Annotated in this window: 57 protein-coding genes (1 of these 57 cut by a window edge); 18 read left to right on the top strand and 39 right to left on the bottom strand. The window is 74.2% G+C overall.

Annotated features, from left to right (window positions below; all coding sequences use genetic code 11):
* The first annotated feature begins 3 nt into the window (after positions 1–3).
* Both ACFQ46_RS06620 and ACFQ46_RS06615 read left to right on the top strand, forming a co-directional pair.
* Positions 4–792, top strand: coding sequence for an SDR family NAD(P)-dependent oxidoreductase (locus tag ACFQ46_RS06620; RefSeq protein WP_380258331.1), 789 nt, complete (start codon positions 4–6; stop codon positions 790–792).
* Between the two features lie 35 nt (positions 793–827).
* Positions 828–1,628: an SDR family NAD(P)-dependent oxidoreductase gene (locus tag ACFQ46_RS06615; protein ID WP_380258329.1), complete on the top strand. Its 801-nt coding sequence runs from the start codon at positions 828–830 to the stop codon at positions 1,626–1,628.
* Positions 1,629–1,632: 4 nt separating this feature from the next.
* On the opposite strand, the gene ACFQ46_RS06610 is transcribed toward ACFQ46_RS06615, so the two are convergent.
* From ACFQ46_RS06610 to ACFQ46_RS06600, 3 genes are all read right to left on the bottom strand, one after another.
* Entirely contained in the window at positions 1,633–2,688 is a 1,056-nt protein-coding gene (locus ACFQ46_RS06610) for a polyprenyl synthetase family protein (protein ID WP_380258327.1), read from the bottom strand.
* Entirely contained in the window at positions 2,685–3,971 is a 1,287-nt protein-coding gene (locus ACFQ46_RS06605; protein ID WP_380258325.1) for a geranylgeranyl reductase family protein, read from the bottom strand. Before ACFQ46_RS06605 ends, ACFQ46_RS06610 begins: the two co-directional genes overlap by 4 nt.
* A 93-nt stretch (positions 3,972–4,064) precedes the next feature.
* Entirely contained in the window at positions 4,065–4,799 is a 735-nt protein-coding gene (locus ACFQ46_RS06600; protein ID WP_380258323.1) for a demethylmenaquinone methyltransferase, read from the bottom strand.
* A 66-nt stretch (positions 4,800–4,865) separates the two neighbouring features.
* Here ACFQ46_RS06600 and ACFQ46_RS06595 point away from each other — a divergent pair, with 66 nt between their 5' ends.
* Positions 4,866–5,192 carry a putative quinol monooxygenase gene (locus ACFQ46_RS06595; protein ID WP_380258321.1) on the top strand — a complete coding sequence of 109 codons (327 nt, stop codon included), beginning with the start codon at positions 4,866–4,868 and terminating at the stop codon, positions 5,190–5,192.
* The gene (locus ACFQ46_RS06590; protein WP_380258319.1) at positions 5,189–5,491 is read left to right on the top strand and encodes a hypothetical protein; all 303 of its coding nucleotides are present in this window, start codon (positions 5,189–5,191) and stop codon (positions 5,489–5,491) included. The genes ACFQ46_RS06595 and ACFQ46_RS06590 overlap by 4 nt, the downstream gene beginning before the upstream one ends.
* Here the strand turns inward: ACFQ46_RS06590 and menD are convergent.
* Positions 5,488–7,155: a 2-succinyl-5-enolpyruvyl-6-hydroxy-3-cyclohexene-1-carboxylic-acid synthase gene (menD, locus tag ACFQ46_RS06585; RefSeq protein ID WP_380258317.1), complete on the bottom strand. Its 1,668-nt coding sequence runs from the start codon at positions 7,153–7,155 to the stop codon at positions 5,488–5,490. The two genes, ACFQ46_RS06590 and menD, sit on opposite strands and share 4 nt — an antisense overlap.
* Positions 7,156–7,218: 63 nt before the next feature.
* On the opposite strand from menD, the gene ACFQ46_RS06580 reads away from it, so the two are divergent.
* The gene (locus ACFQ46_RS06580; RefSeq protein WP_380162242.1) at positions 7,219–7,617 is read left to right on the top strand and encodes a hotdog fold thioesterase; all 399 of its coding nucleotides are present in this window, start codon (positions 7,219–7,221) and stop codon (positions 7,615–7,617) included.
* Here the strand turns inward: ACFQ46_RS06580 and ACFQ46_RS06575 are convergent.
* The 4 genes from ACFQ46_RS06575 to ACFQ46_RS06560 are packed head-to-tail and all read right to left on the bottom strand — an operon-like array spanning position 7,614 to position 10,589.
* Positions 7,614–8,693, bottom strand: coding sequence for a DUF1648 domain-containing protein (locus ACFQ46_RS06575; RefSeq protein WP_380258315.1), 1,080 nt, complete (start codon positions 8,691–8,693; stop codon positions 7,614–7,616). The two genes, ACFQ46_RS06580 and ACFQ46_RS06575, sit on opposite strands and share 4 nt — an antisense overlap.
* Positions 8,690–9,088 carry a GntR family transcriptional regulator gene (locus tag ACFQ46_RS06570; protein ID WP_380258313.1) on the bottom strand — a complete coding sequence of 133 codons (399 nt, stop codon included), beginning with the start codon at positions 9,086–9,088 and terminating at the stop codon, positions 8,690–8,692. The genes ACFQ46_RS06575 and ACFQ46_RS06570 overlap by 4 nt, the downstream gene beginning before the upstream one ends.
* Before the next feature lie 49 nt (positions 9,089–9,137).
* A complete protein-coding gene (locus ACFQ46_RS06565; RefSeq protein ID WP_380258311.1) occupies positions 9,138–10,142 on the bottom strand; it encodes an o-succinylbenzoate synthase in 1,005 nt (334 codons plus the stop codon).
* A 42-nt stretch (positions 10,143–10,184) separates the two neighbouring features.
* Positions 10,185–10,589, bottom strand: a complete 405-nt coding sequence (locus tag ACFQ46_RS06560) for a VOC family protein (RefSeq protein ID WP_380258309.1) — start codon at positions 10,587–10,589, stop codon at positions 10,185–10,187.
* 113 nt (positions 10,590–10,702) lie between these two features.
* On the opposite strand from ACFQ46_RS06560, the gene ACFQ46_RS06555 reads away from it, so the two are divergent.
* A complete protein-coding gene (locus ACFQ46_RS06555) occupies positions 10,703–11,644 on the top strand; it encodes a 1,4-dihydroxy-2-naphthoyl-CoA synthase (RefSeq protein ID WP_380258307.1) in 942 nt (313 codons plus the stop codon).
* 38 nt (positions 11,645–11,682) lie between these two features.
* Here ACFQ46_RS06555 and ACFQ46_RS06550 read toward each other — a convergent pair whose 3' ends face one another.
* Positions 11,683–12,678: an NADP-dependent oxidoreductase gene (locus tag ACFQ46_RS06550; protein ID WP_380258461.1), complete on the bottom strand. Its 996-nt coding sequence runs from the start codon at positions 12,676–12,678 to the stop codon at positions 11,683–11,685.
* Between the two features lie 84 nt (positions 12,679–12,762).
* Here ACFQ46_RS06550 and ACFQ46_RS06545 point away from each other — a divergent pair, with 84 nt between their 5' ends.
* Complete coding sequence (locus ACFQ46_RS06545; RefSeq protein ID WP_380258305.1) at positions 12,763–13,311, top strand: TetR/AcrR family transcriptional regulator; 549 nt, start codon at positions 12,763–12,765, stop codon at positions 13,309–13,311.
* A gap of 16 nt (positions 13,312–13,327) precedes the next feature.
* Here the strand turns inward: ACFQ46_RS06545 and ACFQ46_RS06540 are convergent, their stop codons facing one another.
* Complete coding sequence (locus ACFQ46_RS06540; protein ID WP_380258303.1) at positions 13,328–14,881, bottom strand: putative bifunctional diguanylate cyclase/phosphodiesterase; 1,554 nt, start codon at positions 14,879–14,881, stop codon at positions 13,328–13,330.
* A 115-nt stretch (positions 14,882–14,996) separates the two neighbouring features.
* On the bottom strand, positions 14,997–17,402 hold the full coding sequence (locus ACFQ46_RS06535) for a putative bifunctional diguanylate cyclase/phosphodiesterase (RefSeq protein ID WP_380258301.1): 2,406 nt from the start codon (positions 17,400–17,402) through the stop codon (positions 14,997–14,999).
* Positions 17,403–17,609: 207 nt separating this feature from the next.
* Between ACFQ46_RS06535 and menE the strand changes: the two genes are divergently transcribed.
* Genes menE through ACFQ46_RS06515 form a run of 4 tightly spaced genes read left to right on the top strand, consistent with a single transcriptional unit; the run spans position 17,610 to position 20,393 of the window.
* A complete protein-coding gene (menE, locus tag ACFQ46_RS06530) occupies positions 17,610–18,773 on the top strand; it encodes an o-succinylbenzoate--CoA ligase (RefSeq protein WP_380258299.1) in 1,164 nt (387 codons plus the stop codon).
* A 57-nt stretch (positions 18,774–18,830) separates the two neighbouring features.
* Positions 18,831–19,082 carry a PLD nuclease N-terminal domain-containing protein gene (locus tag ACFQ46_RS06525; protein ID WP_380258297.1) on the top strand — a complete coding sequence of 84 codons (252 nt, stop codon included), beginning with the start codon at positions 18,831–18,833 and terminating at the stop codon, positions 19,080–19,082.
* 60 nt (positions 19,083–19,142) lie between these two features.
* The gene (locus tag ACFQ46_RS06520; protein ID WP_380258295.1) at positions 19,143–20,063 is read left to right on the top strand and encodes a 1,4-dihydroxy-2-naphthoate polyprenyltransferase; all 921 of its coding nucleotides are present in this window, start codon (positions 19,143–19,145) and stop codon (positions 20,061–20,063) included.
* A 24-nt stretch (positions 20,064–20,087) separates the two neighbouring features.
* Entirely contained in the window at positions 20,088–20,393 is a 306-nt protein-coding gene (locus ACFQ46_RS06515; protein ID WP_380258293.1) for a hypothetical protein, read from the top strand.
* Positions 20,394–20,432: 39 nt separating this feature from the next.
* Here ACFQ46_RS06515 and ACFQ46_RS06510 read toward each other — a convergent pair whose 3' ends face one another.
* The gene (locus ACFQ46_RS06510) at positions 20,433–22,178 is read right to left on the bottom strand and encodes a helix-turn-helix domain-containing protein (RefSeq protein ID WP_380258292.1); all 1,746 of its coding nucleotides are present in this window, start codon (positions 22,176–22,178) and stop codon (positions 20,433–20,435) included.
* 130 nt (positions 22,179–22,308) lie between these two features.
* Between ACFQ46_RS06510 and ACFQ46_RS06505 the strand changes: the two genes are divergently transcribed.
* Genes ACFQ46_RS06505 through ACFQ46_RS06495 form a run of 3 tightly spaced genes read left to right on the top strand, consistent with a single transcriptional unit; the run spans position 22,309 to position 24,645 of the window.
* On the top strand, positions 22,309–23,124 hold the full coding sequence (locus ACFQ46_RS06505) for an N-acyl homoserine lactonase family protein (protein ID WP_380258290.1): 816 nt from the start codon (positions 22,309–22,311) through the stop codon (positions 23,122–23,124).
* A 10-nt stretch (positions 23,125–23,134) separates the two neighbouring features.
* The gene (locus tag ACFQ46_RS06500) at positions 23,135–23,542 is read left to right on the top strand and encodes a zinc ribbon domain-containing protein (RefSeq protein ID WP_380258288.1); all 408 of its coding nucleotides are present in this window, start codon (positions 23,135–23,137) and stop codon (positions 23,540–23,542) included.
* Complete coding sequence (locus tag ACFQ46_RS06495; protein WP_380258286.1) at positions 23,539–24,645, top strand: alcohol dehydrogenase catalytic domain-containing protein; 1,107 nt, start codon at positions 23,539–23,541, stop codon at positions 24,643–24,645. Before ACFQ46_RS06500 ends, ACFQ46_RS06495 begins: the two co-directional genes overlap by 4 nt.
* A 74-nt stretch (positions 24,646–24,719) precedes the next feature.
* Here the strand turns inward: ACFQ46_RS06495 and ACFQ46_RS06490 are convergent, their stop codons facing one another.
* From ACFQ46_RS06490 to ACFQ46_RS06405, 18 genes are all read right to left on the bottom strand, one after another.
* Positions 24,720–24,992: a DUF4229 domain-containing protein gene (locus ACFQ46_RS06490; protein WP_380258285.1), complete on the bottom strand. Its 273-nt coding sequence runs from the start codon at positions 24,990–24,992 to the stop codon at positions 24,720–24,722.
* Between the two features lie 12 nt (positions 24,993–25,004).
* Positions 25,005–26,006, bottom strand: a complete 1,002-nt coding sequence (ccsB, locus tag ACFQ46_RS06485; protein ID WP_380258283.1) for a c-type cytochrome biogenesis protein CcsB — start codon at positions 26,004–26,006, stop codon at positions 25,005–25,007.
* Positions 26,003–27,742 carry a cytochrome c biogenesis protein ResB gene (locus ACFQ46_RS06480; RefSeq protein ID WP_380258281.1) on the bottom strand — a complete coding sequence of 580 codons (1,740 nt, stop codon included), beginning with the start codon at positions 27,740–27,742 and terminating at the stop codon, positions 26,003–26,005. The genes ccsB and ACFQ46_RS06480 overlap by 4 nt, the downstream gene beginning before the upstream one ends.
* Positions 27,742–28,485, bottom strand: a complete 744-nt coding sequence (locus ACFQ46_RS06475; RefSeq protein WP_380258279.1) for a cytochrome c biogenesis CcdA family protein — start codon at positions 28,483–28,485, stop codon at positions 27,742–27,744. Before ACFQ46_RS06475 ends, ACFQ46_RS06480 begins: the two co-directional genes overlap by 1 nt.
* Positions 28,482–29,102, bottom strand: coding sequence for a TlpA family protein disulfide reductase (locus tag ACFQ46_RS06470; RefSeq protein ID WP_380258459.1), 621 nt, complete (start codon positions 29,100–29,102; stop codon positions 28,482–28,484). Before ACFQ46_RS06470 ends, ACFQ46_RS06475 begins: the two co-directional genes overlap by 4 nt.
* On the bottom strand, positions 29,102–29,752 hold the full coding sequence (locus ACFQ46_RS06465; protein WP_380258278.1) for a histidine phosphatase family protein: 651 nt from the start codon (positions 29,750–29,752) through the stop codon (positions 29,102–29,104). Before ACFQ46_RS06465 ends, ACFQ46_RS06470 begins: the two co-directional genes overlap by 1 nt.
* The gene (hemL, locus tag ACFQ46_RS06460; protein ID WP_380258276.1) at positions 29,749–31,095 is read right to left on the bottom strand and encodes a glutamate-1-semialdehyde 2,1-aminomutase; all 1,347 of its coding nucleotides are present in this window, start codon (positions 31,093–31,095) and stop codon (positions 29,749–29,751) included. The genes ACFQ46_RS06465 and hemL overlap by 4 nt, the downstream gene beginning before the upstream one ends.
* Before the next feature lie 141 nt (positions 31,096–31,236).
* On the bottom strand, positions 31,237–31,821 hold the full coding sequence (locus ACFQ46_RS06455) for a hypothetical protein (protein ID WP_380258274.1): 585 nt from the start codon (positions 31,819–31,821) through the stop codon (positions 31,237–31,239).
* A gap of 95 nt (positions 31,822–31,916) precedes the next feature.
* Positions 31,917–32,345, bottom strand: a complete 429-nt coding sequence (locus ACFQ46_RS06450) for a VOC family protein (protein ID WP_380258272.1) — start codon at positions 32,343–32,345, stop codon at positions 31,917–31,919.
* A gap of 20 nt (positions 32,346–32,365) precedes the next feature.
* Positions 32,366–32,776 (bottom strand): helix-turn-helix transcriptional regulator, encoded by a 411-nt coding sequence (locus ACFQ46_RS06445; RefSeq protein ID WP_328296258.1) that lies wholly within the window; start codon positions 32,774–32,776, stop codon positions 32,366–32,368.
* Positions 32,777–32,851: 75 nt separating this feature from the next.
* Complete coding sequence (locus ACFQ46_RS06440) at positions 32,852–33,502, bottom strand: restriction endonuclease (protein ID WP_380258271.1); 651 nt, start codon at positions 33,500–33,502, stop codon at positions 32,852–32,854.
* 247 nt (positions 33,503–33,749) lie between these two features.
* Positions 33,750–35,042, bottom strand: a complete 1,293-nt coding sequence (locus ACFQ46_RS06435; RefSeq protein ID WP_380258269.1) for a Fic family protein — start codon at positions 35,040–35,042, stop codon at positions 33,750–33,752.
* A gap of 89 nt (positions 35,043–35,131) precedes the next feature.
* Positions 35,132–36,109, bottom strand: a complete 978-nt coding sequence (gene hemB / locus ACFQ46_RS06430) for a porphobilinogen synthase (RefSeq protein ID WP_380258267.1) — start codon at positions 36,107–36,109, stop codon at positions 35,132–35,134.
* Between the two features lie 18 nt (positions 36,110–36,127).
* Complete coding sequence (locus ACFQ46_RS06425) at positions 36,128–37,921, bottom strand: uroporphyrinogen-III synthase (RefSeq protein WP_380258457.1); 1,794 nt, start codon at positions 37,919–37,921, stop codon at positions 36,128–36,130.
* Between the two features lie 5 nt (positions 37,922–37,926).
* A complete protein-coding gene (gene hemC, locus ACFQ46_RS06420) occupies positions 37,927–38,922 on the bottom strand; it encodes a hydroxymethylbilane synthase (protein WP_380258265.1) in 996 nt (331 codons plus the stop codon).
* Positions 38,919–40,247 (bottom strand): glutamyl-tRNA reductase, encoded by a 1,329-nt coding sequence (locus tag ACFQ46_RS06415; protein WP_380258263.1) that lies wholly within the window; start codon positions 40,245–40,247, stop codon positions 38,919–38,921. The genes hemC and ACFQ46_RS06415 overlap by 4 nt, the downstream gene beginning before the upstream one ends.
* The gene (locus ACFQ46_RS06410) at positions 40,248–40,985 is read right to left on the bottom strand and encodes a redox-sensing transcriptional repressor Rex (RefSeq protein ID WP_380258261.1); all 738 of its coding nucleotides are present in this window, start codon (positions 40,983–40,985) and stop codon (positions 40,248–40,250) included.
* A gap of 190 nt (positions 40,986–41,175) precedes the next feature.
* A complete protein-coding gene (locus ACFQ46_RS06405) occupies positions 41,176–41,484 on the bottom strand; it encodes a glutaredoxin family protein (RefSeq protein WP_380258259.1) in 309 nt (102 codons plus the stop codon).
* A gap of 42 nt (positions 41,485–41,526) precedes the next feature.
* Between ACFQ46_RS06405 and ACFQ46_RS06400 the strand changes: the two genes are divergently transcribed.
* Together ACFQ46_RS06400 and ACFQ46_RS06395 are read left to right on the top strand one after the other, a co-directional pair.
* Positions 41,527–42,327, top strand: coding sequence for an HAD family hydrolase (locus ACFQ46_RS06400; protein WP_380258257.1), 801 nt, complete (start codon positions 41,527–41,529; stop codon positions 42,325–42,327).
* A gap of 74 nt (positions 42,328–42,401) precedes the next feature.
* Entirely contained in the window at positions 42,402–43,607 is a 1,206-nt protein-coding gene (locus ACFQ46_RS06395; protein WP_380258255.1) for a cellulose binding domain-containing protein, read from the top strand.
* A gap of 18 nt (positions 43,608–43,625) precedes the next feature.
* Here the strand turns inward: ACFQ46_RS06395 and ACFQ46_RS06390 are convergent, their stop codons facing one another.
* Positions 43,626–44,297 carry a class F sortase gene (locus ACFQ46_RS06390; protein WP_380258253.1) on the bottom strand — a complete coding sequence of 224 codons (672 nt, stop codon included), beginning with the start codon at positions 44,295–44,297 and terminating at the stop codon, positions 43,626–43,628.
* On the bottom strand, positions 44,294–45,172 hold the full coding sequence (locus ACFQ46_RS06385) for a DUF4397 domain-containing protein (RefSeq protein WP_380258252.1): 879 nt from the start codon (positions 45,170–45,172) through the stop codon (positions 44,294–44,296). Before ACFQ46_RS06385 ends, ACFQ46_RS06390 begins: the two co-directional genes overlap by 4 nt.
* A 392-nt stretch (positions 45,173–45,564) precedes the next feature.
* Here ACFQ46_RS06385 and ACFQ46_RS06380 point away from each other — a divergent pair, with 392 nt between their 5' ends.
* Together ACFQ46_RS06380 and ACFQ46_RS06375 are read left to right on the top strand one after the other, a co-directional pair.
* Complete coding sequence (locus ACFQ46_RS06380) at positions 45,565–46,521, top strand: glycosyltransferase family 2 protein (protein ID WP_380258250.1); 957 nt, start codon at positions 45,565–45,567, stop codon at positions 46,519–46,521.
* A complete protein-coding gene (locus tag ACFQ46_RS06375; RefSeq protein WP_380258248.1) occupies positions 46,518–47,786 on the top strand; it encodes a glycosyltransferase in 1,269 nt (422 codons plus the stop codon). The genes ACFQ46_RS06380 and ACFQ46_RS06375 overlap by 4 nt, the downstream gene beginning before the upstream one ends.
* A gap of 97 nt (positions 47,787–47,883) precedes the next feature.
* Here ACFQ46_RS06375 and ACFQ46_RS06370 read toward each other — a convergent pair whose 3' ends face one another.
* The 7 genes from ACFQ46_RS06370 to ACFQ46_RS06340 all read right to left on the bottom strand — a co-directional run.
* Complete coding sequence (locus ACFQ46_RS06370; RefSeq protein WP_380258246.1) at positions 47,884–48,942, bottom strand: cellulase family glycosylhydrolase; 1,059 nt, start codon at positions 48,940–48,942, stop codon at positions 47,884–47,886.
* Between the two features lie 59 nt (positions 48,943–49,001).
* On the bottom strand, positions 49,002–50,168 hold the full coding sequence (locus ACFQ46_RS06365; protein WP_380258244.1) for a glycosyltransferase family 4 protein: 1,167 nt from the start codon (positions 50,166–50,168) through the stop codon (positions 49,002–49,004).
* A 181-nt stretch (positions 50,169–50,349) separates the two neighbouring features.
* A complete protein-coding gene (locus tag ACFQ46_RS06360; RefSeq protein ID WP_380258242.1) occupies positions 50,350–51,843 on the bottom strand; it encodes a hypothetical protein in 1,494 nt (497 codons plus the stop codon).
* A gap of 55 nt (positions 51,844–51,898) precedes the next feature.
* The gene (locus ACFQ46_RS06355) at positions 51,899–53,035 is read right to left on the bottom strand and encodes a glycosyltransferase (RefSeq protein WP_380258240.1); all 1,137 of its coding nucleotides are present in this window, start codon (positions 53,033–53,035) and stop codon (positions 51,899–51,901) included.
* Positions 53,032–54,171 (bottom strand): glycosyltransferase family 4 protein, encoded by a 1,140-nt coding sequence (locus ACFQ46_RS06350; RefSeq protein ID WP_328294545.1) that lies wholly within the window; start codon positions 54,169–54,171, stop codon positions 53,032–53,034. Before ACFQ46_RS06350 ends, ACFQ46_RS06355 begins: the two co-directional genes overlap by 4 nt.
* On the bottom strand, positions 54,168–54,932 hold the full coding sequence (locus ACFQ46_RS06345) for a hypothetical protein (protein ID WP_380258238.1): 765 nt from the start codon (positions 54,930–54,932) through the stop codon (positions 54,168–54,170). The genes ACFQ46_RS06350 and ACFQ46_RS06345 overlap by 4 nt, the downstream gene beginning before the upstream one ends.
* Positions 54,929–56,900, bottom strand: the 3' portion of a protein-coding gene (locus ACFQ46_RS06340; protein WP_380258236.1) for a hypothetical protein. It continues 1,331 nt past the right edge of the window; 1,972 of the gene's 3,303 nt are visible here — the last part of the coding sequence; its start codon lies beyond the right edge, outside the window; its stop codon occupies positions 54,929–54,931. The genes ACFQ46_RS06345 and ACFQ46_RS06340 overlap by 4 nt, the downstream gene beginning before the upstream one ends.

Genomic DNA, 56,900 nt, shown 5'->3' with positions numbered 1-56,900 from the left:
CCGATGGACTTCACCGACACCACCGCCCTGATCACCGGCGCCTCCGGGGGCATCGGCGCCGGCATCGCCCGGGCGCTGGCCGCCCGCGGCGCCGACGTCGTCCTGGTCGCCCGCAGCGCGGACCGGCTGGACGCGCTGGCGGCGGAGATCCGCCGCGCGCACGGGCGGGACGTCCTCGTCGTGGCGACCGACCTCTCGACCCCCGGCGCCGGGGAACGCGTCCAGGCGGCCCTCGGTGACCGCCGGGTCGACGTCCTGGTCAACAACGCCGGGTTCGGGCTGAGCGGTCGCCTCGCCGACACCCCGGACCTCACGCGGCTCACCGCGATGGTGACGCTGAACTGCACGACGCTGGCCGACCTGACCGCGCGCTTCCTGCCCGGGATGATCGAGCGACGGCGCGGTGCGGTGGTCAACGTCGCCAGCATGGCCGGCTACTTCCCCGCCCCCGGACTGGCGGCCTACGCCGCGACGAAGGCCTTCGTCGTCTCGCTCTCCCAGGCCGTCTGGGCCGAGACCCGGGGGACGGGGGTCCGCGTCGCGGCCCTGTCGCCGACGGTCACCGACACCGGGTTCTTCGACGTCGCGGGCGAGGCCTCGGGCGCGGGGATGCGCCGACGCAGCGTCGAGCAGGTGGTGGCGACGTTCTTCACCACCCTCGACGCCGATCGCCCCGTCGTCGTCGACGGCCGCCTGAACGAGGTCGGGGCCCGCCTGGCCCGCCTCGCCCCGCGCGGTGCCGTCCTGCGCGCGGTCGGTTCCCGCTTCGCCGACCGCGTGTCCGCCCGCTGACGGGTCGGCGCCCCACCGGGGTGCATGATCGCGCGGTGGACGCGACGCAGAGCTACGCAGGACGCACGGCCCTGGTGACGGGAGCGTCGTCGGGGATCGGCGAGGGGCTGGCGGAGGCGCTGGCCGCCCGGGGCGCCGACCTCGTCCTGGTCGCCCGGCGGACCGACGCGCTGCACGCCCTCGCGGACCGGGTCCGCAGCGCACACGGACGCCGGGTCGACGTCCTGCCCGCCGACCTCGGCCTCCCCGGTGCCGGCGCGGACCTGCAGGCACGGGTGGCGGAGCTCGGGCTGCGGATCGACGTCCTCGTCAACAACGCCGGGTTCGCGGTGTCCGGCCCGGTCGCGAGCGCCGACCCCGAGCGGCTGCTGGCCCAGGTGCCGCTGAACTGCGGCGCCGTCGTCGACCTCACGTCCAGGTTCCTGCCCGCGATGGTGCAACGCCACTCCGGCGTGATCCTCAACGTCGCGAGCCTCGCTGCGCTGCAACCGGTTCCGGGGCTGGCGGTCTACGCGGCCACGAAGGCCTTCGTGCTCAGCTTCACCGAGGCGCTGTGGGCGGAGCAGCGCGGGAGCGGGGTCCGGGTCCTCGCCGTCTGCCCCGGCCCCACGGACACCCCGTTCTTCGAGGTCGCCGGTGAGGACTCCGACACCGGGCTGCCGCGGCGCACGGTGGACCACGTCGTGGCGACGACGATGCGGGCGCTGGAGGGCGACGGGCCCTCCGTCGTCGACGGCCCGCTCTACAAGGTGCTGGGCGCGGTCACGAGGCTCCTGCCCCGGCGGACCCTCGCCTCCCTGGCCGGCGTGGTCGCGAAACCCCGTCCGGGCCGGTGAGGACTCAGGCCACGCGGTCGGCGACGGTGGCCGCGTAGGTCTCCAGCGCCCTGCGGGCGGGTGAGTCCGCCAGCGCGGTCAGGTGGCTCGTGGCCCGCTGCGCCCACTCCCGCGCCGTGGCCCGCGCGGCGTCGGTGCCGGGATGCGCGCGCAACGCGGCGACGGCCTCGGCCAGCACGTCGTCGTCGTCGAGGTGGCCGGAGTCGAGGAGGGCGACGATCCGGGCCGCGGCCAGGTCGCCGTCGGCCGCGGCGCGCCGCACGAGCAGCACCGGCAGGGTCGGGACCCCCTCGCGCAGGTCCGTGCCGGGACGCTTGCCGGACTCGTCGGTGTCGCTGGTCAGGTCGAGGACGTCGTCGGCGAGCTGGAAGGCCACCCCGACGGCCTCGCCGTAGCGGATCATCGCCGTCACGACCTCGCCCGACCCGCCGCCGAACAGCGCGCCGAAGCGACCGGCCGTGGCGATGAGCGACGCCGTCTTGTCGCTGAGGACGTCGAGGTAGTGCGCCACGGCGTCCTCGCCGGCGCGCGGGCCGACGGTCTCGTGCAGCTGCCCCAGGCAGAGCCGCTCGAAGGTCTCGGCCTGCACCCGGACGGCCTCCGGCCCGAGGCCGGCGACGACGTTGGAGGCGCGGGCGAAGAGCAGGTCGCCGGTCAGGATCGCGACGTTGTTGTTCCACTGGTGTTGCGCCGCAGGCACTCCGCGCCGCGTGGGGGCTTCGTCCATGACGTCGTCGTGGTACAGCGAGGCCAGGTGGGTGAGCTCGCAGACGATCGCCGCGTCGACGACCTCGCCGGGCAGTTCCCTGCGTTCCGGCTCCGCCAGGTGCGCGCCGAGGACGGTGAGCATCGGCCGGACGCGCTTGCCGCCGGCCTCGACGAGGTGGCGCGAGGCCGCGTCGGCGATCGGGTCGGCGTTCCCGACGGCGAGCCGCAGGCGGTCCTCGACGACGTCGAGCGCCTCGCGCAGGGCGTTCTCCAGCGCGGGGTCGGTCGTCGGGAGCCCGTTCGCGGGCGTGGCCGTGGGGGTGGCCGTGGGGGTGTTGAGCGAGGTGTTCACGCGGCAGGGGCCAATCGCTTCAGCGCCACGACCACGCGGTCGGCGGCGTCCTTCGACGTGGGATCGGCCAGGTTGGCCAGGAGCTTCACGACGAGCTTCATCAACCCCGGGCGCGGCAGGCCGAAGCGCGTCGCGATGCGCATGACCTCGGGGTGGCCGATGAGGGAGACGAACACACGACCCAGGGTGTAGTAACCACCCAGGTCCGCGCGAACCGCAGCCGGGTAGGCCTGCAGCGCCCGCTCGCGCGCCCGCTCGTCGCCCGCCGACAGGGCGTCGTCGACGGCGTGGGCGGCGAAGCGCGCCGACTGCATCGCGTAGGCGATGCCCTCGCCGTTGAACGGGTTGACCATGCCGCCCGCGTCGCCGACCACGACGAGGCCGCGGGTGTAGTGCGGGGTGCGGTTGAAGGCCATCGGCAGCGCGGCACCACGGATCGGGCCGACCTGGTCCTCTTCCCGGAAGCGCCACTCCGGCGGCATCGCGGCCGTCCAGCGGCGCAGCAGGTCGCGGTAGTCGATCGCCCCGGACCCGGGGTCCAGCACGCCCAGCCCGACGTTGGAGGTGCCGTCGCCGACCCCGAAGACCCAGCCGTAGCCGGGCAGCAGCGGTCCGGTGGAGCTGTCGCTCTCGCGCAGCTCCATCCACGCCTCCATCCAGTCGTCGTCGTGACGGGGACTGGTGAAGTAGGTGCGGACGGCGATGCCGAGCGGGCGGTCGTCGCGCTTGGCCAGGCCCATCGCGAGCGCGAGGCGACCGCCGACGCCGTCGGCCGCGACGACGACCGGCGCGCGGTAGGTGCTCTCCTCGCCCGCCTTGCGGCCCTTCTCGTCGACGGGGCGCGCGGTGACGCCGACGACGTGACCGGTGCGCTCGTCGAGGACGGGGCCGGTCACGGAGGTGCGTTCGAGGATCGTGGCGCCGCCCGCGCGCGCGTGCTCGGCCAGCGTCTGGTCGAAGCGCGCGCGGGTCGCCACCAGCCCGTAGCCGGGGAAGTCGGAGATCTCGGGCCACGGCACCTGCAGGCGCACCCCGCCGCCGAGCAGGCGCAGACCCTTGTTCTGCCGCCAGCCGTCCTCGGCGGGGGTCTTCACGCCGAGCAGGTCCAGCTCGTGCACGGCGCGGGGGGTGAGTCCGTCACCGCAGACCTTCTCGCGCGGGAACGACGACTTCTCCAACACCAGGACGCGGCGTCCCGCGGTCGCCAGGTGGCGGGCCAGCGTCGAACCGGCCGGGCCGGCCCCGACGACCAGCACGTCGGCGTCCTGCGTGTCCACGCTCACCCCTGATCCCCGGCTCGTGAAAGTTTTCACGAGGCTACGTCCAGTGTAGTTCTCCCCCGGCCCCTCCGGCCCGGTCAGCGGCCCCGGTGTGGGTCAGGTCACGACGCCGGCCGAGCGGACCGCGCGGTGCATCGCGACCACCCCGAAGGAGAGGTTGCGCCAAGCCACCTGCTCCCAGCCGGCGGCGGCGATCCGGCGCGAGAGCCCGGCCTGGTCCGGCCACGCGTCGATGGAGTCCACGAGGTAGCCGTAGGCGTCCGCGTGCGAACTGACGAGCTTGGCCACCCGGGGCAGCCCGTGGTGCAGGTAGGTGTCGTAGGCCTTGCGCAGCAACGGGTTCGGCATCGTCGAGAACTCGCACACGACGAGGCGGCCACCGGGGCGGACGACCCGGGCCATCTCGCGCAGGCCCGCGTCGGGGTCGACGACGTTGCGCAGGCCGAAGGAGATCGTCGCCGCGTCGAAGACCCCGTCGGCGAAGGGCAGCCGCGTGGCGTCACCGACGACGAAGCCGAGGTCGGGCCGGCGGCGCTTGCCGGCGCGGACCATGCCGGTGGAGAAGTCGCACGGAACGGTGAGGACACCGCGGTCGGCGAAGGGTTCGCTGGAGCGCCCGGTCCCGGCGGCGAGGTCGAGGACCTTCTCCCCCGGCCGGGCGTCGATGGCCCGCAGCACGGCGCGCCGCCACAGCCGGTCCTGGCCCACCGAGAGGATGTCGTTGGTGCGGTCGTACTTCTCGGCGACGTCGTCGAACATGGCCGAGACCTGCCGCGGCCGCTTGCTCAGGTCGGCCAGCTCGCGCTGGTTGGTGACGTCCGGGGTGCCCACGCGCCCATCCTCGCAGCCCGGCCACGACCGGGTGCCACGAGGCGTGGCCGCCACCAGCCTCGCCCCGTGATCGTCATCAACGTGAAGTGGCCCGTGAAGCCCGAGCTGGCCGACGCCTGGCCCGAGCTGGTCGCGGAGTTCACGGCCGCGGTGCGCGCAGAACCCGGCAACGTGTCCTTCGACTGGTCGCGCTCCGCCGAGGACCCGAACACCTGGTTCCTCGTCGAGTGCTTCCGCGACGCCGAGGCCGGTGCCGCGCACGTGGCCTCGGACCACTTCCGGAAGGCCGTCTCGGAGATGCCCGACCGGGTCAGCGCCCAGCCGCAGATCATCTTCGTGGACTCCCCCGACGTGTCGGACTGGGGTCCGATGGGTGAGGTCCGGCCGCGGTGACGACCGCACGGGCCCGGACGCTGCTGGTCGGCGTCGTCGTCGTCCTGGCCGGGGTGCTGCTGCTCTTCCTGCCGCACTCCACGACGATCCAGGGCGCACGCCTGAGCTGCGGCTCCGCCGCCGCCCCGGCCGACCTCCCGACGACGTTCTGCGGCACCGACGGCCTGCGCTTCGCCGCGGTCGCCACGATGTCGGGTGGCGCGTTGATCGCTCTGGTCGCCGGTCTCTGGCCGGCCCTGCGCCCCGCGCCGGCCGGGCACCCCGACCAGCACGCGGGCCGGGGCGCTCGCCGGTCCTAGGAGACGGCGGCGCGCACCGCGGCGGTGATCGCTTCGAGGCGCGGGCGGACCCGGGCCCGGTCGACGACGACCTCGACCACCCGCAGACCCCGCGGCGCGGTCCCGATCTCCGCGCGGGCCCCGGCGAGGCTCGTGGGGCGCGAGTGCGGGATCCCGAAGGCGGCGCAGAGGGCCGCGAGGTCGGCCCCGTGCGGGGTCGCGACGACCCGCTCGAAGGTGGCGCGGTCGACCACGGCGGCGTGCTCCAGGGTCTCGAAGATCCCCCCACCGTCGTCGTTGACCACGACGACGGTCAGGTCCGGGCGGGGTTCGCCGGGCACCGGCAGCAACGCGTTGGCGTCGTGCAGGAAGGCCAGGTCGCCCAGCAGCAAGCGGGTCGGTCCGCTCGCGAGCGCGACCCCCTCGGCCGTCGCGACGGTGCCGTCGATCCCGGCCAGCCCGCGGTTGGAGACGGTGCGGACCCCCAGCGGGCGACCCGCGAGGTCGACGTCGCGGATCGAGTTGCTGGCCGCCACGACGAGCGTCGAACCGTCTGCAGCGCAGGCGTTCACGATCTCCCGCGCCACCCACGGCCCACTGGGGCCGGTCTCGGCGTCGAGGGTCGCGTGCACGGTGTCGGCGGCGAGCTTCCCCGCCCGGTCCCAGCGGGCGGCGAACTCCTGCTCCGCGGCCCCCGCCGGTCCCTCGACGGCGGCGGCGGCGACGACCCGGGCGGCGCGGAACCCCGCGTCCGACCAGGTCCCGGCGGCGCTGACGACGACGAGTTCGACGTCGTCGCGGGCCAGCAGCCGGGTCACGGGCCGCGACAGCGTCGGGTGGCCGAAGAGCACGACGCGGTCGACGTCGCCGAGCGGCCCCTCCTCGTCGACGGCGTCGAGCAGCAGCCGGTAGGGCCCCACCGCACGTTCGCCGCCACGGGCCCCGGAGCTGGGTTCCGCCAGCAGCGGCCAGCCGGCGGCCTCGGCGAGCTCACGCGCGGCGAGCCCCGTCGCCGGGTCGGGGGCGTCGCCCGCCAGCACCAGCGTGCGCGGGCCCCGCTCCAGGACGACGGGTCGCGCCGCCGGGACCGCGTGCACCTCGGTCAGTCCCGGACCGGTCGGGACCTCGCCCGCCGAAGGGGTCAGCGGGTCCGCGAACCCGACGTTGAGGTGCACCGGACCGGGACCGTCCCCGCGCAGACCGCGCGCGAACGCGACGGCGCGCGAGAGCACCGACCGCCAGGCCGGCGCCTGCCGCTCGGGATCGACGGGGGCGGGCAGGTCGGCGCTGTAGCGGACGGAGGGCAGGAACATCCGGGCCTGCGCGTCGGCGGTCTGGCTCGCGCCCGACCCGCGGAGCTCGTGCGGACGGTCGGCGGAGAGGACCACCAGCGGGACCCCGGCGTGGTGGGCCTCGAGGACGGCGGGGTGCAGGTTCGCGACCGCGGTGCCGCTCGTGGTGACGACGGCGACGAGCTCACCGGCGCGGGCGAGTCCGAGCGCGAGGAACCCGGCGCTGCGCTCGTCGATGCGCACGTGCAACGTCAACCGGCCCTCGTCGGCGGCGCGGGCGGCCGCGTAGGCCAGCGGGGCGCTGCGCGATCCGGGGCTGAGCACGAGGTGGCGCAGCCCGAGCCGGACGAGGGAGTCGACGAGGACCGTCGCGAAGGCGGTCGAGGGGTTCACCCCTCCATGGTGCGCCAGGTCGGCTGTGGCAGCCTGCCGCGGGTGACCCGGTCGCTCCCCCCGATGGACGAGATCCTCGCCACCTTCAGCGCCGACTCCCTGGTGGACCGGATGGGCATCCGGTTCCTCGAGATGGCACCCGACCGCGTCGTCGCGACGATGCCCGTCGCGGGCAACACCCAGGTCGCGGGGTTCCTGCACGGCGGCGCCAGCTGCGTGCTCGCCGAGACCCTGGGTTCCGTCGGCGCGTTCCTGCACGTGTGGCCCGGCGGCCTCGCCCTCGGCACCGACATCAACGCGACCCACCACCGCTCGACCCGCTCCGGGATCGTCACCGGGGTCGCGACGGCGATCTCACTGGGCCGGACGCTGACCAGCCACGAGGTGGTGATCTCCGACGAGGAGGGCCGCCGGCTGTGCACCGCGCGGATCACCAACTACGTGCGGGCGGCGGAGGCCTAGGTCGTCAGCAGCGGAAGGGCGATCGCGGCGAGCACCAGGACCAGGACGCCGATCGAGATCGCCCGGCCCGCGGGGTGGCCGGCGTTGATCGTGTACCCGACGCCGACGCGCTCGGGGACGAACAACGACGGGTCGTCCCGGTTCACGTAGAGCATCCCCCCGCGCCAGTGCCGGTCGTCGTCCACGGCATCGGTGGAACCCGGTTCCCGCGGTGCGCGCGCGCCCACGGTCGTCACCACGATCGCGACGACGAGACCCACGCCGAACACGACCAGGGCGGGGACGAGGAGTTCGAGCCGGGCGGGGTGCAGCCAGCCGTCGACGCACAGCGTGCAGACCAGGGCGGTCACCAGGACCGCGGTGACGGCGAGCAGGTTCTGCACCGTCCGCCCACCGGCCGCCGCCCGGGCGAGGGGTTGCGCCTCGTCCGCGCGGAGGCGGACCGGGGCGAGGTGGACGAGCCGCGTCAGGACTCCCAGGAGGGCCAGGAGCCCCGCGGAGACGACCAGCGGACCGAACACGCTCCAGAAGCCCTTCGCGGCGAACGCGTCGGGTTCGCCGGCGCCACCCCAGTGGGTCGGGAACGGGTCGGGGAGGTCGGGGTAGCGCAGCACGCCGAAACCCGCGGTGGCGACGAGCAGGGCGGCCGCGACGGCGTACCCGACGATCGGGACGGGGGCCCGGGGGACGTCGTCCGGCGAGGCCGGCGCCGCCCACCGGACCGGCACGTCGCGGTACCAGTCGCCACTGGTCTTGGCCTCGCGGATCTCCCTGCGGCACAGCACGAACGCCACGATCCCGCCGACCAGCAGCAGGTACGTGGGAACCGTGACGACACCCGGTCCGGCACTCACCGAACCGGCCGCGGCGGCACCCACCACCGCGAGCGCGGACAGGACCGCGACGGCACCGCGGTACCGGCGCACCGCCCGGTGGACGGCCGGGTCCCCGACCCGCGCTCGCGGCACCGAGACCCCCAGCGGCAACGTCGGCGCCGACAGCACCGGCACCAGGAACAGGACGACCGCGACCAGCAGACAGCTCGCCAGCCCGACCCCCACCTCGAAACCGTTCACGATCCCTCCCGCACTCGAGCGAAACCTTCGACGACCTCCCGGCACTGCGCCAGGACGACCTCGTCCGGAACTCCCTGGGCCCGCGCCTCGGCGAGCACCGTCGACATCCGTTCCCGCCACTGCGCGACCACCGCGTCGGCGGGGGGACCGCTGGCCGGCCCGCGGGCGACCACCGAACCGGACTTGCTCGTCGTGCGCAGCAGCCCTTCGCGGCGGAGCAGGTCGTAGGCCTTCTGCACCGTCGCGACGTTGATGCCGAACGCCCCCGCGAGTGCCCGCACCGAGGAGACCTGCTGCCCGACGGCGAGTTCACCGCGGGCGATGGCCTCGACGAGGCGGTCGCGGATCTGTTGGTAGATCGCCACGTCGGACGTCGGGTCGATCTCGAGGATCACGGCCGCCTCCCATCTGTATCACCAACAGTAGTACAGATGGGACAGTCCGTCACCCCCGGAGCACCCCGTGGGCAGCCGTCAGGCGCTCGCGCCACCAGGTCTCCCGCTCGGCCGGGGCGCGGTGGCGTTCCAGCAGTTCCGGGGACACCCGGACCGGGCCGACCGGCAGCGACCCGCCGACGGGCAGCAGCGGATCGCTCGTCACGTCGGCCGCGAGGAGGGCGGCGGTGCCCAGCCCGCAGGCGTGCGGGAGGTCCGGCAGCGCGGCCGCGAGCGCCGTCCCACCCGCCAGCCCGACGCTGGTGTCCAGGGCGGAGGAGACGACGACGGGCAGACCGCAGGCCTGCGCCACGGCCAGCGCCGTCCGCACCCCGGACAGCGGGGCGACCTTGAGGACGACGATGTCGGCCGCCTCGAGACCGGCGACGCGCAACGGGTCCTCGGCCTTGCGGACGCTCTCGTCGGCGGCCAGCAGCACGGGGGTCCCGGCGGCGGCCAGGCGCCGGCGCAGCAGGGCCATCTCCTCCAGCGTCGCGCAGGGCTGCTCGGCGTACTCCAGATCGAACTCGCCCAGCGCGGTCAGCGCCTCGTACGCCTCCTCGACGCTCCACCCGGTGTTCGCGTCGACGCGGACCTTTCCGGTGGGTCCCAACGCCTCCCGCACGGCGCGGACCCGGGCGACGTCCTCGGCCAGCCGGTGCGCGAAGGGCGCCCCGGACTCGGCCACCTTGACCTTGGCCGTGCGGCACCCGGGGAACCCCGCGAGGACGGCGGGCACGTCGTCGGCCTCGACGGCGGGCACGGTGGCGTTGACCTCGATGCGCTCGCGACGCAGGGCGGGGAACCCCTGCCAGGCCGCCTCGATCCCTGCCTCCAGCCAGCGCGACGCCTCGGCCGGCCCGTACTCCAGGAACGGCGAGAACTCCCCCCACCCCGTGGGGCCTTCGAAGAGCACCGCCTCGCGGACGAGGATCCCGCGGAACCGCCGGCGCAGCGGCAGGTGGACGACGTGGGCGGCGTCGAGGAGGTCGGCGAGCGGGGGCAGGTCGGTCACTCCCCCAGCATCCCGGCGCGGGGGCCACCGAGGGGCGGCGGGTCAGGCGGGGAGGTCCGCGAAGAGCGAGTGGACGTTGCCCTCGGGGTCGGCGAAGAACCCCGCGATCTGACCCCAGTCCCGCTCGACCGGCTCCGCGACCGCCACGCCACCCCGGGCGACGACCTCGGCGTAGCGGGTCCGGACCTCCTCGGGGCTCGCGCACGCGAAGTTCAACTCCACCGCCTGTCCCCGGCGCGGCTCGCGGAACGAGGGGTGGTCGTGGGTGTGCCGGCCCATCCCCGAACGCCGGAAGATCGCCAACCGCACCCCGGCACCGGTGCCGAGGGCGACGTAGTCCGCCTCGCGGACCGCCACCTCGAACCCGAGGGCGTGCTCGTAGAACTCAGCCATACCCGCGACGTCGTCGGCGAGCATCGTCACACCCTCGAACACGATGCCGGTCACGGCTCGGAACGTAGCAGCACCACCACGCCGCTCCCCGCCCACGGCGACGGTGTGCGCGGACGACGGGGTCGCACGTCGAAGCCGCTGCGCACCACTGCCGTAGCCTGCGGGACGTGTCGGCCCTTCCCGGTGTGAGCGAGACCTTCGACCCCGCGTCCTGGGCGGAGGTGCCGGGGTTCGAGGACCTGCAGGACCTCACCTACCACCGCAGCGTGCTCGAGGGCCCGGCCCGCGGGACGGTCCGCATCGCCTTCGACCGCCCCGAGGTCCGCAACGCCTTCCGGCCGGGAACGGTCGACGAGCTCGCCCGCACCCTCGACCACGCCCGCCGCACCCCCGACGTCGGCTGCGTCCTGCTCACCGGCAACGGGCCGAGCCCGAAGGACGGCGGCTGGGCGTTCTGCTCCGGCGGGGACCAGCGCATCCGCGGCCGGTCCGGCTACCAGTACGCCGAGGGCGACACCGCGGAGAGCGTCGACACCGTGCGGGCCCGGGCCGAGGGCGGCCGGTTGCACATCCTCGAGGTGCAGCGGCTCATCCGGTTCATGCCGAAGGTCGTCATCGCCGTGGTCCCCGGGTGGGCCGCCGGCGGCGGGCACAGCCTGCACGTCGTCGCCGACCTGACCCTGGCCAGCGCCGAGCACGCCCGGTTCAAGCAGACCGACGCCGACGTGGGTTCCTTCGACGGCGGGTACGGGTCGGCCTACCTGGCCCGCCAGGTCGGGCAGAAGTTCGCCCGCGAGATCTTCTTCCTCGGCCGCCCCTACACCGCCCAGCAGGCCCACGACATGGGCATGGTCAACGCCGTCGTCCCGCACGCCGACCTCGAGGCGACGGCGCTGCAGTGGTCCGCGGAGATCAACGGGAAGTCGCCGACGGCGCAGCGGATGCTGAAGTTCGCGTTCAACGCCCTCGACGACGGGATGGTCGGGCAGCAGGTGTTCGCCGGCGAGGCGACCCGGCTGGCGTACATGACCGACGAGGCCGTCGAGGGCCGCGACGCCTTCCTCGGCAAGCGCGAACCGGACTGGTCGCCCTTCCCCTGGTACTTCTGACCTGCCGGCCCGTCGCTCACCCGTCGCTCACCCGACGGTCATCCGATGGTCAGGACGAGCTTGCCCTGCAGGTGTCCCTGCGCGGCGCGTTCGTGGGCCTGGGCCGCGTGCGCCAGCGGGAAGGTCGACTCGACGGCGATCCGGATGGTCCCGTCCTGCAGCAGGGGGGCGATCTCGGCGAGTTGCGTTCCGCTGGAACGCACCTGGGTCCCCGAGACGGTGACCCCGAGCTCCGCCGCCAGGTCCGCGTCACAGGGGCCGAAGAACACCGGGAACAACGCTCCCCCACGCTTCACCGACCGCAGGAAGCGTCCCGTCCGCGGGCCGCCGACGGTGTCGAGGACGAGGTCCACGTCCCGCACGACCTCCTCGGGCGGCTGCACCGCGTAGTCGAGGAACTCGTCGGCACCGAGCTCCGCCAGGAAGCTCTCGTGCCGGGCGGAGGCCGCGGCGACGACGTGGGCGCCCTTCCACTTCGCGACCTGCACGGCCAGGTGCCCGACCCCGCCGCCGGCCCCGTTCACGAGGACGCGCGATCCGGCGCCGAGCGGAACCGGCCGGTGCGGGTGCGCCTGGAACGGGGAACCCCCGTCGTGGCCGGGGTCCACGAGGTGCTGCCAGGCGGTCAGCAACGCCATCGGCGCTCCGGCGGCGTGGACGTGGTCGAGCGCGGCGGGTTTCCGCGCCAGGTCGTGCGCCGGCGCGGCGACGAACTCGGCGTAGGCGGCCCCCTCGGCGCGGGGGAACCGGAGCATGCCGAACACCTCGTCGCCGACGGTGAAGCGCTCGACGTCGGGCGCCAGCGCCACCACGACCCCGGACACGTCGGTCCCGGGGACGATCGGCAGCGAGAACGTCGGTCGCAGTTCGGGCGGCAGGATCGTCATCCCGTCCCGGACGTACCCGTCGGGCGGGTTGATCCCGACCGCGTGGACCCGGACGAGCACCTCGCCGGGGCCGATCGCGGGGACGGCGACGTCGTCGAGGCGCAGCACCTCGGGTCCGCCGTGCTCGTGCAGTCGGATCGCCTTCATGGTGGACACGGGGTCTCCCGGGGTAGGTTTAGCGGAGCAGTGCTCCGACTATCCGGGGCAGTGCTCCGCTTGTCAAGGAGGACCGTGCGCGCCGACGCCCGCAAGAACTACGACCAGTTGCTCGTCGTCGCCGCCGAGGTGGTCGCGGAGGAGGGTGCCGACGCGTCGCTGCGCGACATCGCCCGTCGCGCCGGCGTGGGGCTCGGCACCCTCTACCGGCACTTCCCGACCCGGGACGCCCTGCTGGAAGCGCTGCTGCGCACGGGTTTCGACGAACTCACCACCCGCGCCGCGGAACTGGAGGCGGTGAGCACCCCCGAGGACGCCCTGGTCAGCTGGCTGCGGGAGTTCGTCGCCTGCGCCGACGCCTACCAGGGCGTCACCGACCTGATGGCCGCCGCCATCGAGGACCCGGGGTCGGCGCTGCACGCCTCCTGCGTCGCGATGCGCGCCTCCGGGGCCCGGTTGCTCGCCCACGCCCAAGGGGCCGACGCCGCGCGCGCGGACGTCGACGGCGCGGACCTCTACGCGCTCGGCGGGGCGCTGGCCTGGATCGGGGACCAGCCCGCGTTCGCCGGCCGCACCGACCACCTCTTCGAGATCGTCGTCCGCGGGATCCTGACGGATCGCTAGCGCCGGGCCCGACCGGTCAGCGCTGGACGGGCGGACCGTCGGGTTCGACGACCCCGCCCACCCGCTGCGCCGCACCACCGGACGCGACGGGCCGGACGTCGTCGTACTCGTCGCCGGAACCGCGCAGCCGGGACGCCAACTCACGGATCGTCTGCAGCGTCTGCTCGAGCGCCGCCGGCCGGGCGTGCAGGAACCCCTGGTGGGTGGGGGCGCCCATCTCGCGCAGCAGCTTCGCCTGGCCCGACGTCTCCACGCCCTCGGCGACGAGGCCGAGGCCCATCGTCGCGGCGAGCAGCACGAGGCCCTCGACCAGCGCCCGGGTGCGGGGGTCGGACTCGATGTCCCGGACGTAGGAGCGGTCGATCTTGAACGCCGTGAACGGGCGACGGCGCAGGTAGGCCAGCGTGGCGTAGCCGGTGCCGAAGTCGTCGACGGTCAGGTAGGCCCCGGCACCGACCAGGGCGTCGAGCGCGTCCTGGGTGCAGGCGTCCTCGGCGACCAGGACGCTCTCGGTCATCTCGAGCACGAGCGTGCGCGACCCGAGCCGGGTGACGGCCTCGGCCACCGCCGCGGGCAGGAGCGGGTCGGCGAGCTGCGGGGCGGAGACGTTGACGGCCACGACGAGGTCGCGCCCGGCGGCCTCGCACAGCTGCGGGGCGTCCTGCGCGCACCGGTCCAGGACGGCGCGGCCGAGGTCGGCGATGATCCCGTACCGCTCGGCGAGGCCGATGAAGTCGTCGGGCGGGACCAGGCGACCGCCGACGCGCCAGCGCACCAGCGCCTCGACCCCGCTCACGACGCGGGACTCGACGTCGACCACGGGTTGGTAGTGGACCTCGAGGGCGCCGTCGGCGGGGGAACCGCCCGCGACCGCCCGCCGCAGGGACTCCGCCCGGGCCAGTTCCGCCCCCCGGGCGAGGGCCGTGGAGGGGTCCCAGACCCGCACGCACCCGCCGCCGGCGACCTTGGCCTCGGCGACGGCCTGTTCGGCGGCCCCCAGCAGGCCCTCGTCGTGGCCGCCGTGGCTGTGCGCGACCCCGATGCTGACCCCGAGCGAGACCCGGTTCCCGCCGACCTCGTGGGGGGCGGCGAGGACGGCCAGCAGCCGCACCGAGACGTCGATCGCGGCGGTCGGGTCGGCGAGGAGGACGGCGAACTCGTCGCCCCCGAGGCGCCCGATCTCGTCGCCGCCGCGGACGGCGCTGCGCAGGCGGTCGGCGACCTCGACGAGGACCGTGTCACCGGCGGCCCGGCCGTGGGCGGAGTTGAAGGCGCGGAACCCGTCGAGGCCCAGGTGCAGCAGGGCCCGGGGGTGTCCCCCGCGTCCGGCCTCGCGCTGGGCGGTGGCGACGCAGACGGCGAACCCGGCGCCGGTGAGCAGACCCGTCACGGGGTCGGTCTCGGGCGCGGCCACCTCGGAGCTCCGTTCGAGGACCCGCACGCGCACCCGGAACCGCTGCAGCGCACGGCGTTGGCGCAGGCACACGAGAGCGAGGACGACGGCGGCCGTCACCGCGGCGATGACCACGAGCAGGGACAGCAGCAGGGCGAGGCTGAGAGAGGTGTCCACGTCGCCGCTCCCCTCGCCGTTCCGGTACCCGGTCCATCGTCCCTGAGGTGATCGACCGGCCGGATGCTGTCCTGGAGGAACTACCCCTGGACGGCGGAACCCACACCCGGGGGCGTCACGCGCTGAGCGGGCGGGCCACCGGGCCGGCCAGCACGTCCTGGATGTCCTCCAGCGCCAGCGGACGGCAGTACAGGTGACCCTGGGCGAGCTGGCAGCCCATCTCGCGCAGGATCTCGGCCTGCTCCACGTGCTCGACGCCCTCGGCCACGATCGTCAGGCCCAGCGCCTGGCCCATCTTGACCATGCCCTCGACCAGCGCGCGGGCGGTGGGTTCGGTCGCGATGTCCCGGACGAAGCTGCGGTCGATCTTGAACGAGGAGAACGGCCGGTGCCGCAGGTAGCCGAGCGAGGAGAAACCCGTCCCGAAGTCGTCGATGGTGAGCTGGGCGCCCGTCTCGGCGAGGTCGCGCAACCGGCCGACGGTGTCGTCGTCGATCATGACGCTCTCGGTCATCTCCAGGTGCAGCCGGCAGCCGCTGGACGCCGTCTGCCGCACCGCGGCGGCCACCCGTTCGGTGAAGTCGGGGTGGCGCAGCTGCACGGGCGAGACGTTGACCATCAGGTCGAGACGACGCCCGGCGTGCTGCTGGATCGCTGCGGAGTCCCGGGCGACCTGGCGCAGCACCGAGTCGCCGATGGCCACGACGGTGCCGGAACGTTCGGCCAGGCCGATGAACTCGTCGGGGCCGACGAGGGGCTCGACCGCTCCACCCCGGTCGCGCCGCCAGCGGACGAGCGCCTCGAGCCCGACGATCCGGCTCGCGGGGTCGACGCTGTGCAGGTCCACGATCGGCTGGTAGTGCACGACGAAGGCCTCGGCCGGCGCCTGCTGGAGGTCCTCGATGACCTGCAGGCGGGCGATCTCCTCCTCCAGCAGCTCCGGGCGGAACTCCACCCAGCGGTTCTTGCCGGTGGCCTTCGCCCGGTACATGGCGGTGTCGGCGTTGCGCAGCAGGGTGCCGACGTCGTCGCCGGGACGGGCGCGGGAGAGGCCGATGCTGCCCTGGACGCGCAGGACGTGCCCGCGCATCCGGACCTCGACGCGCAGGGCCACGAGGACCCGGCGGCACAGGCCCTCGACGTCGAGGCAGTCGGGCAGCAGGACCGCGAACTCGTCGCCGCCGAGACGGGCGACGGTGCTGCCCCCGCGCAGGGTGTCGCGCAGGCGGGAACCGACCAGGCGGAGGAGTTCGTCGCCGGCGTCGTGGCCGAAGCGGTCGTTGACCCCCTTGAAGCCGTCGAGGTCGAGGTAGAGGACGACGAGCCGGTCGAGGCGTTCGGCCGCCCGCGCGCGCTCGAGCTCCTGGGCGAGGCGTTCGGAGAACTGCAGCCGGTTCGGCAGGCCGGTGACGACGTCGCGGCGGGCGAGCCCGTGCATCTCCTCACTGGCGCTGACGCGGAAGAACGCGGCCTCGCCGACGGAGGCCAGGGCCTCCAGCGCCTTCTCGTCGGAGGCGCGCTGGGTGGAGTCCCGGCGACGGGGGGCGGTGATGTAGAGCACGACGCCGTCGCCGGCGACGACGGGGACACCGATCTCGTCCTCGCCCGGTCCGACCGAGCGCACCATCGCGGCGGGGGTGCCGGCGACCATCCGGGCGTGCTTCTGCAACGCGCGGGCGAGGTCGGCGCGCCGACCCTGGGTGTGCAGGGCGGTGGCGGCCTCGAAGAGCGCCTCGCTGCGCCGGGCGACGTCACGGGTCATGCGCATGGCGCGGGTGGCCACCATCGTCACGATCATCGGGATGACCAGCAGCACGGCCGCCCACGGCTCGAGGCGGGACTCGACGAGTCCACCGAGGTAGCCGAGCCCACCGACGGCGACGCTGGTGCCGACGGCCAGCCAGGCCCCCGTGTGCAGCAGTTCGGCCTTGATCGAGGTCCGTTCCTGGATCGCGACCGAGACGGCGGAGACGGCGACGTCCAGGACGAAGACGGCGACGACGGCGGCCGCGACGGCGAGGAGTTCCGCGCCGGTCATGTCGAGCCGGATGGCCCGGGGCTCACCCGCATCGCTGCTGAGCCGGTTGGCCGCTCCACCGGCGTGGAGCAGCTGCAGGACGAGCAGGGCCGTCGGCAGGAAGAGGACGCCGATGCTCGCGTTGTAGACGCGGCTGACCCAGCTCTTCTTCTGCAGCAGGTTCGTGGGGATCACGCACAGGCACCAGGTGAGGGCCACGGTCACGGGGTCGGCGAAGCAGAGCAGGAAGATCAGCACACCGATGTCGAACTGGACCTCGATGCCCGCGTGACGGGTGTTGATCTGGAACGGGAACCGGGTCAGCAACTGCATCAGGGGCAGCCCGATGACCACGCAGAGGACGAGGTCCTTCCAGTCGGGTCCCCCGCCCGCCTGCCCGAAGTGGACGGCCGCGACCACGGTCGTGACGAGCGCCGCCAGGGTGACGACGCCGTCGTAGACCACGCTGGCCACCGGGCGACGGTCACGCACGCCACTGCTCATCCGTCACCTCCTCCAGCTCGCCAGGACGGGCCACATCCTGACACTCCGAGACCGCTTGGTCACGCTCGAAGGATGATCAGAAAATCGTTCCACCTGAACGGAGCAGCTCAACACCGCCCCCGACCTGCGCAGACTCACACACAGCAAGGATTACGGTACGCCGAGTAGTTTTCTCCGGAGCACCGACCCGGGCTCTACCCTGCGCTCGTGCGTGCGCTGCGTCCCCTGCCCGTCCCCCCCGGGGACGCCGTCCTCGAGCTGCTGCCCCTGCTGGCCACCGCTCTCGCCGGCGAGCTCCCCGACGCCCTGCACCCGCACGCGGCCGGCACCGGCCCGCACCCCTCGCTGCGCACCGGGACCCCCCTGGCCACCGGCGAGGACGACCCGGACGACCCCACGGCCGTCGTCGTCGCGACGTCCGGCTCCACCGGGACCCCCAAGGGCGCGCTGCTGCCGGCGGGCGCGCTGCGGGCCTCCGCCGCCGCCACCGCGCGGCGCCTCGCCCCCGGCGAGGGTCGCCAGCAGTGGGTCCTGGCCCTGCCCGCCCACCACATCGCCGGTCTGCAGGTCCTGCTCCGCTCCGTCCGGGCCGGCACCGAGCCCGTCGTCCTCGCCCCGGGCCCCTTCACGGCCGAGGCCTTCGTCGCCGCGACCGCCGCGACCACCGGGGCCCAGCTCCTCACCTCCCTCGTCCCGACCCAGCTCGTGCGCCTGCTCGACGCCGGTGAGGAGGCCCGCGCCGCCCTCGCCCGCTACCGCGCCGTCCTCGTCGGCTCGGCCGCCACCCCGACCGCCCTGCTCGAGCGGGCCCGGGCCGCCGGGGTCCGGGTCGTGACGACGTACGGCTCCTCGGAGACCAGCGGCGGGTGCGTCTACGACGGCGTCCCGCTGGCCGGGGTCGTCCCCGCGCTCGAGGACGGCCGGCTCACCCTCACCGGGCCGGTGCTGGCCCGCGGGTACCGCGGGATGCCCGGGCACCCCGCCTTCGCCGGGGGCGCCTTCCGCACCGACGACACCGCCGTCCTCGAGGGCGGCCGGGTCCGCGTGCTCGGCCGGGTCGACGACCTCATCACCACCGGCGGGCTGAAGGTGGCCCCGGGCCTGGTCGAGGAGGCGCTCACCGGGCTGGCGGGGGTGGGCGAGGTCGTCGTCGTGGGCGTCCCCGACCCCGAGTGGGGTCAACGGGTCGTCGCCGCGATCGTGGCGAGCGGGACGGCGCCGTCGCTGGAGCAGGTCCGGGCCCGGGTCAGCGCGGTCGTGGCCCGCCACGCCGCCCCCCGGCAACTGCTGCTGCTCGAGGAGCTCCCGCTGCGCGGGCCCGGCAAACCCGACCGCACCCGGCTGCGCGAACTCGCTGCCGGCTCGCCCTGACGGGAGCGCCCCGACGAGCGTGGCTGGTGGCCGGGCGCATCGGTGCGATCCTGGGTCATGCGCTCCGTCCTGCCGGCCCTCCTCGTCCTGGCGTTGACCGTCTACTGCGTCGTGAGCATCGTGCAGGCGCCGGACGGGGCGGTCCGCAACCTGCCGAAGTGGGGCTGGCTGCTGCTGGTGCTCTTCTTCCCCCTCGCGGGCGGACTGGCCTACCTCCTCGCCGGCCGACCGATCGGCCCCGCCGTGCACCCGCCCCGGCCCGCCCCGCGCGGCCCGGACGACGACGAGGACTTCCTGCGCAGGCTGTGACCGCGCGCGCGGGTGACCCGACGCGCCCCTCCACCGCTGCGCTTGGCACGATGGACCCTCGTGTCGGACCCCGCTGAACTGCCCCTCCCCTCCTCCCCCGTGACGCACCGACGCGCCACCCCCGCGCAGTGGGCCTCCGCGGCCCGTCCGCGCACGCTGCCCGCCGCCATCACCCCCGTGCTCGTCGGCACCGGGTCCGCCGCCGCCCTGGACGGGGTGGGCTGGCTCACCGCCGTCCTGGCCCTCGTCGTCTCCCTCGCCCTGCAGATCGGCGTCAACTACGCCAACGACTACTCCGACGGGATCCGCGGCACCGACACCGACCGGGTCGGCCCCTTCCGCCTCGTCGGGTCCGGGTCCGCCGAACCCCGGCACGTGCGGGACGCGGCCTTCCTCTGCTTCGCGCTCGCCGCGCTCGCCGGCCTCGTCGTCGTCGCCGTCTCCGGGCACTGGTGGCTGCTCCTCGTGGGGGCGGCCAGCGTCGCCGCCGCCTGGTACTACACCGGCGGCAAGCGCCCCTACGGCTACGCGGGCCTCGGCGAGGTCTTCGTCTTCGTCTTCTTCGGCCTCGTCGCCGTGATGGGCACGACCTACGTCCAGGCCGGCCGCATCGACGCGACCTCCGTCGCGGGCGCGTTCTGCGTCGGCTTCCTGGCCTGCGCGATCCTCGTCGCCAACAACCTGCGCGACGTCCCCACCGACACCGTCGCCGGCAAGCGCACCCTGGCCGTCCGGATCGGCGAGGCGAACTCCCGCCGCCTCTACGCCGCGCTCGTCGTCGGGGCGTTCGTGGCGGCCCTGCTGACCGCGCCCCGGCACCCGTGGGTCCTCCTCGTCCTGCTCGCCGGGGTCTTCGCCCAGCGTCCGCTGCGGACCGTCCTGGGCGGCGCCACCGGCCGTGACCTCATCCCCGTCCTCAAGGGCACCGGCCAGCTGGAACTGCTGACGGGGGCGCTGCTGGCCCTCGGACTGGCGCTCTGAGCCCGCACCCGTCACAGTGCGCCCATGAGTGACAACCACGGCGCCATCGACGTCAGCGCCGACGGTGAGCACCGCTACGCCGCGGTCCTCACCACGGCGGCCGGGACCCGCACCGAACACCTGGTGACCTCCGACACCGCCCTGCTCGAGAAGCTGCAGGCGACCAGCGCGGACGAGCCCTTCCTGGTCCGCCGCGTCCTCGAGGTGCTGCTGCAGGCCGAGGAGGCCGCCGAGGAGGCGGGCCACCTGCCGGCCCTGCCGACCGTCATCGACCTGACCGCGCTCGACGCCGAGCGGCCCGACCTGCTGGCGAGCATCCCGCTGCGCTGAGCGCCCGGGCCGACCGGGCGCCCGCGCCGCCGGCCCGGGTCAGCGGACCCCCAGCCGCCACAGCGTCAGGGCGACGTGGACGTCCAGCGCCCGCGGGCCCCGCCGCCAGTCCTCCCCCAGCAGCTCGCCCACCCGGGTCATCCGCTGCCGCACCGTGTTGGGGTGGACGTTGAGCGCCGACGCCACCGCCCGCACCTCCCCGTCGGCCCCGACCAGGGCCCACGCCGTCGCGGTGAGGTCGCTGCCGCGCCGCTCGTCGTGCTCCAGCAGCGGGCCGAGGCGCTCGCGGACCAGCGAGCGGGCGAAGGCGGAACCCGCCAGCCCCAGCAGCACCCCCGGCGTGCCGAGGGCGTCGACGTCGAGGGCCTCCCCGCTCCGCCCCAGCGCCTCCATCGCCCGCACGACGCCGCGCGCCTCGTCGTGGGCGGACAGGACCGCGGCCGTGGACGTCACCGCCCGGCTCGTCCCGATCGTCGGCGTCGCGCCCTGCGCCGCGAGCGCCGCCCGCAGCCGCCCCGGCACCGGGGAGCCCGCGGGCAGCAGCAGGCACAGGTGGTCCTCGTGACGGGTGACCAGCCCCGCCCCGCCCGGCACCACCGCGCGCGCCACGGCGTGCGCGGTGGTGCGGTCCTGGGGCCCGACGACGACGACGCTCACCACCGTCCCCGCGGCGACGTCGAGGCCGAGGCGCGCGGCCCGCGCCGCGAGCCCGGGGACCTGCGCCGCGCGCGGGCCCAGCAGGGCCAGCGCGACCTCCGTCTCCTGCCGGTGGGTCGACTCCGCCAGCGCGCGCTGGAACAGCAGGGCCGCGGTGAGGAAGGTCGCGGCCCGTTCCAGCAGCAGGCGCTCGCGGGTGGTGGGCGCCCCCTGCAGCAGGAGCGCCCCGAGCACGTCGCCGCCGGTGGTCGCGGCCACCAGGAGGCCCTCCCCGCCGCCGGGGACCGCCACCCCGCCACCGGCGCGGGCGGAGTCGCGGGCCGCGGCGCGCAGCGCGACCCGGTCCGGCGCGGGGTCGGGTGAGGTCGCGGCGAGGCGGTGGCCGTCGGCGTCGAGCACCACGACCTCCCCCGCGCAGCGCGCCCCGAGGACGAGGGCGATGGCCTGCGCGGGGTTCGCCTCGGCCAGGGCCCGGGAGAGCTCGACGTCGGCGGCGGTGAGCGCCTCCAGGGTGGCGACGTGCTCGAGGTTCTCCCGCTGCGCCTGGGCCAGGCGGGCCAGGGCGTCGGAGACCGCGGAGAACCTCCGCGCGTTCTCCAGCGCGACGGCGGCGTGGGAGCCGATGGCCTCCACGAGCGAGACGTCCTCGCGGGAGAAGTCCCACGGGCGGCGCTGGGCGACGAGCAGCGCCCCGATGACCCGGCCCTCCACCCGCAACGGGACGCCCATGATCGCCCGGACGCCTTCCCCGGCGACGCTGGAGTCGACCCCGGGCAGGTGGCTCAGGGAGGTGTCGGCGAGGTAGTCGCGCGTCCAGCGCGGGGAGTTGCCGGTGGCGACCGAGCCCAGCACGCCCGTCCCCAGCGGCATCCGGATGTTGCGGTAGGCGGCGGTGGCGACCCCGTCGGTCATCCGGATGAAGGTCTCCCCGGCCGCGTCGTCGTTGAGGCTGAGGTAGGCCATGTCGGTGCTGAGCAGGCTGCGGGTGCGGCGCACGATCGCCCCCAGCACGGCGTCCACGTCGCGCAGCGAGCTGAGGTCGGTGGCGGTGTCGTAGAGGACGCGCAGCAGCTGCTCGCGCCGGGCGGCCTCGCGCGCCCCGGCGGCCTCGGGGGACTCCGTCGTCACGGCCGGATCGTAGGCGGGGGGTGTGCTCGGGCACACCGCCGGGCCGTCACGGTGGAGCGGGGACCATCGCCGACGGGATGGTGCGCTGCCAGGGTGATCGCACCACCCACGACGAGCGAGGACGGTTGTCATGGCCAGCGAGATGAAGGTCCACGTGCTCTCCACCGGCGTCATGGAGACGGACCTGACCTGGTTGCTGCTGCAGGGCGGCACCACCATCAAGAGCCGCCACCAGCGCGAGGACCCGATCCCCTGGGGGGAGTGCCCCACCCACGCGGTGCTCATCGAGCACCCCGAGGGCCGGATCCTCTGGGACACCGGGGTCCCCCGGGACTGGGAGACGCGCTGGGCGCCCACCGGCTTCCACGACTTCTTCCCCGTGCAGGAGGACCCCGCGGGCCCCGGCTACCTGGACTCCTCCCTGGCCCAGCTGGAGCTGACCCCGGACGACATCGACGTCCTGGTCCTGTCCCACCTGCACTTCGACCACGCCGCGAACGCGTCGATGTTCACCAACCCGAAGACCCGCATCATCGCCAACGCCGCCGAGATCGAGGGGGCGCGCGCCATCGAGGGGTACTCGCAGGGCGCGCACATCGTCAGCGACTACGCCGATCTCGACCTGGAGGCGGTGTCCGGCGACGTGCAGCTCGTCGACGGCGTGCACCTCATCGAGACCCCCGGCCACACCTGGGGGACGATGTCGCTGCGGGTCGACCTGCCGAACGACGGCACCAAGATCTTCACCTCCGACGCCGTCTACCTCGGCGCGAGCTGGGGACCGCCCGCGACGGGTGCGGCGATCGTGTGGGACAACCTCGCCTGGCTGGAGTCGGTGGCGAAGCTGCGCGGCATCGCCGAGGCGACCGGCGCCGAGGTGGTCTTCGGCCACGACGCCGAGCAGCGGAAGTCGCTGCGACTCGCCCCCGACGGCTACTACTCCTGAGGCGGCGGACATGATCATCGTCGACCTCGTCTGCGACCAGGGGCACCGCGCCGAGACGGCCCTGCCCTCGATGTTCTCGCCCAACCCCGGCTGCGCGACGTGCACCGCGCCCACCTGGCGGCGCCCGCCGGGACTGCGGGTGACCCGCCCCGCCGACCCGGGCCCGTCCCGCGAGCAGATGCCGCGCACCTGGCGCGCCACCGGTGGCGGCGACGCCCAGACCGTCCGGCACTGGCACGACGTGGCGCGCCGCCGGGAGGCGCTGGAGGAGAAGCACCCGGAGCTGGCCGGGGACCGCCGCCCGGTGCTGGCCCACGAGGGACTGTTCGCCGGGGCGCCGCTGCGCGCCGGGGACGACGTCGCCGCCGCCGTCGCGGCCCGGGTGACCGCGACCCGCCCGGCCGGGGAGGCGTCGTGAGGATCCGCGGAGCGGTGCTGGAGGAGATCGGGCGCGAACGCCCCTACGCCGCGAGCCGGCCGCTGACCATCAGCGAGCTGGAGCTGTCCGACCCCGGGCCCGGCGAGGTCCTGGTGCGGATGGAGGCGGCGGGGCTCTGCCACTCCGACCTCAGCGTCGTCGACGGCAACCGGGTCCGCCCGGTGCCGATGCTGCTGGGGCACGAGGCGGCCGGTCGCGTCGAGGCCCTCGGCCCCGGCGTCGAGGACCTGCGCGTCGGCCAGCGCGTCGTCATGGTCTTCCTGCCCCGCTGCGAGGAGTGCGCCGGCTGCGCCACCGACGGGCGGATGCCCTGCGCGCCGGGGACGGCGGCCAACAACGCCGGGGAACTGCTGGGCGGCGGTACCCGCCTGCACCGCGACGGCGAACCCGTCGCCCACCACCTGGGCGTCTCGGCCTTCGCCACCCACGCCGTCGTGGACCGCCGCTCGGTGGTCGCGGTACCCGACGAGGTCCCGCCCGAGGTCGCCGCCGTGCTCGGTTGCGCCGTCCTCACCGGCGGGGGCGCCGTCGTCAACGCCGGGGCGTGGGCGCCGGGGCAGACCCTCGCCGTGGTCGGTCTCGGCGGGGTGGGGATGGCCGCCCTGCTCACCGCGGTCGGGCTGGGTCACGGCCCCGTCGTGGGCGTCGACGCGGTGCCGGCGAAGCTGGAGCGGGCGCTGGCGCTGGGGGCCGCGGCGGCGTGGTCACCGGCCGACGCGCTGGCGGCCGGGGTCAGCGCTGACGTCGTGGTGGAGGCCGCGGGACACCCGAAGGCCTTCGAGACCGCCGTGGAGCTGACCGCCCCGGGCGGTCGGACGGTGACGGTGGGCCTGCCCAGCCCTACCGCCCGCTCCTCGATCTCCCCGCTGGGGCTGGTCGCGCAGGCCCGCAGCATCGTCGGCAGCTACCTCGGCTCGGCCGTCCCCGCGCGCGACGTCCCCCGCTACGCACAGCTCTACCTGGACGGGGCCCTGCCCGTGGAGGAACTGGTGACGCGCCGGATCGCCCTCGACGACGTCAACGAGGCCCTCGACGAGCTCGCGGAGGGGCGGGCCGTGCGGCAGGTGATCGTCTTCGACTAGACGCACGAGCGCCCCGCCGGGAGTCCCGGCGGGGCGGTCGGGGAGGCAGTCAAAGGGAGGGCAGCCCCGGCGGTTCAGTCCTCGGCGGCGTTGTCCTCGTCGAGGCCGCGGCGGAACCGCGACGTCGTCCCGGTGCCGTTCTGCCGGGAGTCGATCCGGCCGTCGATGCGTCGCTGCAGCGCCTCGGCCATCTGCTCGCGCTGGCGGCGCAGCAGGAGCAGCGACAGCAGGACCGAGACGACGGCCGCGATGAGCAGCGCCAGCCACCCCACGGCCCCCACGGCGCGCGCCACGATGAGGCAGACGGCGAAGATGCCGAGCCGCAGGGCGGTGTAGCGCAGCGTCACCCCACCCACCGCTCAGACCCCCGCGTAGGAGTGCAGGCCGGGGAAGAAGATGTTCACCACGAGGTAGTTGAAGAGCATGCAGGCGAAGCCGAGGACCGAGAGCCAGGCGGCACGGCGGCCGTTCCAGCCCCGGGTCGCGCGGGCGTGCAGGTAGGTGGCGTAGACGACCCAGATGACGAACGTCCACACCTCCTTGGAGTCCCAGTTCCAGTAGCGGTTCCAGGCGACCTGGGCCCACACGGCACCGGCGATGAGGGTGAACGTCCACATCACGAACGCGACGGCGTTGAGGCGGAACGCGGTGCGCTCCAGCTCCACCGACCCGGGGAGGGCGTCCATGAAGACCCCGCCGGGACGCCCGCCGGCGGCCTTCACGCGGTCCCGCTTCTCCTGGACCAGCTGCAGCACCGTCGCGGAGAAGCCGAGGGTGGAGAGCGCGGTCGCCAGGATCGCGACGAAGACGTGGATGATCAGCCAGTAGCTGTCGAGCGCGGGGACGAGCTGGGCGGCCTGGACGTAGAACGAGCGCAACGCGATCCCGAGGGTCGCGAGGATCGGCCCGGTGACGAAGGTGCCCAGGTAGCGGGCGTCGCGGCCCCCGCCCAGGCCCGCGCGGTGCGCGCGCCCGACGGCGACGAGGTAGCCGAGGGCCACGATGAGGGTGCCGGTGAGGGCGAACTCGAACATGTTGCCCCAGGGCACCCGGTGCACCGAGACCCCGCGGGAGACGACCGCGCCCAGGTGCAGCAGGGTCGCGACGGTGAACAGCGAGGTCCCCACCGCGGCCGCGCGACGACGCCGGGCCGCGACGGGCTTCTCCAGGGTGGTCGTGCCGGCCCCGCCGGCCCCGCCGGCCGTAGCGGTGGCGGCGCTGCGCCGGGCCTCGCGCGCCTTGATGACCTGGCCGCCCTCGGCGAGGTCGGCGGCGTAGGCGATGAAGGAGAAGAGGTAGGCGCTCATCGCGCCGTAGAGCAGCACGTTGCTGATCTGGGCGACGTTCTCGTCGACGGTCACGGGGTCTCCTCGGGAGCGTGCACTGAAGGCTCATGGTCCCCCACCGGGGGGTCTGCTGGCGATTCGCCGGGAGGCTCGGGCTCACCGAGGACCTCGCGCAGGCGCGCCAGGACGCCGTCGACCTCCTCGGCCAGACCCGCGTCGTTGCCGCGGGCCAGACCACCCACGGTGACGACGGTGCCCGCCGCCCCTGACTCACTGCTGCGGACGGCCTTCACCCATACCCGGCGTCGCGGCAGGAACAGCGACAGGATCAGCCCGAGCGTGGCCAGCAGCGCGAAGACGAGCGCCGCGCTCTGACCCGGGGTGGAGCGGACGTCGAGGGAGGCGAAGCGCTCGATGCCCTGGAACTCGACGGAGCCGAGCCCGTTCGGCAGCTGGACCGTCTGTCCGGGGGCCATCGTCAGCGCCACGGCCTGGCCGTCGTCCCCGACGACCTGGGTCATCGCGCTGGTGTCGAGGGTGTAGACGTTCTGCGCGACCCCGCTGTCGATCCCCAGGTCGCCGGTCCAGACCTTCGCGATGAGGACCGGGTTGACGGTGTCCGGGAACTTGGAGACCGGCGTGCCGGCCGCGTCGGTGGTGGCCGTCGGCAGGAACACGCCCTGGACCGCCAGCTGCACCGGGGCCCCGTTCGCGTCGACGGCGTCCGGCACCTTCACGACGCCGGTCGAGTCGTAGTTCGCGGTCTGCGGCAGGAACGGCGTCGGGCCGTCGGCGACGACGTCGCCCTTCCCGTCGCGGACGACGATGACCGGGGCGTAGCCGTTGCCGGACAGCGAGATCTGGGTCTGCCCGACCTTCGCCGGGTGGTTGACCTTGATCGTCTCCTTCTTCGGCGTCGCCCCCGGTTCGTCGGTCAGCGTGACGTTCGCCGCGAACGTCCGCGGTTCACCGATCTGCGACGTCTGCTGCGCCTCGAAGGACACGTCCATGGAGTCCAGCGACAGCGTGAACGGCGGGACGTCGTCCTCGCTCGTCCCGACCCCGCCGCTGAAGCTGTCGAACGTGGTGCCGACCATCGTGCCGCCGACGGTCACGAGGCGCTGGCCGGAGTAGGAGAACAACGAGCTCGACGCGACCGAGAGCAGCAGGCCGACCAGGGACAGGTGGAAGAGCAGGTTCCCGCTCTCGCGGTGGTGGCCCTTCTCGGCCGCGACCGACCCCTCGCGGCGGTCGACGCGGAAGTGCCGCTTCGCCAGCACCGTCCGGGCGGCGGCGAGGACCTCCTCGGGGGCGGAGCCCACCGTCGAGCCGCGGTGCTCGGGCAGGCGTTCCAGCCGCGACGGGGTCCGCGGCGGCCGGGACCGCAACGCCTTGAGGTGCACACCCGCCCGCGGCAGCACGCAGCCGACGAGGGAGATGAACAGCAGCAGGTAGACCGCGGAGAACCAGACCGAGGAGTAGACGTGGAAGCCCTGCAGCCGCTCCACCCACGGGTAGGCCGTGGGGTGGTCGACCTCCCACTGCGCCACGGCGGTGGGGTTGTTGTTCTGCTGCGGGAACGTCGAGCCGGGGACGGCCGCGACGGCCAGCAGCATGAGCAGGAACAGCGCCGTGCGCATGCTCGTCAGCTGCCGCCAGCAGTAGCGCAGGAACTCCAGCGGCTTCAGCTCCGAAGCGAGCTGCGGTTCCTTGCGCTTGCGGCGCCGGGGTGGGGTGACGCCCTCGGCGGTGTCGTTGTCGCGGTAGGCGTCGCGGAGGTCGTCGAGGTGGGTCTCATCGGTACGGGGCATCAGATCACCGGCTGGAAGTTGGAGACGAGGTGGAACTGCACCCAGCTGACCAGCGGCTGGAACTGCTGGGTGACCAGCAGCACCCCGATGGCGATGAGCAGCAGCGCCCCGAAGCGGTCGAGGGCGACGCGGTGGCGGCGCAGGACACCGAGGACGCGCATCCCGCGCCCGTAGGCCAGGGCCACGAGGATGAAGGGGATGCCGAGGCCCAGGCAGTAGACGAGTCCGAGGCCCGTGGCGCGGGTGCCGTTGCCCGTGGTGAACGCCATCGCGGAGATCGCCGCGAAGATCGGGCCGATGCAGGGCGTCCAGCCGATCCCGAACAGGAAACCCAGCACGGGGGCCCCGAGGAGTCCCGCCCGCGGCCGCCAGCGGACCTTCACCTCGCGCTGGGCCCACAACGGCGTGAACAGCAGCAGCAGACCGCCGAACAGGACCACCGCACCGAGCACGCGCTGCAGGCCCCGCTGGTACTCGACCAGGAGGTCTCCCACGGCACCCGCCGTGAAGCTGATGAGGACGAAGACGACGGAGAACCCGAGCACGAACAGCAGGGCCCCGAGGAACATCCGCCCGCGGCGCTGCTTCTCGAGGTCTCCCCCGGACAGCCCGGTCACGTAGGCGAGGAACCCCGGTACGAGCGGCAGGACGCACGGGGACAGGAACGACACCAGTCCCGCCAGCGCCGCCAACGGGACCGCCAGCAGCAGCGGCCCGGTCTGCACGTACTCGGGAAGGGTCACGCAGGGGCCCCCGTCGCCGTGGGCGTCGTCCCGTCCGTGGGGGCGGGGGTCGCGCCGGCGTCGTCGAGCATCCCGGTCAGCGTCGACGTCGACACGATCCCCGAGACCCGGGACGCGACGCGACCCTCGGGGTCGAGCACGAGCGTCGTGGGCGTCGCCTGCGGCGAGTACGTCCGCAGCGCGAGCATCGCCGCTCCGGACTTCGCGTCCAGGATCGAGGGGAACGTGATCGAGTGCGACCGCTGGAACGAGGCGGCGACGTCGGCGGTGTCGTAGGTGTTGATGCCGAGGAACTGCACGTCGCGGCCCGAGTACTGCTGCCAGACCGCCTCGAGGTCGGGTGCCTCGGAGCGGCAGGGCGCGCACCCGGCGAACCAGGTGTTCAGGACGACGACCTTGCCGCGGTAGTCGGCGAGGTCGACGGTGTCGCCGTCGACCGTCGTCCCGCTGAACTCGACCGGCTCCTTGCGCTCGTCGGCCTTCCACTGCACGTAGGAGCCGTCGCCCTCGATGAAGTTCGACCCCTCGGACTTCGGCAACCCGTCACCGCCCGAGCACGCGGCCAGGCCCAGCGTCGACAACGCCGCCATCCCGAACGCCCTGCGCGAGAGGGTCATCACGCCCCCGGGATCGGGTCGGCGCCGAGCAGCAGGTCGGCGGCGGGTTCGGTGTAGGAGACCGAGACGAGCGTGCGACCGGAGAACTCCAGCGACGTCACCGAGGCCAGGTTGCACTGCCGCCTGCGCGGGTCGTGGAACAGCGGGCGCTGCTCGGCCCGCAGCCGCGTCACCCACACCGGCAGCTGGTGGCTGACCAGCACGGACTCCCGGCCCGGGAACGCGTCCCGGACGTCGCGCACCACGGCGCTCATCCGCGCGACCTGCTGCTCGTACGGTTCACCCCAGCTGGGCTGGAACGGGTTCCACAGCCGCGGCCACACCCGCGGGTCGCGGATCGAGCCGCGCCCGTCGGTGACGCGGTGTCCTTCGAAGGAGTTCCCGGCCTCGATGAGCCGGGCGTCCGTCCCGAGGGCGAGGCCGTGGTGCTGCGCCGTCGGCGTCGCGGTCTCCTGGGCCCGCTGCAACGGCGAGGCCGTCACCGAGGCGACGTCGTGGTCGGCGAAGAACTCCCCCAGCCGCGTCGCCATCGCCTGACCGCGGTCGGAGAGGCGGAAGTGCGGCAACCGGCCGTAGAGGACGCGGTCGGGGTTGAAGACCTCGCCGTGGCGGACGAGGTGGACGGTCGTCCTGCCCTGCGTGCCGGTCACAGCGAACCCGCCCCCTCCGCCGCGGCGCGCGCCGCCGCCGGCAACGCCTCGACGATCCGCCCGAGCGCGGTCTCGTCGTGGCTCGCCGAGAGGAACCACGCCTCGAAGGCGCTCGGCGGCAGGTGGACGCCCTGGTCGAGCATCGAGTGGAAGAAGCCGCGGAAGGCCCCCAGGTCCTGCTGACGGGCCTCGTCGTAGTTCGTGACCGACTCCCGCTCGGTGAAGAAGACGCTGAACATCGACCCCGCCGTGTTTACCAGGTGCGGGACGCCCGCGGCGGACAGGGCGGCGCTCGCGGCCTCGCGGACCGTCGTCGCGGCGGCCTCGACCGCGGCGTAGACCGCGGGGGTGCAGGCGCTCAGCGTGGCGAGACCGGCGGCGGTCGCGACGGGGTTCCCGGACAGCGTGCCCGCCTGGTAGACGGGACCGGCGGGAGCGAGGTGGGCCATGACGTCGGCGCGACCGCCGAACGCGGCGGCGGGGAAGCCACCGCCCATGACCTTGCCGAAGGTCAGCAGGTCCGGGGCGTGCTCGAGGCCGAGGCCCTCGAAGCCGTACCAGCCCGCCGCGCTGACGCGGAAGCCCGTCATGACCTCGTCGGAGACGAGCAGCGCGCCGTGCTCACGGGTGATCCGGCGCAGCTCGGCCGTGAAGCCGGGCTGCGGGCGGACGACGCCCATGTTCCCGGCGGCCGCCTCGGTGATGACGCACGCGATGCGGTCCCCGTGCTGCCGGAAGACCTCCGCGAGCGCCTCGGTGTCGTTGTAGGGCAGCACGATCGTGTCCCCGGCGGCGGTCCCCGTCACCCCCGGGGTGTCGGGCAGCGCGAAGGTCGCCAGCCCCGACCCGGCCGAGGCCAGCAGGGCGTCGACGTGACCGTGGTAGTGCCCGGCGAACTTCACGATCACCGGGCGTCCGGTGAACCCGCGGGCGAGGCGGATCGCGCTCATCGTGGCCTCGGTGCCGGAGCTGACCAGGCGCACCTGCTCGACGGGCTCGACGCGGGCGACGATCGCCTCGGCGAGCATCACCTCGCGCTCGGTCGGGGTGCCGAAGGAGAACCCCTGGCGCGCCGCCGCGTCGACCGCCGCGAGCACGTTCGGGTGCGCGTGGCCGAGGATCATCGGCCCCCAGGAGCAGAGCAGGTCGACGTACTCGCGACCGTCGGCGTCGGTGAGGTAGGGACCCCGGGCCGAGGCGATGAACCGCGGGGTCCCGCCGACGGCGCGGAAGGCCCGCACGGGCGAGTTCACGCCGCCGGGGATGACGGCGGAGGCCCGCTCGAAGAGGGCGGCGGAAACGGGCGCGGCAGGGCTCGTCGGGGCAGGCGTCGGCGCGGTCACGGGCCCCAGTGTCGCAAGGTTCGCGGGATGCGGTCGCCCCAGGGGCGGCTACGACGGCGTGTCGGAGGTCGAGGTGACCGACCTCACGTCCGGTCACCCAGCACCCACGTGGGTGACGCGTCGCCCGCGCGGAGGGGACGGTCAGGTCCACCACAGGTACCAGCCGTCGCGACCGGTCCGCCGGCACGTGCGGCGCCGGACGACGTGCGGGCTGCGCGTGGCGTCGTCGAGGCCGAAGGAGGCCTGCACGGAGGCCCAGAAGGCCTGGCACTCGCAGCCGTTCTCCGTGCAGCACGAGTCGTCGTCGACCAGCCGGAACTCGTCGAGCTCGGGGTGGTCGTAGACCACGATCCCCTCGGCGGTGATGCGCTCGTCCTCCCGCGAGGGCGGGACGAGGTAGCCGTGCACCTCGACCTCGCGCGGGTGCCCGACCGCGGCCACCAGCACCGACCCCAGCGACGGGGCGTCGTTCTGCTTGTCGGCCAGCTGCCCGGCCGGCAGCCGCTGCAGGAGCTGGGCGGCGGCCGTCCACGGCAGGTCGCGGTAGCGGACGATGTCGCGGCCGTCGGCGGGCCGGCCGAGGACGTGGGGCTCGAGCACGTCGAGGAGGTCCAGCGTCCAGCTCGGCCCGCCGTCGGCGAGCCGGACCCAGCAGTCCGCGAGCGTCTCGTGCGGGAGGGCGGAGGGGAGGTCGATCAGCGTGCGTGGGCTCGGGTGGATCGTCATGCGCAGAGCCTGCGACGGGCGAGGCACCGGCTCGGGTCCGCGAGCCCGCGCTGTGGACGACCGAGCGCCCCCGAGGCCCTGTGGAGACGGCGGCGTCAGGACCAGCTGGGCGCGTCCGCCAACGGCTGGTTGAAGCGGAGCTGGTTGCCGGAGGGGTCGCGGACGCCGAAGTCGCGGACCCCGTACTGCTGGTCGACGGGCTCCTGGAGGATCTCCGCGCCGGCGGCGGAGAGCTTGTCGTGCAGGGCGTCGACGTCGTCGGTGGTGAAGATGAGACGCGAGACGAGGCCCTTGACGAGGAGCTCCGCGATGGCCTCGCGGTCGGCGGGCGACGCGTCCGGCCAGGACTGCGGGGTCTCCAGGACGACGTGCACGTCCGGCTGGTCGGCGGGGGTGACGGTGACCCAGCGCATCCCCTCGTAGGAGACGTCCTGGGTCACCGCGAACCCGAGCAGGTCGCGGTAGAAGGTCAGGGCCTCGTCGTGGTCGTGGACGGTCAGGAGGACGCTGGAGAGGATCACCACGTCCACGACGCTAGGCGCGCTCAGACCCGGCCGGCTTCTCGGATCGTGACCGGTCTGGCCGCCCGGTGCAGGACGCAGCTGGGGATCGACGCCGCGGCGGAGTGGTCACGGGCCCTGTACGCGCTGGGCGTCTCCCCCACCAGGCGCGTGAACCGCGAGCTGAACGAGCCCAGCGAGGAACAGCCCACCGCGAAGCAGGCGTCGGTGACCGACACGTCGCCGCGCCGCAGCAGCGCCTTGGCCCGCTCGATGCGGCGGGTCATGACGTAGTCGTAGGGCGTCTCGCCGAAGGCGGCGCGGAAGCAGCGGGAGAAGTGCCCGGACGACATCAGCGCCTGCCGGGCCAGCACCGCGACGTCGAGGGGTTGCGCGAAGTCGCGGTCGATCCGGTCGCGGACCTGCCGCAGGCGCACCAGGTCCTCGCGCCGCACCGCCACCGTCCCAGTGTGGCCCGCGGGTCGACGGAAGACCACCGTCCCGCCGACCGGTCAGCGTGGTCAGCGTGGTCAGCGCGCGACGGCCTGCCCGGCAGCGTCCAGCGCCGGGGACCGCCCCGTCATCCACGTCGCCAGGGCCTCGCGGTCCAGCAGCTGCACGCCGCTACCGGCGGCCAGGGCGCGAGCCGGACGGGAGTAGGTGCTGGTGGTGACGTAGAGGGCGTGGTCGGCGCGGTGGTGGTGGAAGACGGTGCCCAGGAACCGCTGCAGGTCGGGAGAGCCGACGGCCCGGTCGGTGTAGCGCTTGCACTGCACCACCAGCAGCGACCCGTCGCCGGGGTGGCGGGCGGTGACGTCGGCGCCCAGGTCACCGGAACCACCGGAGACGGTGACCTGGCGCCAGCCGTCACGGCGCAGGAGCCGGGCGACGAGCTGCTCGAAGTCCGCTCCGCTCATCCCGTCGGTGGCAGCGACCTGCTGGTCCAGCCGCGCCTGGCGGGCGGCTCGCCCGCGAGCCCGTCGCCGCAGCACCAGCACCCGCCAGGTGAGCAGCACGACGACGACGGCCCCGGCCAGGGCGAGCACGGGCCACCAGACCGCCAGCCAGGCGCACAGCGCGCGCCCCGTGCCGGCGAGCACCAGGAGGGCGAGGAGGACGAGCTTGGCGGCGTCGTCGCCGTTGCCGGTCGATCGTCCCCAGGTCGAGCGGTTGCGGGCCACAGTGCGGAATCGGTGGAGCAGCGTCGTCGCTGAACGTCCTGTCCTCCGATCGGCTCAGCGCGCACGGGTCCTCTCGGCATTCGTCGTCCCGGCATCGAGACGCACAGCAGTCAGAGCGGTGCGGAGCATCCGGGCAGGGTCGTCAGCCGTGGAGCTGACGAGCCCATGCTCCGAGCCTGTCCTGGACCCCGGACAACTCCCCCTCACCGATGCCGTACTGCTGGGCCCAGCCGGTGACAACTCCTCGTCAGACCTGGCGCCGCGCCGGCACAGCTCGGTTCGGCGGGCTCGTTCGGGTGTCGAAGGCCGTGCTGGCCAGCTGGCGTTCCGTGAGGTCGATCAGGTCCAGCACCTCCGTGGCCAGGTACCCGGTGGTTCTGCGCTTCAGCTGCCGGGCACGCAGGATCCCGGCGGCCGCGAGTTCCTGCACCGCTTCGTTGGCAGCCGGGTAGGACACGCGGAGGACCCGTTCGACCGTCCGCGCCGTCGTGACTGGAGCTTCTGGGAGCAGAGCGAGGAGCCGGGCGGTGGCCGAGTCCGCACGCGGCACCTCGCGCCGACCGCCCACCGTCCGGTGGCGTGCCAGCCTGCCGTCCCAGTCGACGCGCAACTCCTTGACGGCTGCGACGAGGGCGCTGGCCTGCTCGACGGCGACGGCGGCGGCCTCGACGAAGGTGGCGATCCACGACTGCGTTCCCGCGAAGGCTTCCGGACCGTCGGGCGCCCCCTCGTACCGGTAGGCAGTGAGTCCAAGCACGTAGTCGTCCCGCAGCGTCGCCAGGACGAGGCTGATCGGCAGGACCGCCTGCCGCGTCAGCCCGCGGCGCGCCAAGACGGTGTGGACGAGGGCCCGACCCACCCGACCGTTGCCATCCGTGAAGGGGTGGATCGTCTCGAACTGCGCGTGGACCAGAGCGGCCTGGACGAGCGGGGAGTGGTGGGAGCCGTTGAGGTAGTCGAGCAGATCAGTCGTCAGCGGATCCACCGCCTCCGGCGGTGGAGGCACGAACTGAGCGTCCAGGGGGTGCCAGTTCGACCCCCCGATCCAGTTCTGCACCACCCGGATGCCGTGGTGCTCCTCCTCCGGGATGAGACTCGCCTGCAACCGGACGACGTCGTCGGGCGTCACCTCGTCGAGCGCGACGAGCTCGTCCGTGGCGCGGCGAACGATCGTGATGTTCCGAGCGACGAGCTGCGCCTGGTCCCCCACACGCTGCACGTCCTCGGTCTGGGCGAGTTCGGCGACCGCGACGTTCGCGCTCGACGGCGCGATGCCCTCGATCAACGAGCTGGCGACGGCCTCTGAGCGAAGGAGGAAGCGGGCCAGCCCCTCCAGGTCGGTCCCGGCCGGCCCCTCGGCGAGGCCCCGCACAGACCGCTCGACCTGGGCAATGCGTCGTGACAGGTCCGGGTGCACGACAAGAGGGCGACCGCCGAGCGGGTCCGGCAGGTAGGTGCGGTAAGGGCCCGACCGACGGTCTCGGCTGGGCAGGCCCGTCTCATCCCGCGCCGTCCAGAACGCGTCCTCCAAGACAGCCATGCGGAACAACCTTGCATGCCCAATCCCCCGATACAAGGTTGGCTACCCAAACCTTCAGAGGGTCGAGGTTCATGAAAGGATATCTGCCGCTACAGCCACTCCCGCGCCGCCTCGAGCGCCCAGTAGCTGAGGACGATCGACGCGCCGGCCCGCCGCAGCGCCAGCAGCGACTCCAGCGCCACCCGCTCGCGGTCCAGCGCCCCGGCCTGCGCGGCGAACTCGACCATCGCGTACTCCCCCGACACCTGGTAGCTGGCGACGGGGACGTCGGAGACGTCGGCGACGGCGCGCAGCACGTCGAGGTAGGGCAGGCCGGGTTTCACCATGACCATGTCGGCGCCCTCGTCGAGGTCGAGCCGCACCTCGCGCAACGCCTCGGCGACGTTCGCGGCGGGGTCCTGCTGGTAGGTGCGGCGGTCACCCTTGAGCTGGGAGTTCACGGCCTCGCGGAACGGGCCGTAGAACCCGCTCGCGTACTTCACGGCGTAGGCGAACAGCGAGACGTCCTCGAAACCGCTGCCGTCCAGGGCGTTGCGCAGGTACCCGATCTGGCCGTCCATCATCCCGCTGGGCCCCAGCACGTGGGCCCCGGCGCTGGACTGGGCCAGCGCCATCGACGCGTAGCGCTCCAGGGTCGCGTCGTTGTCCACCCGCCCCCGGGAGTCCAGGACCCCGCAGTGGCCGTGGTCGGTGAACTCGTCGAGGCAGAGGTCGGCCATGACCACGAGGTCGTCGCCGACGGCGTCGCGGACGTCCTCGAGCGCGACGTTGAGGATCCCGTCGGGGTCGTCGGCCCCGGACCCCACCGCGTCGAGCTCCTCCGGGACCCCGAACAGCATGATCCCGCCGAGGCCGGCCGCGACGGCGTCCTTCGCCACCGCCACCAGGGACTCGCGCGTGTGCTGCACGACCCCGGGCAGCGTCCGGATCGGCTGCTCCTCGGTGATGCCCTCCCGGACGAACACCGGGAGCACGAGGTCCCCCGGGTGCAGGTGCACGTCCGTCACCAACCGGCGCATCGCCGGGGTGGAGCGGAGACGGCGGGGCCTGATCGGCAACTGCACCACGGGGGAACTCCTAGCTGGTCAGCGCGCCCGACGGCGCGCGGAGGACTTCTTCTGGCTGGGCCGCAGCACCGGCTCGCCGGCCTCGGCGGCCGCCGCCCGCAGACCCTGACCGAAACCGGCCAGCGCCTCGACGAGGGCCTCCGCACTGGGCTCCGGCGCGAGGACGTCGACCCGCAGGCCGTGCTCCTCGGCGGTCTTCGCGGTGGCCGGGCCGATGCAGGCGACGATGGTCGACGGGTGCGGTTTCCCGGCGATCCCGACGAGGTTGCGGACCGTCGAGCTCGACGTGAAGACGACCGCGTCGAACGCGCCGGTCTTGATCGCGTCGCGCACCGGGGCGGCGGGCGGCGCGGCGCGCACCGTCCGGTAGGCGGTGACGTCGTCGACCTCCCAGCCGTTCTCCACCAGACCCGCGACCAGGGTGTCGGTCGCGATGTCCGCACGCGGCAGGAACACCCGGTTGATGGGGTCGAGGACGTCGTCGTAGGGCGGCCAGGACTCCAGCAGCCCGGAGGCGGACTGCTCGTTCTCGGGCATGAGGTCGGGCTCGATCCCCCACTCGCGCAACGCCTCCGCGGTGACGCCACCGACGGCGGCGACCTTGAGGCCGGAGAACGCGCGGGCGTCGAGGCCGTACTCGGTGAACTTCTCCCGCACGGCCTTGACGGCGTTGACGGAGGTGAAGCCGATCCACTCGTAGCGCCCGGTCACCAGACCCTTGACCGCCTTCTCCATCTGCTGCGGGGTGCGCGGCGGTTCGACGGAGATGGTCGGCACGACCTCGGCGGTGGCGCCGTGGTCGGACAGCTTCGAGGTGACCCCGCCGGCCTGTTCCTTGGTGCGCGGCACCAGGACCCGCCAGCCGAAGAGCGGCTTCGTCTCGTACCAGCTGCCCTGCTCGCGCAGCGCGACGACGTCGCCGACGACGGCCGTGGTCGGCGAGCCGTCGAGGGCGGCGGCGGCCCGCTGGAGGTCGCCCAGCGTCGTCGTGGTCGTCGACTGGGTCGTCGTCGTGCCGTGGGAGGTCAGCGCGACCGGCGTCGAGGCCGACCGACCCGCCCCGAGCAGCCCCACCGCGGCGGCGGCGATGTCGTCACCGGTGCCGAGCACGATGACCGTGGCGTCCTTGTCGGCGTGCCGCGACCAGTCGAGCGAGCGGCCCGTCGGGTGCACCACGTTGACGCTGGAGGTGTGGCTGGTGGTCATCGGCATCCCCGCGTAGGCCGGGACGGCGCTGACGGCGGAGACGCCCGGGACGACGTCGAAGGAGACCCCGTTCTTGCGGCAGGCCACGATCTCGTCGGCCAGCCCCGTGAAGGTCGACGGGTCCCCGTCCATCAGCCGCACGACGCGACCACCGGCCTTCGCCGCCTTCACGACGAGCTTGGCCCGCACGGCGCGGGTCAGCGGCTGACCGTCGTCACCGAAACCGGCGTCCAGCACCTCGACCCCGTCGCGGCAGTAGCGGGCGGCGAGGTCCTCGCGGCTGGCCTGGTCGAGCACGACCACGTCGGCCGCGGCGAGGAGGTCGACGGCCCGCACGGTGAGCAGACCCGGATCACCGGGACCCGCGCCCACGAAGGAGACGTGCCCGAGCGCCCTCTCGGCCTTGGTGGCCTTGTCGGAACTCGCACTCCGGCCGGTCCGGCCCGACCTGCCCGACTTCCTGGTGCTGGTCGACTCGGGGGCGTCGTGCCCCTTCTTGGCCACGGTCACCTCGGTGAGCAGGCTCACCTCGGGCGCGTCGGAGGTGACCTCGAGGGCCGCCTCCGGTGCCTGCGCCGGCTCGGCGACCAGGGGGCTGTTCGTCATCGTGCTCACGAGCCACTCTCCGGATCGGGACGTGGACCGTCGACCGGACGGTCCAGGGGGTGGTTCTCCTGGGCTCCGCCGCCCACGGCGACGGGGGTCTGTGCGAGCTCGCGCTCGAGCAGGTCCGCGGCGACCTCGGCCCCGAGGCGGCGAGCCGCCCGGAGATCGGTCACCGACGAGAGGGGGACCGCCCGGCGACGGCGGACGAGGACCCCGGAAGGGTCCTCCGCCGCCACCTGCAGGACGAGGTCGTCGCCGACGGCGACGGCGTGGGCGCCGACCGGGGCCGAGCAACCGGCCTCCAGCGTGGCGAGCACCTGACGTTCGGCGGCCACGGCGAACCGGACCGCGGGCACGTCGAGCGCGGCGAGCGCCTCGACCACCTCGGTGTCCCCGTCGCGGCACTCCACGGCCAGCGCGCCCTGCCCGGGCGCGGGGACGAAGGTGTCGGGTGCGAAGAGCTCGCTCGCCTCGTCGAGGCGGCCGATGCGGGCGAGGCCCGCGGCGGCGAGCACGACGGCGTCGAGCTCCCCGCTGGTGGCGTAGCCGATGCGGGTGTCGATGTTGCCGCGCACGGCGACGACGTCGAGGTCGGGACGCAGCGCCAGCAGCAGGGCCCGCCGGCGCGGCGAGCCGGTGCCGACGCGGGCCCCGGCGGGGAGGTCGGCGAGGGTGCGTCCGGCGGCGACGAGGACGTCGCGGGGGTCCTCGCGCTCGGGGACGGCACCCAGCGCGAGCCCGGCGGCGTCGGCCGTGGGCAGGTCCTTGAGGGAGTGCACGGCCAGGTCGACCTCGTCCGCGAGGAGCGCGTCGCGCAGCGCCGAGACGAAGACGCCGGAGCCGCCGATCTGGGCCAGCGGGGCGCGGTTGACGTCACCGTGGGTGGTGATCTCCACCAGTTCGACCTCGAACCCGTTGCGGCGCAGCGCGTCGGCGACCCAGGTGCTCTGGGTCCGGGCCAGCGCGCTGCGGCGGGTGCCCAGGCGCAGTCGGCGGGTCACGAGACGTGGCTCACGGCGTCGGCGACCGTCCCGGACAGCGGCGCGTCACCGGGCAGGGCGCTCGGGTCCTGGGCGACCTCGAGGTCGAAGAGCGTCCGCAGCGCGGCGGCGTAGCCGACCCCGCCGGGGGCCTCGGCGAGCTCCTTCACACGGACCGTGGGGGTGTGCAGCAGCTTCTCCACGATGCGGTGCACCGCGCGGTCGACCTCGGCGCGGGTCGTGTCGTCGAGCTCGACGCGGCTGCCGAGCCGGCGCATCTCGACCTCGACGACGTGGCGGGCCTGGGCCCGCAGCGCGACGACGGTCGGGGCGACGTCGGCGGCCCGCAGGTGGGCCGCGTGGGCGGCGACCTCCTCGGCGACGATGGCCCGCACCGAGCGCAGGTCCTCGGCGACGGCCGAACTGGCGAGGTCGGCGCCGAGGCCCTCGAGGTCGACGAGGTGCGCCCCGCGCAGGGTCGCGACCTCCGGGTCGACGTCGCGGGGCAGGGCCAGGTCGGCCAGGAAGATCGGGCGTTCCGGGCGGTCGAGCAGGGCGCTGGCCACGGTCGCGACGTCCAGGACGTGCCCGACGGCCCCCGTGCAGCTGACGACGAGGTCGGCCGCGGCCACCTGCGCGCGCAGGTCGTCGAGCCCGACGGCGACCCCGCCGATCGCGGCGGCGAGGCGCTGGGCGCGGTCCGGGGTGCGGTTGGCGACGACGACGTCGAGGCCGGCCCGGGCCAGCGTCGTCGCGACGAGGGCGCTCATCGCGCCGGCACCGACGACGAGGGCGCGCTTGCCGGGGAGGTCCCCGACGACACCGGCGGCGCGGGTGGTCGTGGCGTCGACGAGCGAGGCGCCCGCGGCGTCCAGCCCGGTCTCGGAGTGGGCCCGCTTGCCGACCCGCAACGCGTTCTGCAGCAACCGGTCCAGCGTCCCGCCGGCCAGCCCGCGCTGGTGCAGGTCGCGCAGGGCCAGGCGCAGCTGACCGAGGATCTGGCTCTCACCGACGGCCATCGAGTCCAGGCCGCAGGCGACGCGGAAGAGGTGCTCGACGCCGGCGTCCTCGTAGTGCACGTAGAGCTGTTCGCCGAGCTCCTCGAACCCGAGGCCGATGCGGCGGCACAGGGCGTCACCGACGTCGGCGACCCCGCCGTGGAAGCGCGTCACGTCGCAGTACAGCTCGACGCGGTTGCAGGTGGAGAGGACGAAGGCCTCCTCCACGTGCGGGGACGCCAGCAGCGACTCGACGATCTGCTCGGCGGAGCCGGCACCCGCGGCGGCGCGCTCGAGGACCTCCAGGGAGGCGGTGCGGTGGGAGAGGCCCACGACCATCAGCGCCACTCAGACCACCTCCCCGACGCGTTCGCCCGCGAGCGTCATCTCGAGGGTGGGGACGGGACTGGGGGCGGGGGTTGCGGCGGGGGCGGCGAAGCGCGCGGCCCGCCGCTGGGCGTGGAAGGCGAGGATCTGGAGCTCCGAGGCGAGGTCGACCTTGCGCACGTCGACGTCGGCGGGGACGCGCAGCACGGTGGGGGCGAAGTTCAGCACGCTCGTGACACCCGCGGCGACGAGCCGGTCGCAGACGACCTGCGCGTGCTCGACGGGGACGGCGAGGACTCCGATGGTGGGTTCCCCGGCGCGCAGCACCGAGGGCAGCTCGTCCAGCGGACGGACCGCGAGGCCGCTGACGACCTCGCCCACGACGTGGGGCCCGTCGTCGAAGAGCCCGACGACGCGGAACCCGCGGGAGGCGAAACCGCCGTAACCGGCGAGGGCGTGGCCCAGGTTGCCGATGCCGACGATGACGACGTTCCAGCTGGTCGTCTGCCCGAGGTGGTCGGCGATCTGGGCGTGGAGCTGCTCGACGTCGTAGCCGACGCCGCGGGTGCCGTAGCTGCCGAGGTGGGAGAGGTCCTTGCGCAGCTTGGCCGAACCGACGCCGACGGCCTCGGCCAGCGCCTCCGAGGACACCGTCCGCAGACCTGCCTCGGCGAGCGTCGACAGTGCCCGCAGGTACTGCGGCAGGCGCGCCACGGTCGCTTCGGGAACGTCGACCGTCCCCACCTCGTCCTCGTCCACAGCGGTCAGACCCGCACCCTCGTACGCGAAGCTCCCGGCCCCGGGAAGAACCCCGGAACCGCTGGTCGTGCGCCAGAAGACTAGGCTCTTGTGAAGCCTTGCACAAAGTCGTAGCCGCCCGGCGTGACGAGCGCCACGTCGCTCCTGAGCTGGGACGACACAGGAAGGGTTGCCTTCCTTCCGGCGCCGCTCAGCGGCCGCGACGCCACCACCGTCGTCCCGCCAGCGCCTCGCGCAGACGGTGCTCGTCGAGGCGGCCGAAGTCCCGTTCGACCCCGTCCAGCAGCACGACGGGCACCTTGTCGGAGTAGCGCCGCAACAGCTCCGCGTCGGCGTCGACGTCGACCTCGGTCCAGGTCGTCCCCGTCGCCGCCGCCACCGCCGCGACGACCCCACGACCCTCGTCGCACAGGTGGCAGCCCACCCGCGAGACGAGCACCAGTCGCGCCTCCTGCTGCGACTCCTGCTGTGACCGCTGCTGTGACTCCGGGTTGCCCACCACTCACTCCTGACCGGTCCCGACCTGGACGCCGGGCCTACGATGCCGAACGTGCCTGCCGCCGACGCGTCCACCCCGCTGGTCGACGCACGCGTGGTGCAGGCGGCCTTCTTCGACCTCGACAACACCATGGTGCGGGGCGCGTCGCTGTTCTACTTCGCCCGCGGCCTCGCCGCGCGGGGGTTCTTCTCCCGCCGCGAGGTGCAGCGCTTCGCCCGCCGCGCGCTGCACTACGCGGTGCGCGGCGAGAACCTCGGCCACCTCGTGGAGATCCGCGACCTCGCCCTGGCCTTCGTCGCCGGTCACGAGACCGCGACCATCCGCCGGATCGGCGAGGACGTCTACGAGGAGCACGTCGAGTCCAAGGTCCGCGCGGGCACCCAGGAACTCGCCCGCCGCCACCTCGCCGCGGGAGCGCCGGTGTGGCTGGTCACGGCCGCCCCCGTCGAGATGGCCGAGGTGATCGCCCGCCGCCTCGGGCTGACCGGCGCGCTCGGCACCGTCGCCGAGTCCGTGGCGGGCGTCTACACCGGCAAGCTCGTCGGTGAACCGCTGCACGGTCAGGCCAAGGCCGACGCGGTGCGCGCCCTGGCCGCCTCCGCCGGGTTCGACCTGACCCGCTGCGCGGCCTACTCCGACTCCGCCAACGACCTGCCGCTGCTCTCGCTGGTCGGCTCCCCCGTCGTCGTCAACCCGGACCGGACGCTGCGCCGGCACGCCGCCGCGCACGGGTGGCCCGTGCACGAGTTCCGCCAGTGGCGCCACGCCGTGCGCTGGAGCGCCCGCGCCGGTGCCGTCGGCGTCGGCACGCTCGCCGTCGTCTCCCTGCTCCGCCGCCGCTGACCCGACTTCGGAGTGTGACGCAGGTCACGCCGTGGTGGGCTCAAGGTCCCCCGGCCCGGGACCGAGGAGTCCGCGTGACCCCACTCCGCGCACGCGCCGTGAAGGTCGCCGTCGCGACCGCCGTGACCGCCCTCACCGCCGGTTCCGCCGCCCTGGTCGTCACCCTCGACACCCCGTCGGCCTCCGCCGCCACCGTCCTGTGCGACACCTACGCCAAGACCACGACGGCCGACGGGCGCTACACGATCCAGAACAACCGCTGGGGCACCTCGGCCCAGCAGTGCATCGAACCCAGCGCCACCGGTTTCGCCGTCACCACCGCCGACGGCTCCACCTCGACCTCGGGCGCCCCCAAGAGCTACCCGTCGATCTACTGGGGCTGCCACTACGCCGTCTGCACGCCCGGCTTCGACCCCGTCCAGGCCTCCTCGCCCGCGTTCTCGACCCTGCGAACCGCCGTCTCGATGACCTACCCCACGACGGGCGAGTGGGACGCGGGCTACGACCTGTGGTTCGACTCGACCGCCCGCCGCGACGGGCAGAACACCGGCGCCGAGGTCATGGTCTGGGCGAACCACGCCGGTCGCCCGCAACCCATCGGCGCCAAGGTGGGCACCGTGGCGCTCGCGGGCGCCAGCTGGGACGTCTGGTTCGGCAACACCGGCTGGAACGTCGTCTCCTACGTCCGCACGACCGGTACGGCCTCCCTCGACTTCGCCCTCGGCACCTTCTACGACGACGCCGTGCAGCGCGGCTACGCGCAGCGCTCCTGGTACCTCACGAGCGTCCAGGCCGGCTTCGAGCCGTGGGTCGGCGGCGCCGGGCTCGCCGTCACGGACTTCTCCGCCGGACCCGCGGGCGGTGTCCCGGCGCCCACCGCGACGCCCACCGCGACGACCCCGGTGACGCCGAAGCCCCCCACGACGACGACTGCCACCCCGACGCCCGCGGTGACCCGCTCCACCCGTCCGGTCTCCGGTCGCCCGGTCTGCAGCGTCACGGCGCGCACCGAGAACGCCTGGAACTCCGGTGCCGTGCAGACGGTCACCGTCGCCAACGGCCCGACCGGTCGCACCGACTGGTCGACGGCCGTCACGCTGCCCGCCGGCGCCACGGTCACGAACCTCTGGAACGGCACCTGGACCCAGTCCGGGCGCACGCTGAGCGTCCGCAACGCGAGCTGGAACGGGGCGCTCGCCGCGGGCGCCACGACGAGCTACGGCTACCAGCTGGCGAGCTCCACCAGCCCCGCGACGCCGACCGCGCTCAGCTGCAGCTGACCGGTCCGGACCAGGCGCTCACGACGCGAAGACGACCACGTTGTCCCGGTAGTGACCCACGCTGCGGTCGAAGGACCCGCCGCAGGTGATGAGCCGCAGGACCGGGCCCGGGGCGGGGCCGTAGACGGCCGCCGTGGGGAACCGGTCCTTCGGGTACTGCTCGACCCCGTCCACGGAGAACGACCGCCGCTGCCCGTCCGCGCCGGTGACGACGACCTCGTCGCCGGCGACGAGGTCACGCAGCCGGAAGAAGGGCGCCGGACCACTGGTGCTGTCCACGTGCCCCGCGATGATCGCCGGCCCCGTGGCGCCGGGGGCGGCGCTCCCCGTGAACCACCCGACCTGCTGGTAGTCCACCGGGACCTCCAGCGAACCGTCCGGGTTCACGCCCAGCCGGATGAGCGGGACGTCCACCCCGGCGGCGGGGACCTCGAGGTGCACGGGGACCTCACCGGCCGCGACGGCGCGCCCGGGGTCACCGACCGCGGGCACGGGCGCGCTCTCGGGCGCCGTGGCCGAGGACGGGCCGCCCGGGGACGGGACCGTCGCCGTGGCCGACGCCGTGCCCGTCGCGGTGGAACCCGGAGCGCCGGTCGGGGCGGGAGCACCCGGTCCCGTGGAGCAGCCCGCGACCCAGACGGCGGCGGGCAGCAGCAGGAGGGACCGTCGACGCAGGACGCGGCCGGTCACGACGAGCGCGTGGTCCTCGCGCGACGCACGGCGAGCACGCCGAGTCCCCCGAGCACGATCATCGCGAGGATCCACGGGCCGGGCGAGGACTCGGTGTCGAGGCCACCGGCCGTACCGCCGCCGCCGGTCTGCGCGCCACCCACGGGCATCGTCGCCGCGCCCGCGGCGTCGGTGACGACCTGCACGCCGAGGCCGCCGGTCCCGTCGACGACCGCGAGGGTGTAGACGCCGCCCGCGGTCAGGTCGACCTTCGTGGTGGCCGGCGCGACACCGTTCGCGACCGCCTGCAGGGTCCACGTCCCGGCGGGGACGCTGGTGTAGCTGGTCGGCTGACCGAACACGGCGTCCTGGGCGATGACCGGCCCGTCGACGGCGCTCACCGTCACCTGGGCCGCGGTCGAGGCCGCCGGCAGCAGGCGGACGTTGACCGTCCCGGGCGCGGGCGGGGTCAGGTCGTCCTGCAGGGTCGCCAGCCGGGGCGAGGTGAGGGAACCCAGGCCCGCGAGGGTGTAGGCGGCGCCGGCCTTGGCGGTGAGGGTGCTGGAGAGGACCGGGGACGAGGTCGGCGCGGCGCCGGCCGGGCGCAGCTCCACGGTGTAGTCGCCGGGTGCGAGCCGCTGGTAGGGCGCGACGTCGCCGTAGCCGGCGTCGGCGGCCAGGACCACGGTGTCGCCCCCGGCGGTGGGCCGGGCGCTGACCTGCATCGCCTCGAGACCCGGGACCAGGTGGGCGGCGCGCACCCAGGCGTCACCGGGGACGACGGCCGCGGCGGCTCCCCGCGCGGACAGCAGGACCACCAGGAGGACGGCCAGCACCACGCCGATCACCGTCGACACGCGGCCTTGCGGGTGGACACGGCGGGAACGGACCAGCACGGGGGACTCCTCGGGACGTGGACGTGGGCGGTCGCGGAGGCCGACTGCGCCTGGCCCCGCACCGCAGACGCGATCAGAGGACCACGCCGGGCCCTCAGTGTGCGGCAGGGACGGACCTCGCGCACGCACCGGGCGCCCTTCTGCCGTCGATGTCACGTTGCGTACAGCACTAGTGACTACGAGACGGACCAGTCGGTGCACGGATGCCCCTGAGCTCACTCTCCGTCAACCAGGCATGACGTAGAGAAGTTCTTTCGGAGTAGACCCATCTGTTCGGGTGACGGACCCGAACACCTCTCAGCCGCGGGACCTACGTTTCGTCGAAAGGCCGACCACGGCCCGGGAACCTCGACGATGCGGGTCCACTGAACTGCACGAGAGAGGTTTCACCGATGGTTGCCACGCCCGTAGAACGTCCGGAGCACCCGAAGGTCACGATCGTGGTGCCCGCGTGGAACGAAGCGCGCAACCTCGAGATCGTCCTGCCCGGCCTGCCCAAGGTGCACGAGGTGATCGTCGTCGACGGTCACTCCACCGACGGGACGGCCGAGGTCGTGGCCCGGGTGCTGCCCGAGGCGAAGTTCCTGCAGCAGACCCGGCGCGGCAAGGGCAACGCCCTAGCCGTGGGTTTCGAGGCCGCCACCGGTGACGTCATCGTCATGTTCGACGCCGACGGCTCCGCAGACGCCGCCGAGATCTCGGACTTCGTGGCCGCGCTCGTCGCCGGCGCCGACTTCGCCAAGGGCAGCCGCGTCCTCGCCGCCGGCGGCAGCGACGACATCACCCTCGTGCGCGACACCGGCAACCGGATGCTGACGCTGTTCACCAACGTGCTGTTCCGCACCAAGTACACGGACCTCTGCTACGGCTACAACGCCTTCTGGCGCGACGTGCTCCAGCACCTGGCCATCCCGTCCTCGCGCTACGACACCGCGCAGTGGGGTGACGGCTTCGAGATCGAGACCCTCATCAACTGCCGGGTCGCCGCCGCCGACCTGCAGATCCACGAGGTGCCCAGCGTGGAACTGCGCCGCATCCACGGCGAGAGCAACCTGCACGCCGTGCGCGACGGCCTGCGGGTGCTGCGCACGATCCTCACCGAACGCTTCCAGCGCGGGCGCTCCACCACCCCCACCCCCAGCGCGGAACTCCTCACCCACGCCCACGCCGATGCGGAGCACACCCTCGCGAACGAGCAGGCGCAGGACGCGGCGCTGCTGGACTCCCCCCTGGCCCGGGTCATCGACCTCCGCCCGACCGACCGCCACCCCTCCGTCCCCCAGCAGGGGACCGAACCGGGACGGCACGAGATCCACCGGGCCGAACAGGACGCGCGGGAGAACGCATGAGTTCCGTCCCCGAGGCGCGCACGGCCGGGACGTCGCGTCCCACCCGCGTCCTGGTCGTCGGTTCGGGCTGGCGGTTCACCTCCGGGATCAGCTACTACACCTGCCGCCTCGCGAACGCCTTCGCCGAACGCACCACGACGAGCGTCGTCCTGATGCGCCGCCTGGTGCCGCGGTTCCTCTACCCCGGACGTTCCCGGGTGGGTTCCGTCGTGAACGACGTCGACTACTCCCCCGACATCGACGTCTACGACGGCGTCGACTGGTACTGGGGACGCAGCGCCCGGGGGGTGTCGGGTTTCCTCGACCGCACCCGCCCCGACGTCGTCGTCCTGCAGTGGTGGACCGGCGCGGTGCTGCACTCCTACCTGCTCCTCGCGCGGGCGTTGCACCGCCGCGGGGCCAAGGTCGTCATCGAGTGGCACGAGGTCCAGGACACCGGGGAAGCCCGGGTCCCCGGCGTGGTCCGCTACGTGCGGTCGGCGATGAAGGCGCTGCTGCGCCGGGTCGACGCGCACGTCGTCCACTCCGAGTACGACTCCGAACTCCTGCAGGGGGCCTACGGCCTCGACCCGCGCCAGATCACGGTCATCCCGCACGGGCCGTACGACCACGTCCTCGACGCCACCGCGGTGCGTAGCGATGCCGCCACCGGCGACGCACCGCTCCGCCTGCTGTTCTTCGGGACGATCCGTCCGTACAAGGGTCTCGAGGACCTCGTCGAGGCGTTCTCCTCGCTGCCCCGGGAACTGGCGGAGAAGTTCCGGCTGACCATCGTCGGCGAGACGTGGGAGGGGTGGACGGCGCCGCTGGACGCCGTGCGGAACAGTCCGAACGGCGACCGCATCGACCTCGTCAACCGCTACGTCACCGACGCGGAGGTCCGCACCCACTTCGCCGCGGCCGACGCCGTGGTGCTCCCCTACCGCCGTTCGTCGTCCTCGGGGCCGCTGCAGATGGCCATGAGCGCCGGACTCCCGACCGTGGTGACCTCCGTCGGGGGTCTCGTCGAGGCCGCCCGCGACTACGAGGGTGCCGTGTTCGTGCCCCCGGCCGCGCCCGTGGAACTCGCCGCGGCGCTGCGGGGACTCCTGGAACGCCGGGGCGAGCGCTACGCCGACCCGCACTCCTGGGACACCTCGGTCACCCGCTTCGCCCGGGTCTTCGCGACCCTCGGGGTTCCCGGCTCCGTCGCGGGACCCCGCGCCGCGTCGGCCGACGCGCGGGCACCGCGGCACGACGACGCGCGTCGCGACGTCGTGGCCTGAACCAGCTTCCCACCCAGGACCCACCGGAACCGCCGACGACCCGTCACCCCCGAGAACTCGGGGGCGACGGGTCGTTCCGCGTACCCGGGGGAACTCCTCAGGGCGTCCCCGACACCTGCGAACCCAGTCGCCGGGTGACGTCGAACAGCAGGTCGTCGTCGGAACGCACGACGTCGTACCCGTCGGTCGCTCCGGTGCCGTAGTGCCACACCAGGTACCCGGCGGCACCGGCGTCGAACGCGGCCTGCGCCTTCGCCCGGACCAGTTCCGCCCGTCGACCCCGGCCGGCCGCGTCGGTGGCGGAGATCCCCACCTCGCCGACGACGAGGGGTTTCTGGATCTGGGCGGCGATGGCGAACGAGCACGCGATCGGCGCGGTCGTGGAACGGCAGGTCTGCGAACCGACCGCCGGCAGGCTGCCGTCGGCCTCGGCCCCCGGCATGGCCTCGGTGTCGGAACCGTAGCGGGCCCAGTCGTGCACCTCGACGAAGTCCAGGTCGGTCTGGTTGTAGACCGCGAGGAAGTCCGCGCCGCTGCCCCCCGGAGCACCGTTGCCCTGGGTTCCCAGGGTGACGAGGTGGTTCGGGTCGACGGAGTGGACCAGGCCCGCGACGTCACCGGCGAAACTCACGAGGACCGACCGTCCCTGGTCGTCGCGGGCCGGGGTCTCGGCCTCGTTGACCAGCATCCAGGCCATCACCACGGGTTCGTCGCGGTAGTGCTCCGTGATGGCGGCGACGTAGTCCCGGTAGGAGATCCGCGCGCTGCCGTACGGTTTCCGGTACCCCTGGCTGAACCAGGTCCCGCCGTCGGCCTCGGCCAGGGAGACTCCCGGTTCGCCTGTGCTGCAGTCCCCCGGCCCGTCCTCGAGGACCGGGATCAACCGGATCCCGGTCGCCCGCGCGGCGTCCACGACGCGGTCGACGGCGCTGAAGTCACGACCGCCGTCGGTGTAGGTCTGGTACGCCCAGAACCGGACGACGGTGACCCCCGCGTGGTCGTGCAGCCAGCGGAAGTGGTCCTCGAGGTCCTCGGGGGGGATGCGCGACGCCGGGCGGCAGGAGTACCGGTCGCTCGCGGCCGCGTCGTAGAGGTTGAAACCCACGAACCGGAAGGGTTTCCCGTCGACGGTGAACTGCCGCCCGTCGCGTTCCACGAAGTCGTCGGCCGGACCGGAACAGGACGTCAGCCCCGCTCCGACCAGCGTCAGCAGGGTCAGCGCGGCGAGCGGTCCGGTCCACGACCGGTTCCGGTGCGGACCAGCTCGTCGAGGACGGGGGCCATGCGGTCGACGACGCGTTGCCACGTGAACTCCTCCCGAACCCGCAGACGCGCCGTGGCAGCCATCGACGAGCTGTGCGCGGGATCGGCCAAGGATCGCACGAGTGCGGCCGCCAGACCCGCCGGGTCGTTCGCGGCGACGACGTGTCCCTCGACCTGGTCCCGCACGAGGTCGGGGATCCCGCACGACGCGGTCGTGACCAGCGGAACTCCGCGGGCCATCGCCTCCAGCAGCACCAACGGGAACGGGTCGAAGACGGAGGGCAGCACGAACACGTCGGCCTGGGCGTAGAGGCGAGCGACGAGCTCGCGGTCGTGAACCCTCCCCAGGACCTCCACACCCGGTTGGGCGGGAACCTCCGGACGCGTCCCGACCAGGCGCAGCGTCGCGCCGGGGAAACGTGCGCGCACCTGCGCGAAGGCGGTCAGCAGGTCGTGACCTCCCTTGCGGGCGAAGTCGTTGCCGATGAACAGCAGGTTGGGGGCGGGGCCCGGCGAGGTTCCGCGGTGCGCGACCTCCTCGGGCAGACCCCCGTTCGCCCCGGCCCCCACGACGCTCACGCGGGCGGGGTCCACGCCGTACTCGTCGACCAGCGAGTCCCTCGTCGCGGTGCTGAACGAGAAGACGTGCCGGGCGGCGCGGTAGGCGGCGGTCTCCTGGGCGTACCAGCGTTCCAGCGCCCTGCCCCGCAGGGGGTTCCACGCCGGCCACGAGGCCGCCGACTGCCGGTGCGTGCAGTCGACGTAGAGCAGGCTGCCACCACCCCCGGTGACGTCGAAGAGGGCGTGCACCTGGAAGACGGGAGCCTGCGGGTCCGGCGAGCGCCGGCGCAGGAGTTCCGCGTTGCGCGAGCGCAGCGCGTAGCCGAGGCCGCTCTTGAAGAAGTGCTCGGCCCACCGCACGCGGGAGGGGCGGAACGTCGTCGCCGCGACGGCCACCCGTTGCCACCGGGACAGGTCGGTGTGGAGGACCCCGACCACGGGGTAGCGCCGTTGGAGTTCCTCGAAGAGGAAGGGCGTCAACGCGTCCCCCCGCGAGGCGAGCAGCAACCCTCCGGAACCGGACGGACGGGTCGGAGTCCGGCGTGGTTCCAGGAACATCGGGGGTGCTTCTGCCTCTCGAGGTCGAGGGGCGGACCGATCGGCGAACGGTGCGGGCCCCCACCCCAGGGTCGCGGCCCGCACAGGTCCGGGGCAAGACCTGATCAGGTGAACCGCCCGGGGGCGGGACGCTCCATCGTCCTGCATCCGCGGGGGTCGCGCGGACGCGGGTGACCCCCGCTCAGGAACCGCAGGCGGTCGTGACCCCCGGTGGCACGGCCGTGGACCAGGGGCCCCGCGTCCCCCGCAGCGAGATCCCGGCGACGCGGTACTCCGAGCGCCTCCCGGCAGCGGTGGTGTCCACCCACAGCGCACCGCTCGCGGGGAGGACCGCCTGGTCGCGCACCTGCCAGGTGAGGTTCTGCCAGCCGGCGGTGGACCCGGCTGCGCGCCGCTGCACGACGTAGCGCACGGCGGGCGCCGCACCCCGCCAGCGCAGCCCCGTGCCGGTCCCCGTCGCCACCCGGGCCAGCCCGCACGGCGCCGGGGGTGCCGCGTCGGAGGCCGCCGCACCGGACACCTTCGCGGCGAACGCGCGCAGCGTGCCCGTCCGCGCCCGCTCGTCGTCGTCGCGACCGGGGAAGAAGTACTGGAAACCGTCGTCGTGGTCGACGAACCCGGCGGTGTCGGCGTGCGGCACGACCGACCAGGTCAGCGCGCCGACCGCTCCGGAGAGGCGGACGGTGTCGAGGAAGTCCTGCAGGCCGGAACCGCCGCGGTGGTTGTTCCAGTCGTACTCACCGACGAGGTAGGCCTTGCCGTGGGCGGCGGCCGTCGCGGCCGCGGAACGCACCCGGTCCAGCTGCATCGGGTAGAAGTGGTCGTCGACGACGTCGACCGAGGCGATGTCCAGGCTCGGTGCGTGCAGGCAGTCGGTCCGGCAGCCGGGGTCCGTGCCGTGCCCGTCGACGACGAGCTGGCGCGGGGCCACGGACTTCAGGTGGTCGGCGATCGCGCGGGTCCAGGAGCCGTCCCAGTAGTTGCCCGAACAGGTCTGGCACCACATCTCGTTGCCGGTCTCCCAGGCCATGATCGTCGGGTCGTCGCGGTAGGCGAGCCCCGTGTAGGGGTTCACGTGCTGCACGAAGTGGGTGACGTAGGCCTGGTAGTCGGCGATGACCCCGCGGTCGGAGAAGAAGGCGGACTCGGGCAGCCCGCGCCAGCCCGTGTAGGTGAGCTTGCTGCCATGGTAGTAGTCCCAGTTGTCCACCAGGGTGACCACGAGGCGCTGCCCGTGCCGGGCGGCCGAGGCCACGGCGTAGTCGATGGAGTCGAAGGCGGAGTCCTGGAAGACGCCCGGACGGGGTTCGATGCAGCGCGCGCAGCCGACGAGCCCGCCCCAGGTGCGCACGACGGTGCCGCCGGTGGCCTGGGCCGCCCGGAAGGCGTCGTCGATGCGGAAGCGGGACGGGACGGTCGGCTGCCCCGCGGCGTCGCGGACGTTGTCGTCGAGGCCGAGCCAGTAGACGTTGGTCCCGGAGAAGCGGAACGTCGCGCCGTTCAGCGTCAGCCGGGACCCGTCGCGCTGGACGAAACCCGTCGTCTGAGCGGCCGCGGGGCTGCTCCCGGGGAGGCCCACCGCCGCCGACCCGACCGCGAGCAGGGCCGCGAGGACCGCCAGGACGAGACCGCGCAGCAGCCGAGGTCGCGGGGTCGTCGGTCGGAGTCGGCGCACCCCTCCCCATCGGCGGCGGGAGCGCCGATCTGTACGGCCCGGTCAGCCCGTGCGGTCAGTGAGCGCGGCGGGAGGAGTGCCAGTCGTGGGCGAGCTGGTCCGCGTACAGCGCGTCCACCGCGGCCGCCGTGCGCCGTGCGTCGTAGCGCTCGACCACCGCGGCCGGGGCGGGACGGCGGTGCAGCCCACGGGCGGTCAGGTCGTCCAGAGCCGCGCTGAGCGCCTCGGGGCCGCCGCCGTCGGCGCGAGCCACTCCCTCGGGCAGCGTCCCGAGCTCCTCGAGCGCTGGGCACTGCACGAAGACCGAGGGCAACCCGCCCGCGACGGCCTCCAGGACGGCGAGGCCGAAGGTCTCGTCGCGCGAGGCGCTGAGCAGGACGTCCGCGGCGGCCAGCACGGCCGGGACGTCGTCCCGCGCGCCCAGCCAGCGGACCGCGGAGGCGATCCCCAGCTCCCCCGCGAGGGACTCCAGCCCGGGACGCAACGACCCCGCCCCGGCGACCAGCAGGACGTGCCCGCCGGCGAGCAGCCGGGGCGCGAGCGCCCGCAGGACCTCGTCGACGCGCTTGACGGGGTCCAGGCGGCCGACGACGACGACCGCCGTGCTGCCCTCCGGAACTCCCAGCTCGGCCCGCACGCGCTCGCGGTCGCCCGCCCGGGGGCGGACGGCGTCGAGGTCGATGCCGTTGTCGATCACGGAGATGCGGCTCCGCGCCACGCCCCACGCGACCAGGCGGTCCGCGGTGGTGGCGGAGACCGCGACGGTGTGGTCGGTGAGGGCCTCGAGGCCGGTGTAGACGCGCCGCAGCCAGGCGGTGAGCGGACGGCCCTCGATCGAGTCCGCCATCAGCGAGTGCTCGCTGGAGACCACGACGGGGACCCCGGCCAGGCGGGCCGCCGGGATGCCCCAGAGCTGCGCGGCGAGGAGGTGGACGTGCACGACGTCGGGGCGCAGCCGGCGCAGCTCGCGGGCCAGCCGCGCGATCGCGAGCGGTTTGCGCCAGCCCGCCATGCCGAGGACGTCGACGTGGTGTCCCCGCCGGCGCATCGCGTCCGCCACGGGGCCGCCCTCGTAGAGGCAGAGCGTCCGGGACTGCGCGCCCGAGCGCTCGACCAGCAGCTCCAGCTGCCGTTCGGCGCCGCCGGTGGTGAGGGTCGTGATGACGTGGACGACCCGGGTCGGGCGGCTCACCAGGAACCCCCGCCCAGCACCGTGCGGTAGACCTCGGCGGTCGCCGCGACGCTCGTCTCCCACGTCGGCAGCTCCACCGGCCGCGGGACGTGCGGGACCGCCCCGCGGGCCCGGGTGGCCAGCAGTTGGGTGCTGAGCGCCGCGGCCAGGGTCGCCGCGTCGGCGTCGGGTGCGACCCCGACGACCAGGCCGTCCTCGACGAGGTCCCCGATGCCGGCCACGTCGCTGCCCACGACGGGCAGCCCGAGGGTCACGGCCTCCATGACCCCGACCGGGTGCGCCTCGTAGTCCGACATCGCCGCCATCACCCCGGCTCGGGCGAGCTCGCCCGCCATCGCGGTCCGGTCCGCGGGCGGCAGCGCCCGGAACTCCACGTGGTCCGCGACGCCGGCGCGTTCGGCCCCGCGCCGCAGCTCCTGCTCGTAGGGACCGCTGCCGAGGACGACCACGTGGGCCTGCGGGACCTGCGCGCGGACCAGCGGCAGGGCCTCGATGACCCGCTGGTGACCCTTGTAGCGCTCCAGGCGCCCGCTGGTCACGATCCGGCCCTCGACCGGCGCGACCGCGACGGGCGACGGCGGCAGCGCGCCCCCGTTGGGGATGACGCTGAAGCGGGACTCGGGGAGACCGGTCACCGCGGCGAAGGCCGAGCGCTCGAACCGGCTGACGGCGATGAGCCGGCGGGCCCGCCGCAGCAGCGGGGCCAGGACCCGGTACTGCACGCCGCGACCGGCGGTCCGCACGGAGGAGGAGTGCCCGCCGCTGTGGAAGGTGAGGACGAAGGGGGTCCGGGCCGCGATCGCCGAGAGCATGCCCACGGGCGGTGCGAGGGTGTTGACGCCCTGCACGTGCACGAGGTCCCAGTGCCCCCGCAGGACGGGCAGCGCCAGCCCGGGCGAGAGGTAGAGGTCGCCCTCCCGCGGCCAGGACCGGCGCCGGAGCACGGGGATGCCGTTGACGACGTCGTGGCGGGCCAGCCCGCCGCTGCGGTCGGTGGCGAGGACGGTCAGGTCGAACTCCCCCGTCGCCGCGAGGCCGCGGGTGATCTCGGCGACGTGGGTCTCCAGACCACCCATCTCGGGGAAGTAGCGCTGGACGACGTGCAGGACCCGGGGCCGCCCGTTCCGCGCGGTCACCGGTTCACGACCAGGGTGCGCAGCGGCTGCACCTGTCCGGGGTTGCTGACGGTGACGACGACCTTGCCCTGGACCGGCACGACGACGGTGGTCCGCACGGTTCCTCCTTCGGGGACGGAGAACAGCGGGTAGGTGACGGCAGAACCGTCACCCGGGTCCGTGCGCAGTTCCAGCGGGCCCGCGGCCTCCTCGGAGGAGACCTCGACCACGGCCTGGGCGCCGTCCAGCGACACGAGGGACATCTGGACGGGCGACGTCGAGTTCTCGTCCACGCTGCGCACGGCGACGACGAGGGCCACGACGGTGACGGCGACGGCGGCGAGCACCCACGGCGAGGTGCGCAGGACCGCCCGGCGCAGGGAGCCCTCGGCCACCGGGGCCGCCTCGACGGAGGCTTCGCGCTCCCGCCCCGGGGTGAGCGCGCTGACGAGGAGGCCGACGAGCGCGAGCGCCCCCAGGCCCACGGCCCAGGTGCCGGCCCGCAGGCCGATCCCGCTCACGCCCAGCACCATCCCCACGAGCACGAGGACGACGAGGACCCCGCCCACCGCGGTGAGGACGCGGTCGAGGGTGGAGCGGCGCCACCCCCGGCGGACGAGCTGCGCCGCGGTGGCGGCGGTGGCGGCCAGGACGAGGACGCTGCGCAGCCAGGTCGGGCCGTCGAGGAGGACGGCGACGACGGCCGCGACGACGAGGACGGCCGCGCCCACGAGCAGGGGGGTGGCCCCGACCGGGCGCGTCCGCGGGGACGTGGTGCTCACTGGCCCAGCTCCGAGAGGTCGTAGACGGCGATGGAGCCGTTGTCGTAGATGCGGTCGACGCCGGGGACGTCGTCGAACTTCTCCAGCGCGGCCAGCGGGACGGGCGCGGTGCGCCCGTCGCCGCCGAACTCGCCGCTCTCGACGTAGACGCCCTGGTTGGGCAGCCCGTTGGCGTCGCGCCGGTCGACCACGAGGTAGCGGATGCCGGCCTCGCGGACGAGGTCGACGTCCTTCTGGCTGAACTCCGGGTCGAGGAGGAGGCGGGAGGCGTCGATGTCGGTGCTGATGTGGCGCACGGTGAACATGCCGCCGTCGGCGGCCGCGAGCAGACCGGACACCCGATCGGCGTAGACCCGGGTCTCCGGCGGCAGCGTCCGCCCCAGCCACTGCGCCGCGGCGAGGTTGTCGGCGTCGGCGCTGCGGGCGTCGGCGGAGACGAGGAACGGCCCGGGCAGCTGGGAGCTGACCGTCCCCGACCCCAGGACCACGCCACCGAGGAACGTCACCGTCGCCGCGACGCCGAAGATCCCGGCGACGCGTCGGGTCGCGGGACGCCGCACGAGCCACCAGGCCACCACGAAGGCGACGCCGAGGAAGACGAAGCCCGCGGCGCGGTCGCCGACCTCGGAGGTGGCCCGGGCCACGTGGCCGCCGGGGACGACGGGCCAGAGCACGGCCGTGAGGACGAGGACGACGGCCAGCGAGACCCGGGTCCGGACCCACGCCCGCGCGGCCCACAGCGAGGGCAGCAGGGCCAGCAGCGTGATCCCCAGGCCACCGATGAGCAGCAGCTGCTCCCACCAGGCGGGACCCACGCCCGCGGTGTTGGCGAAGAGGGCCTTGGTCTGCTTCCCCTCGAAGAGGGCACCGAGGTCGGTGGAGGAACTGGTGACGATGGAGCCCAGGTAGCTGCCCAGGGTGTTGCCCGGGTTCAGCAGGGTCGCGGTGAAGCAGGCGAGGCCGAAGACCGTGGTCACGGCCAGCGCGCCGGCCTCGCTGCGCCGCGCGGTGTCCCCACCGCGGCGGGCGGAGCGCGCCACGAGGAGCTCGACCAGCGTCCAGACGGCGAAGGCCACCAGCAGCAGCGCCGCGGTGACGTGGTGGGTGGTGGTGACCGCGGCGAACGCGGCCAGCGGCAGCACCAGCCCGCGCCACGACCCGCGCCCCGACCCGCGCCCCGATCCGCGGTGCCGGGAGGCGAACAGGGCGACGGTGAGGACGGCGAGCGGCAGCGCGAGGGTCTGGTAGCTGAACTGGGAGTTGAAGAACAGCATCTGCGGGTTGCAGGCGTAGACGACGACGGCGACGGCCCCGGCCCGGTGCGAGCGGGTGAGGCGGACGACGACGGCCGCGATGCCCAGGCTGAGCACCACCCGCGCGGCGAGCAGCAGCACGACGGAGCTGGTGTGCGCGGAGAGACCGGTCAGGTCGGCGACGCCGTCGGTCGCGACCTCCAGACCGGGGTAGTACGCCGTGATGGGCAGCAGCGGGTTCAGCCCGAACAGCTGCCCGGTGTCGGAGATCTGGCGCAGCAGGTTCGCGTGCAGCAGCTCGTCGTGGAACATGAACCGGTCGGGGTAGAGCACGACCCGGCTCAGCTGCAGGGCGGCGGCGGCCGTGACGGCCGTCCAGACCCGCACCGAGCCGCTGGTGCGCGGCCACATCGCCAGCAGGGCGGCCGGCCCGACCAGCAGCACCAGCCCGGCCTCCCAGAGCAGCTGGGTCGCGCCCCCGTCGTCGCCGGTGCTGCGGGCCCGGGCGGCGGCGAGGGACATCGCGAGCAGCCCGAGGGCGGTGGCGAGCAGGGCCGGGCCGAGCCCCCGGGACCCGCGGCGTGCGGGGACGGGTTCGACCACGGCGGCGACCGACCGCGCCGACGCCGTCCGCTCGTCCACCGCGTCCTGCTCCAGGGTCTGGTTCTGCACCACGTCGGGGTCCACCTTCTCGACTGCTTCCTCTGCTGTTCCT

It is taken from the genome of Kineococcus sp. GCM10028916, assembly GCF_042674865.1.
GTDB lineage: Bacteria > Actinomycetota > Actinomycetes > Actinomycetales > Kineococcaceae > Kineococcus.
This window is presented reverse-complemented; position numbering and strand designations above follow the sequence as displayed.

Coding starts and splice junctions, on each gene's coding strand:
- ACFQ46_RS06620 (WP_380258331.1), top strand. CDS start 4: ATGGACTTCACCGACACCACCGCCCTGATCACCGGCGCCTCCGGGGGC.
- ACFQ46_RS06580 (WP_380162242.1), top strand. CDS start 7,219: ATGGACGAGATCCTCGCCACCTTCAGCGCCGACTCCCTGGTGGACCGG.
- ACFQ46_RS06550 (WP_380258461.1), bottom strand. CDS start 12,678: ATGAAGGCGATCCGACTGCACGAGCACGGCGGACCCGAGGTGCTGCGC.
- ACFQ46_RS06535 (WP_380258301.1), bottom strand. CDS start 17,402: ATGAGCAGTGGCGTGCGTGACCGTCGCCCGGTGGCCAGCGTGGTCTAC.
- ACFQ46_RS06525 (WP_380258297.1), top strand. CDS start 18,831: ATGCGCTCCGTCCTGCCGGCCCTCCTCGTCCTGGCGTTGACCGTCTAC.
- ACFQ46_RS06515 (WP_380258293.1), top strand. CDS start 20,088: ATGAGTGACAACCACGGCGCCATCGACGTCAGCGCCGACGGTGAGCAC.
- ACFQ46_RS06505 (WP_380258290.1), top strand. CDS start 22,309: ATGGCCAGCGAGATGAAGGTCCACGTGCTCTCCACCGGCGTCATGGAG.
- ACFQ46_RS06500 (WP_380258288.1), top strand. CDS start 23,135: ATGATCATCGTCGACCTCGTCTGCGACCAGGGGCACCGCGCCGAGACG.
- ACFQ46_RS06480 (WP_380258281.1), bottom strand. CDS start 27,742: ATGCCCCGTACCGATGAGACCCACCTCGACGACCTCCGCGACGCCTAC.
- ACFQ46_RS06470 (WP_380258459.1), bottom strand. CDS start 29,102: ATGACCCTCTCGCGCAGGGCGTTCGGGATGGCGGCGTTGTCGACGCTG.
- ACFQ46_RS06455 (WP_380258274.1), bottom strand. CDS start 31,821: ATGACGATCCACCCGAGCCCACGCACGCTGATCGACCTCCCCTCCGCC.
- ACFQ46_RS06435 (WP_380258269.1), bottom strand. CDS start 35,042: ATGGCTGTCTTGGAGGACGCGTTCTGGACGGCGCGGGATGAGACGGGC.
- ACFQ46_RS06425 (WP_380258457.1), bottom strand. CDS start 37,921: ATGACGAACAGCCCCCTGGTCGCCGAGCCGGCGCAGGCACCGGAGGCG.
- ACFQ46_RS06400 (WP_380258257.1), top strand. CDS start 41,527: ATGCCGAACGTGCCTGCCGCCGACGCGTCCACCCCGCTGGTCGACGCA.
- ACFQ46_RS06380 (WP_380258250.1), top strand. CDS start 45,565: ATGGTTGCCACGCCCGTAGAACGTCCGGAGCACCCGAAGGTCACGATC.
- ACFQ46_RS06375 (WP_380258248.1), top strand. CDS start 46,518: ATGAGTTCCGTCCCCGAGGCGCGCACGGCCGGGACGTCGCGTCCCACC.
- ACFQ46_RS06365 (WP_380258244.1), bottom strand. CDS start 50,168: ATGTTCCTGGAACCACGCCGGACTCCGACCCGTCCGTCCGGTTCCGGA.